Consider the following 57,671-nt stretch of genomic DNA (forward strand, 5'->3'; position numbering starts at 1 on the left):
ATAAATTCCCTAAAACCAGTGGCTCAATATTCAACGTGCGCACTGGCTCAGTTTGGCTGATGAATCAACACCAATGGTATGTAGCGCTGAGACAAGGCCGGGTTATTCACGGCAACGCTCAAGGCTTTTTCAAGGGTCTCGACGACAGCTGTGGGTGTGCCAACGGGGACCGCCAGACCCCCCCAGTAATTCACCGTGGGGATATCCAGTCCCTGCTCTTTGGCGGTGGGCAAATCAGGCAAGAAACCGATGCGTTGCTCCGTCAGGGCGATCACAGGTTTGATTTTGTCTTTGAACTGGATGATCAGTGGCGCTGGCAATGCCATGGCCTGGATCTCCCCTTGGGCAAGAGCCAATGCACCATCTGGGCCACCTTTGAATGGAATGTTGTTCCCGGTGATGCCGACACGTTGCATGATGCTGACCATGCTCAGATGCTCCATTGAGCCCGGACCTGTAGAGCCATAGTTGAGCTTGCCGGGGTTGGCCCTTCCCCATGCCACCATTTCTTGTGTCGTCTTGAACGGCGCATTGTTGGCGATGCAAAGCATGGCATCTGTTGAGCCCATCAACCCCACCGGAATGAGTTGTTTGAGCATGTCAAACCGTTTGAGCGAAGCCTGCACGGCGCACATGGTTGCATTGAGGTGAATCAGGGTGTAACCATCCGCTGGAGCGCTGGTGATGGCCTGAATACCGATTTGGTAAATCCCACCAGGTCGGTTCTCCACCACAAGGCTTTGACCCATAGGCTGTTGCATGAATTCTGTCAAGATGCGCACCGACACATCGGCTGCTCCGCTAGCAGGCAGGGGCACGATGATGCGAACGGGCTTGTTGGGAAAAGCGGCTTGCGCGGCTGCTATCAGCGGCATGGGCAGCAAGCTGGCTCCCAACGCTTGCAGGGTCTGGCGGCGAGTCAGTGCATTGGTCATGAAGTGTCTCCTGGATGTGGTGGTGAAAATTTTCTAGGTGCGTTGAGAAAAACTCAGTTAAAAATCAAAGAGCCGTCATCGAAGGTGGCGACTGGAAGATCGTTCTTTTCTATCGAGTAGTCTTGCAAGTGCAACCAGGGTGCACGATCGCCTTGGCATGGCAACTGGTGCATGCTCCTGGCCAGGTACCCTGGATTGAAGTTGTCGGTTTGCACCCAGGGGCTCAAGGTCATGTCTTGGTCTTCAGGCCGAAGCTCAGGCACCACACTGCGTAATTCGTGTTGGTCCATGTGCTGCACAAGCTTGCAGAAAAAGTCGCCCAGCAAGTCGGCGCGCAGCGTCCAGCTGGCACGAAAATAGCCGAACACCCACAGCAAATTGGGCAAGCCCGTGAACATGGCACCACGCCAAGTGACGCTGCCCGCAAAGTTCAGCGGCTTGCCATCGACTTGGAAATCAATGTCACCCAATACGTTCAGGTTAAAACCTGTGGCAGTCACAATCACATCGGCGGGCACAGTCTCACCGTTGCTCAGGCGAATGCCTTCTGGCACGAAGCGCTCAATCGAACCTGTTTGAACACTGGCCTGTCCATGGCGTATCGCTTTGAAGAGGTCGCCATCGGGAACAAAGGCTAAACGCTGTTGCCATGGACGATAGGACGGCTTGAAATGGACATCGACCAAGTGTGCGTGTTCGGGGCCGAGTGCCTCCCTGACTGCGGCAAGCAGTTCAGCCGCCACAGCATCGGGCGCTTGGACGCAGAGCCGCTGCAAGTTGGCTTGGTCGTGCAGGACCTTGCGGCGAACAATTTCGTGGGTCCATTCGTGCGGTACGTCCAGTGCGCGCAGCGTATCAGCCAGTTCATTGGCGTTGCGTCCTGTGGCAAACCAAGTGGGAGAACGCTGCAGCATGGTGACGTGTGCACAGCGGCCAGCCAGGGCCGGTACCAATGTTGCGGCGGTAGCGCCTGAGCCGATCACCACCACGCGCTGACCGGTCAGGTCGAGGTCTTTTGGCCATTGCTGTGGATGCACGATGCGACCGGCAAAGTCGTCCATACCTGGCCACTCAGGGGTGTAGCCTTCGGCGTGCCGGTAGTAACCTTGGCACATCCATAAAAACTGACAGCGCACTTGGCGGATGACAGGGTTGCCCTCTGTCGGTGTGTGCACGATTTCGACGTGCCAGCAGGCTTGGGCAGAAGACCAACGAGCCGAGGTGACACGGTGTCTGTAATGAATCCGACCGGACAGGTCGTGTTCGCCGATGACCTCGTCCATGTAGTTCAGGATCTGATCGCCAGTGGCGATGGGGTCGCCGCGCCATGGCTTGAATCGGTAGCCAAAGGTGAACAGGTCGCTGTCTGAGCGGACGCCGGGATAAGTGTGCGTTAGCCAAGTGCCGCCGAAACTGGCCTGCGCCTCGACCAACGCAAAACGCTTGTCCGGGCACTGTTGCTGCAGGTGGCAGGCGGCGCCCACGCCAGAGATACCGGCGCCGATGATCAGCACATCCAATTGCTCGGGCAACAGGTTCATTTCGGGCGCCTCGCTCATGTGGGGATGCGCACCATGAGTTCGGTGAACCCCCGCACAAAGGGCGAACGCACCCGCACAGGTTCGGCCACGACTTCGATGACGGGAAAGCGCTTTTGAATTTCTTCCCACAAGATCCGCAGTTGCATCTCGGCCAAGCGGTTGCCCACACAGCGGTGGATACCAAAGCCGAAAGACAGGTGCTGGCGCGCGCGAGGGCGGTCAATGATGAACTGGCTTGCGTTGGGGATGGCCTCCTCGTCGCGGTTGCCCGAGAGATACCACATCACCACCTTGTCGCCTTTTTGGATGTGTTTGCCGCCCAGTTCAGTGTCTTGCAAGGCGGTTCGGCGCATGTGGGCCAGCGGCGTCTGCCAGCGAATGATTTCCGAGACCATGTTGTCCACAAGGGCCGGATTGTTTCGCAGCTTGTCCCATTCGGCCGGGTTATTGTGCAGGGCCAGCAGGCCGCCTGTCATCGAGTTGCGCGTGGTGTCGTTGCCGCCCACGATCAGCAACACCAGATTGCCCATGAACTCCTGCGGTGTCATGTTCCGGGTTTCCGGGTTGTGGGCCATCATGGAAATCAGGTCGGATCCAGGACTGGCATTGACGCGCTCATTCCATAGGCGGGTGAAATAAGCCGCCATTTTGTGCAGTTCAGCCAAGCGTTCTTCACGCGTTGGCGCGTTGGGGTCCACATCCTTGTTGGCGGTGGCCACATCTGACCAGTGGGTCAACAGGTGACGGTCCTCTATCGGAAAGTCAAAAAGAGTCGCCAGCATCAAAGTGGTGAGCTCGATAGACACATGCGCTACCCAGTTGAAGCTCTCGCCACGAGGCAAGCCGTCGAGAACTTTGCAGGTCCGCTCCCGGATGAGGTGCTGCATTTTGGCCAGGTTGCCCGGCGCTACGATGGGCTGAACGGCCTTGCGTTGCACGTCATGGCGCGGAGGGTCCATGGCGATGAACATCTGCAACTTCGCTTCACCCGGTGGTGGTTCGGTGATGGCAATCCCACCATTTGTCCAGTCTGAAGAGTAGATGCCGTGGTGGGTGTCCACCTGCATGATGTCCTGGAAACGGGTCACCGACCAATACGGTCCGTACAAAGCGCTATTGCAGTGGTGGACAGGGTCGTCACGTCGAAGGCGTTCGAAATAATGACCAACGGTGTCGTTCTCAAAATAAGCAGGTGATCCGGGGTCGATCTGCTCGATCGGCATGGCAAAGGCTTCGGCACGGGCTGAAGCCTGAATTTCGGCGTGTGACAGTTTCATGTTGTTTTCCTGGGGTCTGAGCGCAGCTTCAGTGTTGGCCTTCGGGCATATGAACTTCGATCCCATCGAGCTCGGTGCTCATGATGATCTGGCAGGCCAATCGGGAGGACCCACTGCGCTCATTGGTGAATTCAAGAATATCGTTCTCATTTTTTTGCATGACGGGCAGGCGCTCAGCCCAAGGTGCAGACACGAACACGTGGCAAGTGGCGCAAGCGCACTGGCCGCCACAATCACCATCGATGCCCGGCACGGCGTTGTCGGTGGCGGCGCGCATCAGGTTTTCGCCAATGTGGGCCTCAACGCTGCGGCGAGAACCGTCAAAGCTAATGAAATGGACTTGGGACATGGAGAAAAAATCTTTCTGGAAAATCGGAATTCAGGAATGAGCTGACTTGCGCATGGCTTCGATCTGCTCGCGTGACACGCCGAGTGCTTGACTCATGGGGCTTGTTGTTTGGGGATCCCAACTGTGGCGAGGGCCGATGGTGATCCCGCCGTCCACCGTGATGTGGGTGCCGGTGACGAAGCGCGCGGCATCACTGGCCAGGTACAGGGCTGCCTCGGCAATGTCCTGCGGATGACCTGCACGGCCAATCGGATTGGCGCTGCTGCTGTGCTCACTCACACGATGGGCCAGCTCTTGCGAGGCCTCTTGGTCCATGCCAAACAGACCGCCGAAGATCCGCGTGGCAATGAAGCCCGGCACCACAGCGTTGATGCGGATATTCAAGGCGCAGAGTTCGGCCGCTGCGACTTGGGTGTAATGCAGCACGCCCGCCTTGGCCACCGAATAGGCCAGTGGGGCGTAGCCAGCTTGTAGTGCAGATATGGACGATGTGTTGACGATGGCGCCTCCACCGCGCTTGACCATGTGGGGTACGGCGTAGCTCGCTCCGGCTGCGACAGATCGCAGCAAAAGGTTTTGGGTGTCGTCCCAAGCTTGCGCATTGAAAGCTTGAACGCCACCCATGGTGCCTATGCGACCTGCGTTGCTGAACAGGATGTTCAGCCCACCAAAATGCTCGGCCGCACTGTCGATGGCGGCGCGCAATTCATTGAGCTGGGTCACGTCACAATGCGCAAAGTGCAGCTGGCCTGCGTATTGCCGTTGCAATTGTTCGCCCACATCGTCCTGTACATCTGCCGCCACCACTTGCGCGCCTTCGGACAAAAACAGCTCGGTTGTGGCCAAGCCGATGCCTGAGCAGGCGCCCGTGATCACGGCGACTTTGTTTTGGAGTCGTTTCATGGGTCGCTCCATCAGTCGAAGACGATTATGTTTCGGGCGATGCCGCCGCGCTGCAGAGCAGAAAAGCCGTCGTTGATTTGCTCCAGCTTGAGTCGGTTCGAAACCAGCTGGTCGAGCTTCATCCGGCCCTGCATGTGAAATTCGACCAAGCGGGGAATGTCCAGGCGAAAGTGGTTGGAGCCCATCATCGTGCCTTGAATGCGGCGCTCGCGCAGAAAGTCAAAGCCGTGCAGCTCGATTTTGGTCCCCAGCGGGATCATGCCCACAATGGTGGACAAACCCCGAGGACGCAGCATGGCAAACGAAGCTTCGGTGGTGGGCTTGAGGCCAATACACTCGAATGCGTAGTGCACACCGCCCTGGGTCATCTCGATGATCTTGGCGACCATGTCTGGTTCTTTGGCATCCATGCCATCGGTCGCACCGAAAACCTTGGCCAACGCCAGCTTGGCCGGATCGATGTCAATGGCAATGATGCGTGCAGCACCGGCCAGATGGGCCGCATGAATGGTGGACAGGCCCACGCCACCGCAGCCAAGCACAGCCACCGTGGTGCCAGGCTCCAGTTGTGCACTGTGGACCACCGAGCCATAGCCTGTCAGAACCCCGCAACCCAGCAGTGCCGCTAAGTCTAAGGGCATGTCTGCGCGTATTTTGACCACAGCATTTTCGTGCACCAACATTTGCTCAGCAAAAGTTGAGAGGTTGAGGAATTGATTGAGATGTTCGCCCTTCCAGCGCAGGCGTTTGGCCACGCCGGGTGGCATCTTGACTGCGGTGTTGCTGCAGATGGTTTGGTGACCTGTCACGCAATACTCACAATGTCCACAGAACACCGATAAGCAGGTGACCACATGGTCGCCGGGCTTGACGTGGGTGACATCTTCACCGACCGCTTCGACCACACCTGCGGCTTCATGACCCAGCACTGCAGGAACAGGTGTGGGGTATTTGCCTTCGATGAAATGCAAGTCACTGTGGCAAAGCCCGCTGACACGGGTACGCACCAGCACTTCGTTGCGCTTGGGTTTTTCGATCTCGATGCTCTCGATGGTCATGGGCTGACCTGGGCCATGAAAAACGGCGGCTTTCATGTCATTTTCTCCTCTGGATTGTGACTTTTTTCTTGGGGGATGCGATACGCAAGCGTGCCCTTTTTTGCTGCGGTATGACGTGTGTTGGTAGCTTGACCTTCATGCAGTGCATGACCACTTTAAACAGCCAATGGCTGAGGTTGGGGTCATGCAAGGGTAAGTGGTTGACGGGATGCGTAATGCTGTTGACCAAATGTCCACTGATGATTTGCAAGCCGACGAGCAGTTGCTGGCGGGATTCTTCATGGTTTAGTTTTCTTGATTTACTGAGGATCAAATCAATGTAGTGGGCATGCAGCATCAACCCGTTATCCCGAACGGGTTGCCAGTCATCGCTGTCACTGATGCTGTATTGCACGGCGGCGCGAATAATGCTTTCGTACTGTCGATTGGTCTCCACGTAATGTTCTACGCAATGGCGCACCGTTTGAATCAACGTGAGCTCCTTGACACTTTCTTGGGTGAGATTGGCGAGCAGGTCTTCTTGCAAGGATTCGCTGATGCTTTCAATGAGGAATTTGAAAAAAGCCTCTTTGTTGCGAAATCTCAGATAGAAGGAACCCACAGAGCATCCTGCTTGGGCAGAAATTTGCGCAATGGAAATATCATCAAAAATCCCGTCGCGCAACAAATCAAGACCTGATTGCAGCAGTTTTTCGTGGGTTTGCTCGGACCTATGTTGCTTAGCCGGAAAGGCCTTGACGACAGCCTCGGTGTTTTTTTTTCCGATGTTAGACGTCTGCTTTCTGGACGTTACAGCGGCAGTAAATGGGAGGGTGGACAAATGCGGCTTTCAAAACCAAAATAAAGAACATGAATTCTGGTTCACAATAATTCCGCCGGGCAGCACTTGTCAAGCGTCAGATTTAAGAACCAAGGGAAAACCATGTGTTTGATTTCAATCGGCTCGCAGATCATGTGATCTCAAAGGGTTCGCAAAGCGCCTTTTCGTATCCATTTTTAACGACCAAACTTCGTCATCTAGCTCAACTTGTTGTCTCTCCCACTTATGACCTCTGACGTACCTGCTCCCAAGCCTGAAGAAAACCCGGCGGCAGAAATGCCTCAACCGGCCTCGATGCACACGCGCGCCTGCCAAGCCGCCCAGCGTCTGCATCTACCCTTGCACGACGACCGTGCGTTTGACGATGCGCGACGGGGTCTGGTGGCACCCTTGCCAGCGGAAGGCGTGATGCGCCCGAACGGGCGCCCGGTCTGGAACTTGCAGGCCTACGGTTTCCTGGCCGATGCTCAGGCGCCCGACAGCGTGCACCCCGGTCTTTGGCGGCATGCCCGCCTCAACATGGTCACGGGTTTGTTCAAGGTCTGTGAGCGCGTTTACCAGGTGCGCGGCATGGATCTGGCCAATATGACCATTCTGGAAGGCGATACGGGTTTGATCGTCATCGATCCACTCACGTCTACGCAGGTGGCCGCTGCGGCGCTGGCGCTGTACCACCAGCATCGGCCACAGCGGCCTGTGGTCGCGGTGTTTTACACGCACAGCCATGTCGACCATTTTGGCGGCGTGCGTGGCGTCATTGACGAAGCCGATGTGCTGGCCGGTCGTGTGCAGGTGATTGCCCCTGTGGGTTTCATGGATGACGCCATCAGCGAAACCGTGATGGCTGGTAACGCCATGACACGGCGTGCCCTGTTCCAGTACGGTGCCTTGCTGCCACGCGGCGAGCGCGGTCAGGTGGATGCGGGACTGGGCAAGGCGGTGTCAGCCGGTACCGTCACGTTGATTGCGCCCAATCGGCTGATCACCCAAGCAGTGGAGCGCTTCGAGGTGGATGGCATCGAATGTGTCTTCGAGCTGACACCGGGGGCTGAAGCACCCGCCGAGATGATCATCCACCACCCGGGCCTGCGCGTGCTCAATATGGCCGAGATTACCAGCCACAACTTTCACAATCTGCTGCCCCTGCGCGGTGCCCAAGTGCGCGACGCCCGTGCCTGGGCGGGCTATTTGGCGGGTGCTCGCCAACGTTATGCTGCTCACAGCGACGTGCTGATCGCTCAGCACCACTGGCCGGTCTGGGGCAGTCAGTCCATGAGTGAGTACCTGTTGCGCCAGCACGATCTTTACAAGTTCGTGCATGACCAGACATTGCGGTTGATGAACCACGGGCACACCGGTGGCGACATCGCCGAAGCCATTCGCTTGCCAGAGGTACTCCAGCAGGATTGGTCGACACACAGCTTTTATGGTCACCTCAAGCACAACGTGAAGGCTGTGTACCAGCGCTACTTGGGTGCCTACGAAGGCCATCCGGCTTTTCTGGACCCCTTGCCGCGTGAAGAACAGGCCCGCAAGACCATTGATTACATGGGCGGCGTGGACGCAGTGCTGAACAAGGCCCGCATCGACCTGGCTGCGGGTGAATACCGTTGGGTGGCCGATATCTGTGCCCGTATTGTGTGGATGAATCCAGCATGCACCGAAGCGCGGCATTTGTGCGCCCAAGCCATGGAGCAACTGGGCTATCAGACCGAGTCATCAACCTGGCGCAACGCTTACTTGCAAGGCGCCCGGGAGCTGCGCCAAGGGCCGCCGCGCATGGCATCGGGTATGGCGGCCAGCCGCGACATGATCCGTGCGCTGCCCCTGTCGCATTATTTTGATTATTTGGCCATGCGCCTGAACGGACCTCGCGCAGCTCAGCACCGCCTGGTGATGCACTGGCTTTTTAGCGAACCAGACGCCAGTCATGTGTTGACACTGTCGAATGGTGTGTTGCGTCATTGCAGCGAAGAACCTGTCGGCGAGGTGGATATTCAGTTGCGCCTGAGCCGCGCCACGCTCGATGACATTTCACTCGAGCAGCTGAGTTTTTCGCAAGCGCTGGACAGCGGACTAATTCAGCTACAAGGCCCTCGGTCTGCATTTGAGGCGTTCCTGTCTCTGCTCGATACATTTGACCGAGGCTTTGCAGTGCTAGAGCCTTTGCCACCGATCAGCAGTTTTTCTGGCACCTGAGTGGGCCTATTCGGTTTGTCAGGCCCAGAGGACCTGACCCGGTTGGGCGTACCACCCGTCCAGACCTTGCCGGATGCTGGCCTCGATGGCGCTGCGCTTGATCTTCAATGTGGCTGTCAGTCGCCCGTTGTCTATGGTCCATGGCTCGTTCATCACCACCATCATGCGCAGCTGTTCGTGATCGTTTAACGTGGCATTGGTCTCTTCCAGCAGCCTTGCCAGCTCGAGTTCAATCTGTTCCCGTAAGGCTGGATCTTGCCGATGAGCCTGGTGCTGCTCCGAAAGCTGAACCAGGGCGCAGGCAGCGCTCTGACCGGTGCCGCACACCACACTGAGTTCGATCATCGGGTGGTTGTTCAATCGGCTCTCGATGGGTGCAGGGGCCACATATTTTCCCTTGGCCGTCTTGAACAGCTCCTTGATCCGCCCTGTGAGTTTGAGCATGCCGTTGGACTCGAAATGTCCGCAATCTCCTGTTCGGAAATAGCCGTCATCGGTGAAAGCCTCGGCCGTCAGGTCAGGCCGCTTGTAGTAACCCACCATGCAGCCAGGGGACTTGACCAAAATTTCACCTTCGGGCGATAACCGCGATTGAACGCCCGGAAGTGCGCGCCCGACATAGCCCGGTTGGTTGTACTGCGGCAATGAGCCATGTGAATACGCAAAGTCTTCGGTCATCGCGTAGCCTTCCATCAGGTCCAACCCCAGCTTGCGGTACCAGGCAATCAGCTCGGCCGAGATGGGCGCCGAGCCGCTGCCGGCCGACACCACGGCGTCCAGACCGAGCGATGCCAACACCTGCTTGGCGACCACCTGACCTTTGACTGGGTCGGCTAGCGCTGCGTCAAGCTTTTTTGCCGGAATTTTTGCGAACACACCATGTTGGAACTTGAGCCACAACCTGGGCACTGAAATGAAGGAGTTGGGCCGTGCGCGCTTGAGGTCGTCCACAAAAGTGGCCAGCGATTCGGAAAAGAAGACCTGCACATTGCCCGCCACCAGCGACCAGCAGGCGATCTTTGAGCGCTCGAATATGTGGGACAGCGGCAAGTAAGACAAGACCCGGTGTTGTGACGGGTGGCCTGTGCGCTCGTTGATCAACACCATCGTGCGTTCGGAGGCATCGCTGATGCCGCCAAAGCTGTGCATGACCCCCTTGGGTTCGCCAGTCGAACCAGATGTGTACGCCAGCAGTGCCAGATCCTGCGAATCGCGCGTGATGCGCCCGTTCAAGGCTTCGGTGCTGGCCACGATGTCTTCCCAGCAGGGTAGGTTGGGCTGTTGTGCGAGGGCATCTGACAGGGGTAATGCAATGCATGGCAGACCCTCGGGGACGCCAGTTCGCTGCCTGGCCCAGTTGTCGAGTTTGCCCACAAAAAGCAGGCGCGTCTCGCTGTGCTCCAGGACGAAGCGAAGGTTGTCGGTCGACTCGGTTGGGAACAAGGCCACCGTTGTGCCACCGGCCAACCAGATTGCCAGCTCGGCCATGATGAAATGGGCACAGTTCTTCGTGATCAGACCGATTCTGGCGCCCGGCTCGAACCCTTGCGACTGCAAGTGCCGCGCCATGCGGCGTGCCTCAACGAGTGTTTCGCGCCAGGTGTAATCACGCACTTGCCCCTGACCCAAAGGCTGGGTCAGGTAGACCTGGTCAGCCCGCTGAACTTCGTGGTCCTGAACATGGTCAAGGATCAGACGGTATGTGGAAGCTGCAGGATCAAGGTGGGTGGTCATCAGTGACGGCGGGTTGGAAGATGTCAGGTTCATGGCGCAGGCATTCCGGTCAGGCCTGATCCTCAGGCGCTGTCATTGACCAACTCGATCAGTGGGTAGTTGTAAAGACCACTCTGATGAACTTCGTGGGGCAGGTACAGGCGCAGGGCAACGTAAAAAGTATCAGCCGGCGCGGGCAACCAGTTGCTGGTCTGTGGGGGTGGCGTATGGCCTAGCCAGATCGTCAAACCCCCATCGGGGTCGGTGCATAACCCGGCCGTGCGGTCCCCAATGGCGTAGCGCTGCAGCGGGTTGTCCACGAACAGATAATCGCTTTTGCGGTAAAGGCTCAGCGACCAGAAGGCATCGACCTGAGGCAAACCCCCTGGCGCGAAACGCAGGCGGTAACGGTGGCGTCCGTCCAGTGGGTGGCCCTGACTGTCGCGGTGCGCCATCTGGTAGATGACTTCCTGTGTACCCAGTAGACCAATGTAGCAACGGGCCACGCGCGCTCGGGTGAACCAGTCGCGGCCATAGTGGTCAGTGACTTCGACCGAGGCATTCCAACCCCCCACTAAATCGGAAGAAGCGGGCGCATCCAGTTCGCTCAGAATCTCGGACAAGGTTTGTTGCAACAAGGGCAAGTCGGCCTGTGATTTGTCCAGCCCCGCTCCGATGCCCAAAGCTGCGAAGCGCGCAAGGTCGGCCGTTTCATCAGCGGGTGGTGGGTTGATGGACAGCTGTCGATTGACCACCTCTAAGAAGGTGGCGGCGTCGCCCAGCTTGTCTTGCCCATTCAGGCTGCATGTCACCCTAAGGGCCGCGGGCTCTCCAGCCAGAGTGGTCAAGCGAAAGGCGTCCTGAAGTGCGTGAACCGGGGTCAGGTCCTCGTGGGGCATGGCCAGGATGCGCCCGATCAGCCACACCGTTGGGGTGGCGCAGGCAATGGGCAAAGTCCCGGCAGGCGCAGTGCCTTGCCAATCGGGGCCGTGCAAGAAAAACCTGTGTGCGGCATTTCCGTTCGATCGCGTGCCCAGGTGCGCAAAAGGGTTGGTGTAGGAGTCCAACAGGCCCAGCACATAGTAGCGCTCGCCAGTGTCCGGGGTGTGCAACAACAAAGGCCCGTTCGACAGATCGATCCAGGTACTGGTGTAGAGGGTGTCGGCGTTGGGTGTGACCACGCGGCGGTCTTTGGCATTGAGCAGTTGGCGCGTGTGTGAAAACACATTGGCCCAGCGGCGAGTCGATTCGGGACCACCTTGGGGGTCGGCAAACTGCCCCTGCGAGTTTTTGCGTGGACTGCTGGCTGCTTGCATGCGCGCTGTTTCATACAAGGGCAGCGAATAAACAATGGCCTCTCGGGCCAGATCGTTTCGATTCATGGGTTCACCTTTTACTGACGCGTTGCACGGGGGGGAGGACATATTGACCACTCAGCATCTCTTTGCGTGGGTGGTACATGCGCAAAATCAGGTAAAACGGTCCACTTGGCGCGGGTAACCAGTTGGCATCGCCTTCGGCGGGACGATCGTGCTGGATTTGCAGCGTGAGCGAGTTGTCTTCGTTGCGGCGCAAGCCCTGAGTGCGGTCGCCAATCGCGTAGCGGCCTAATGGGTTGGCGGCGAAATAGCGGTCTTGGCCATAAAGCGATACCGACCAGAAGGCGTCTGCTGGGGGCATGTGGCCGTCCTCAAAGCGCAAGGTGTAGCCATGCTGGCCATTCAGGGGTTCACTGTGGGCGTCAAAGTCAGCCTGCGCATAGAGGGTTTCGGTTGCCGCTAACGCACCCAGTCCCTTCATGGCCACGGTGGCACGCATCAGGATGTTGTCGCCCCAGATGCCCAAGTGGGGCGTCCAGGTCCAGGGCTTGCGTGTCAGGTTGAAGATGTGCTGCTCGATCAAATGCATCCCCTCCGAGTGGGCTTGTCGCAAGCCCTCTCTGACACGCTGGCTGCTGCGCTCCAGGGCCTCAAGTCCGCCTGGAGGCAAGCGCAAGCTGCGCATCAGCGGGCGCAGGTCACTGGCGTTGGAGGGTACCCCGATCTCATCGACCGCCTGCAGCAAGTTGGCAAAGAAATCGTCGGCTGCATTGCCGCTGTCATGCCACTGGTGCACACATGAAGGGCGCGGCCCGCTGCCTTGCAACTGCACGCCATCTGCAAATGCGCGTGCGTTCGGCACATCGGAGACATCGCCCACCAACGCACGCCCCAGCAGCCAGACCAGACGGGTGGGGCAGCGCACCACGCGCGCCGGGTCTATACCCGCTGGCACGGGATCCTCGGCGTGGATCAACCACCAGTCAGCGCCTTCGGGGGGGGTGTTTCGCAGGCCCACGTTGTGAAAGTTTTCGCTCCAGGCATCCATGAGTTGCACCACGTAGTAGCGACCGTGGTTCGGGGGGATATGCAGTCGAACCGGGGAATCGCCGATCCAGCCCCAAGCGTTGTAATACAACAGATCGCAAGAGGGCGTGACGATGTCGCGGTCTTCGTGGGTCCAGGGTCGGTCACTGCCGTGGAATTTTCCAAATGGGCCACGGCCAAAAGCCGGGGTGGCTTGTGGGTTGCTTTGCACCTGGCAGGTTCGCAATACTTCGAGCAGGGGGTAGCCCCACAACACCAGTGGCTTGGCCATGGCTGTGGTGACAGCGGTCTGCGGTGATTGGTTTTGTGAATTTGTATTCATGTTTCCAGCGTAGTCACTTCACACCCGTCTGACAACATCAAAAACCCTGTGAGTGGCACGCTGGTGACAGCTTTTGCATTAAGTGCAAGACAGCTCTACCAAGCTGAGGTTTGCGGTCTTGGCAGGGCACCACCTCCCGCAGCTCAAACGGGTGTTTGAACGCCAAATCGCCAGGCGACTTCTGTCTGTCAGCGCTGCAACTGAATCAATGCATCGGCCGCCACCACACCCTGACCAGCAGGTTTGACGAACAAGGGGTTGATGTCAATGCCCGAGATGTGTTCGCCTACGTCTTGCGCCAAAGCCGCCAGCGCCAAGATGGTGTCCACCAGCGCGTGCACATCGGCCTTGGGTTGACCGCGTGCACCGTCGAGCAAGGCGAAGGTGCGGATCTCGCGCACCATGGCCTCGGCTTCACTCCGGGTGATGGGCAATATCCTGAAGCTCACGTCACGCAGCACCTCGGCGTAGATGCCGCCCAAACCGAACATGATCGCCAGTCCAAACAGCGGATCATTCGTGACACCCAGGATCACCTCGACCCCGCCACTGACCATGGCTTGCACCAGCACCCCGTCGATGTTGGCGTGGGGTGCGTGTTGCTGTGCATTGCGCAGGATCTCGTCGTAAGCTTGGCGCGCGGCATGGGCATCGCGCAGCCCGATGCGCACGCCGCCGGCTTCGGTCTTGTGCGCGATGTCGGGCGAGACCACTTTCAGGGCCACAGGGAAGCCGATGGCGGTGGCCTGCTGCACGGCCTCATCGGCGCTGTTGGCCAGGGCTTCGGCAGTGACTGGGATGCCATAGTCGGCCAACAGTTGCTTGGCCTCGTATTCGGTCAGGTCGTTGCGGGCAGTGGCCAGTTGCTGGCGCCGCAGCGGGCGTGAACAGCTGAGCATCGGCTCCCGCGCGCGCTCAGCTTCGCGACGGCAGGCTGCGACAAATTGCCACATGGCCCCCATACCAATGGCACAGCGAACCGGGGTGTCATAGCGTGGCACACCCGCTTCAAGCAACGCGTCGTACCCGGCCTGCGTGGAGGCTGTGTCGGCGGTCCAAGACACCAGCACCGGCTTGTCGGTCTCGCGAGCCACCTCGGTCACCCATTGCGCCAGCCTGACACCCACGGGGCCGGAGACAGCAGCCAGACAGACGGCCATCATGTCCACCACAGGGTCGTTCACGATCAGACGCAGGGCGGTGATCAGCGTGTCTTCTTGCGAAATGATGTTGCCTGTCACATCGATCGGGTTGTGCAGTCCGGCATATGGGGGCAGCACGCGCTTTAATGCATCCAAGGTTTGATCAGACAATGGGGGCAGCACCAAGCCTGCTGGTGCGCAGTGATCGGCCAACAGCACGCCTGCCCCGCCTGAAAGTGTGACCACCGCCACACGCGGCCCCGTGGGCTGGCGTGGCGAGAGCAGGGCCAGGGCGCGGTCTGCCAGGTCTTGCACGTCGGTGACTTCGATCGCCCCCGCTTGGGCAAATGCGGCTTGATAGAGCGCAGCGTCACCGCCCAAATTGGCCGTGTGCGAAGCGGCAGCTCGAGCACCAGCCTCGGAGGTGCCCACCTTCCACAGCAACCAGGGTTTGCCAGCCCGTAAAGCCTGACGTCCTACGTCGACGATGCGGTGGGCGTCCTTGAAGCCTTCGACATACGACACCACCATGCCCGTCTGTGGATCGTCTGCCCAGGCTTGCACCAGATCCAGACTGGTGGTCTGCGCCTCGTTGCCGGTGGATTGGTAGTGCTGGAAACCCAGTCCGGCATCGTTGGCCAGCATCAACACCGTGTTGCCCCATGCGCCGCTTTGCGAGCTCATGCTGATGGACCCTTTTCGGTAGCGCAGTCCATAGGGCGCACCAAATCCCAAGCTGAAACCCTGCCCGACGCTGATCATGCCCTGGCAATTCGGCCCCATCATGGCGATGCCATAGCGATTGGCCAATTCGACCAGCGCCTGCTGGGCGGCCACACCCTCGCCGCCCATCTCGGCAAATCCGGAAGTGATCACGATGACCTGAGAAATCCCCTTGCGGCCACAAGCTTCCAATTGGGCGGCGACTTGGTCGGCGCTCACCGCGATCAGCGCCACATCGGGCACCTCGGGCAGCGCAGCCACGTCCGGAAAACAGGGCCAACCAAAAACTTCGGAGTAGCGCGGGTTGATTGGATAGACCTGGCCCTCATAGCCTAAATTGCGCAGGTGCAACAAGGGCTGACCACTGGGTTTGCTGCCCGTGGTGGAGGCGCCTATGACGGCAATGCTGCGGGCGCGGAACATGCGCAAGAGATTGGAGTGGGCAGAGGACATGTCTTTTATTGCAGGACTTGGTGAAGGAGTCAAATGTTTTTCAACGCCATGTTTTCGGATCAGGGATGGCGCATGTCAATGACGAAGAGCCCGTTTTAAGGCATCGATGCCGGGCAATTGCTTGGGGTTGAACTCAGGCATCCAAACCTTGGTGAAACACGCGTCGGGCAATGGCCGATCGGTGCACTTCGGAGGCCCCATCGTAGATGCGGAAAGGGCGCAGCAGTCGTTGAATCATGGACAAAGGCCAATCTTCGGAAATGCCCAGTGCACCGGTGATTTGTACCGCAGAGTCAGCTATGCGGTTGACGGCCTCTGAGACGAAGACTTTGGTCATGGCCGAATGGTGGCGGATCGATTGACCCGCATCGAGCCTTTGGGCTGTGTCCACAGTCATCAGGCGCGCAGCATGCAACTCGATGTGCGCATCGGCCACCATGGCCTGGACCATTTGGTGCTCGGAAACCCGTGCACCATGGGACTGGCGCTCCTGCGCGTAATTTTGGGCCAGGCTCATGGCGCGCGAGGACAGGCCGATCAAGCGCATGCAGTGGAACAAGCGCGCGCCCTCCAGCCGCAGTTGCGCATGTTCAAGGCCTTTTCCTTCTTCCCCCAGCAAAGCCTCGGCAGGAACTTCACAGTCTTGCAGACGAATTTCGGCATGACCGCCCAAGTCAAAGGGCTCGACCGTGGGGACGTCTCGCACGATTTGAAAGCCGGGCTGTTGGACATCGACCAAAAACAAAGAGGGACCCATTCCAGTGCGCGCCATGACGATGGCGAAATCAGCCACAGAGGCTGACGTGGCGAACCATTTGTGGCCATTGAGGCGCCAGCCCAGTGTCGTACGTTCAGCGCGGCTGCTGAGCATGCGAGGATCGGATCCCACGCCGGGGGCGGGCTCGCTCATCGCAAAGCACGAGCGCAGAGTGCCTTGCACAAGGGGACGTAAATAGCGTTCGCGCTGCGTCGGTGTGGCCAGTGCTTCGAGTGTGGTGATGTCGGGCTGACCCGGCGCCGCACACTGCAGCGCACCCGGGCCCAGAAAACTGCGGCCAGCCGTTTCAAGGTAAGCACAGCACTGCACCCAACTCAAGCCCAGACCGCCATCGGTGACAGCACCTCGCGGTGCAGTCAAACCCTGCGAAACGGCCATTTCACGCAGTTCTTGCACCAGGGCCAGGTTATGAGCGCGATCGTGTGCTCGCTTCAGGTTTTCCCGTGGAATGACTTCTTCGTCAATGAAGCGTCTGGCCCGGTCAAGCAAGCCTTGCACCGATGTGGTTTGAGCGGTCATGGCGTCCTTACTTTTTGAGCATGCGGTTGATGCGTTCCCACATCTGCAAGTCAGTGCGCATGAATTGGCTGAAGTCGGAGGTGGACAAGAAAGCGGCTTCGCCACCCGCAGTGGTCAGTCTTTCTTTGGTCTCGCTCTTTTGCAAAGATGCCTGCACCCCAGCTTCCAGTTTGCGCACAACCTCGGGTGGGGTGCCCGTTGGCGCATGGAGGCCGTACCAGGACAACACCGTGACTTCTGGAAATCCTGCTTCGGCAATGGTGGGAACCTCTGGCAGCTGGGGTGAACGGTTGGCACTGGTGTTGGCCAGAGCGCGCAACTTGCCTGATTTGATGTGAGGATAGGCCACACTGGAGGGCAAGATCCCTACCGCGAAGGTGTTCGTGATCAGGTCTACGGCCATTGGTGGGGCACCTTTGTAGGGAATCGCGTCGAGCTTGATGCCGGTGACCTGTTTGAGGATTTCGGTGGCCATGGTTTGGGTGGAGCCCGAGCCGCCATCACCATACTGCAGAGATGGACTGGCCTTGCGCGCCATGTCGACAAACTCACGCACATTGCGTGCTGGTGATGATGCGGGTACGCAAAGGTAGCTGGGAGACAACGAAAAACGCGCCACTGGAATGAAGTCTTTGGGTGCCCAGCGGAGATTTTGTTCCAGCAATGGATTGTTGAGCAGGTAGGGTGCTGTCACCAGCAAGGTGTAACCGTCAGCGCTTGCGCGTGCAACGGCTTCTGCGGCGATATTGGCGTTCGCACCAGGTCGCGCTTCAATCACGATGGGTTGCCCCAACTCCAGTCCTTGTGCCATGGCCCGGGTCTGAACATCCACCACACCACCTGCCGGATAAGGCACGATGATTCGGATGGGTTTGACGGGAAAGGCCTCTTGTGCGTGCAAGGCCTTGTAAGGCAATGTTGCGAGTGCTGCCCCTGAGAGGATCACGGAACGTCTTTTCATGTGTAACTCCTGTGGTGGTGGTTTCAGGCTGGGAAAGTGGTCAACTGTTCAGGCTCTGCAGTTGTTGCATGCTCGCCTGGGTCCCTCGCATCAAGTTGGCCATGATTTCGGCTACCGTCTGAACTTCGTTGAAATAGCCGATGCTTTGACCTGCAGGCATGTGCAACAAGGGCTCGATTTGGTGTTCATCGATGGCCCCCAGCAAATCACCCACTAGGATATCTTGATAAGGCATCTTCAGCGGTGTTGGCGCGTCACGGCTGGCCCATTCCTCAGACCAGGCACTGCGAATCTGTCGCAGTGTTTTGCCGCTGTCAGCGCGCGAAATCACCGTGTCGTCGCTGCCGGCACGCAGCAGCTTGTCACGCATCGCGCCCGACATGGGAAATTCTGCCGTGGTCAGCCAGGCTGTTCCCATCCAGACCCCCTGTGCACCCATGGCCAATGCGGCATGGATGTGCCGACCTGTGGCGACGCCACCGGCGGCCAGCACCGGGATGTCCCCAGCCATGTCCACAATTTGCGGCACCAACGAAAAGGTGCCAATCGTTCCTGTGTGCGCGCCAGCATCGTAGCCTTGCGCGACCAAAATATCGATCGGCTTGGCCAGTGCAGCACGGGCATGTTTGGGGGAGCCGACCAAGGCCAGGACTTTTTTGCCACCCGCCTTGGCGCGATCGATCACGTCTGCAGGAGCGCCAATGCCACAGGCCAAAAGGTTGGCATCTGAACGCAGCACCGCTTCAAGTTGCTGGTCGGCCACTTCGCTGGAGCGCACAAAGCGTGAGCGCTCACCCGGCCCCGAGCCTGGCGGAACCTGGTATTTCTCGATGAGCCCCTGTACAAACGCGCGGTGTGCCAATGGCAATTGATTTTCGATGGCTTCGCGGTCGTTGTGCTCGGGCATGCCATCGGGCAGAACCAGGTTCACGCCAAAGGGGCGGGAGCCAACTTGCTGTCGAATCCATGCCAATTCTTGCGCAATCTCTTCGGGGGTATGTCGTGTGGCGCCCAGCACGCCGAAGCCGCCAGCATTGCAGATGGCCGCAACCACAACGGGGCTGTGGCAAAAACCAAAAACAGGGTTGTCCATGCCCAGTTGTCGGCTCAAACGGGTTTGCAACAAGCGGTCATGTGTCATCAAAACTCCTCGAAAATGGCCTGAACGGCTGAGAATGATCAAAAGTTTGGCGAATATTTAGCCAACTAATTTAATTATTCGTTTTTATGTTTGACTATATGCCATACCAAGGGCAAGATCCAGACCTATCCATGCTCGACAACCCTGATATCCCAGTTGAAACTTTGCCCACCGATGGCCAGGACAAAGACCCGCGTTTTGCTTACACCTTGGCCAAAGGCATGCAGGTGTTGCGGACCTTCGATCCAGTCAGTCCCTTCTTGTCGAATGCCGAATTGGCGGCCCGCACCGGCATCGCGCGGCAAACCGTGGTGCGCTTGACGCGTACCCTGGCCCTGCTGGGTTACCTGCAGTACCACAGCGAGACCGCACGCTATCGGTTGGCTGCTGCTGTCCTGTCCTTGGGCTATCCTTTGCTCAGTCAGTTGAGCGTGCGTCAAATGGCACGGCCGCAAATGCAAGAGCTGGCCAACTTTGCCCGTGGCGCAGTGTCAATCGCCATGCGCTCGGGAGACTCCTTGGTGATTGTGGAAAGTTGTGTGGATCACATGGGCCATGCGGGCCGACCCGATGTGGGGGCTAAGCGTGATTTTCATGACACCTCACTGGGCATGGCTTACATCAGTTCTTCGCCGCCCCAAGAGCGCGCCGAACTGATGGCATCGCTTGCGTTGCAACACGGCAATCAGTGGCCAACGGTGCAACAGTGTCTGGCGCATGCGCAAGCGCAGTTTGACCGGCACCATTACTGCACAGCTTTGACGCCGGGTGTGTTGATAGAAGCCGTGGCGGTGCCCTTGTGCTCGAACTTTACGGGCGAGCGGTTGGTCATGAACTGCACGGTGCCTCGTTTTGTGCTGGCCCCCGAGTCCATCGAAACCCATATCGCGCCAAGGCTGCTTCACTTGGTGCGATCACTGGAGAACACGCTGGGCGTGCGAAGTTCCCACTGAAAACATTGACCCATTCTTGAAGGAGACCTTGATGAAAAGCAGCGCTCATTTGTCTGTCGGTTTGAATCGCCGTGCCATGGCCTTGGGCGTCATGGGCGCTATGGCAATGCCCCTTGCTGCGCAAACCGCAACGGCTTACCCCAACCGCCCGATCCGGCTCGTGGTGCCTTACGCGCCGGGGGGTGGGCTGGACACCATCATGCGTTTGCTGGCGCCCAAGTTATCGGAAATTTTGGGTCAGCCCATCACGGTCGAAAACAAGGCAGGCGGCGGCACCATGATTGCCACCGACATGGTGGCCAAGGCGGCAGGTGACGGTTACACATGGCTGGCCACGGGGGCGCCGATCTTTCTCAACCCAGCCTTGGGAATCAAGACGCCCTATGATGCCTTGCGTGATTTGGTGCCCATATCGCTGGTGGTCAACAACCCCGGCTTGCTGCTGGTCAACAACAACTTGGGTGTTAAAACCGTCAAGGAACTGGTGGCTCTGGATGTCACCCAAAAAGGGGGGCTGAACTACGGCAGCGCTGGTCAAGGCAGCATCACGCACCTGGGCGGCGAATTGCTCAAGTCGCGATTGAAACTGAAGATGCAACACATCCCGTTCAATGGCAGTGCCCCAGCGTTGACCAACCTCATGGGTGCGCAAATTCCGGTTCTTGTAGACGCCATGATCCCTTCCTTCCCGCAAGTCAAGGCAGGCAAGGTCACCGCACTGGCCATTTTTGCCACGGAGCGTTCACCGCTGTTGCCGGATGTGCCGACCATGAACGAGTTGGGCTATTCCAACATGAACTTTGGCGGCACCTTTGGATTGATGGCCCCAGGCGGTACTCCCCCAGACATCATCCAGAAGATTCATGTTGCGCTGATGCAAACCTTGCAGGCGCCAGAGATGCGCAAGAGTCTGGTCGACCGCGGTTTTCAGGTGATTGGCAACACGCCGATTGAATATGGCCAATACATCCGTCGCGAAATCGAGGGCTGGACCCAGATCGTCAAGGACAACCAAATCAAGCCCGAGTGAGTTCGAAGCCTTGGGGCCCAACTGCTGCACAGCATAAGCCGCAGACCTTTAAGGAATGTGTCCGTTGAACAATGGCTCCGCCTCCAACTTGGGTCGGTTGGGCTTGCCATAGGGTAAGTTGATATCCATCTGCTTGAGCTGGAAGTTCGAATGCACAGGTGAGGCCGACAGCATGATCGCAATGTGAGGGTGTCTCTGGGCAAAACGGGCGATGCGCTGCATCAAGGCCTGGCTGGCCTGAACGCCTCTGCCACAAAGTCCACAAAGGCCCGCACCCGTGCGGCCGATTTGTGTTGGGCCGGATAGACCGCGTAGATGTCGGCATCGGGCGTGTGGCACTGCACCAACAGTTGCACCAGTTGGCCTTGCGCCAGGTGCTCGCGGATGTCCCATTCGGCGCGCATCAAGATGCCGTGACCATCGAGCGCCCATTGCACGGCGATGCCGCCGTCGTTGGTGGTCAGGTTGCCGCGTGTTTTGAGGGTCTCGGTTTTGCCGGTGCGACCACGCGTCAGCTTGATCACGCCATAGGCCTCGTCGCCCTGGCGGATGCTGATGAAGTTGTGCCGCGCCAAGTCGGCCGTGGTTTTGGGCTCGCCGTGGCGCGCGATGTAGGCGGGCGATGCGCACAGCAGGCGCTGGTTGCTGGCGATCTTGCGAGCGATCACGCGCGCATCGGGCGGCGGGCCAAAGCGGATGCACACATCAAAGGCATCGTCACTCAGCGAGGGCGGGTCCACCGACAGTTGCAACTGCACATCGACTTGCGGGTACTGCTGCGCAAAGCGGCTGATCAGCGGACCGATGTGACTGCGGCCAAAGCCCAGCGTGGCATTGACCCGCAGCAAGCCGCTGGGCGTGGAGCGGCTGGCGCCGAGTTGCTCTTCCAGATCGGCCATTTCGGCCAGGATGCTGCGGGCGTGGCGCAACAAGGTTTCGCCTTCCACTGTCAGGCTCATGCGCCGTGTGGTGCGGTTGACCAAGGGCACACCCAAGCGGGTTTCCATTTGCGACAGGCGTTTGCTGACGGCTGCCGTGGTGATGCGCATCTCGCGGGCGGCAGCGCTCAGACTTCCGGCCATGGCCAGAGCCGCAAAAAAGCCCAGATCAGCGGCTTGCAGGCGAGGTTCCATTGTTGATCTCAGGTTAACAATGGATTGAATTTTAGGGTTTTTATTGAGATTTGAGCGCCGCACAATGTTGGCATTCTTTTTCACCTTAGAAAGCGCCCCCATGAAAACCTACCGCATCGCCACCATCCCCGGAGACGGCATTGGCAAAGAAGTCATTCCCGCAGGCCAGCAAGTGATGCAGGCCTTGGCCAAAGCCTGTGGCACTTTCGCTTTTGAGTTTGAAAATTTTGACTGGGGTGGTGACCACTACCGCCAGCACGGCCTGATGATGCCCGCCGATGGCCTGGATGCCTTGCGTGGCAAAGACGCCATCTTGTTTGGCTCTGCTGGTGACCCGCACATTCCCGATCACATTACGCTGTGGGGCCTGCGCCTGAAGATTTGCCAAGGCTTTGACCAATACGCCAATGTGCGCCCCACGCGCATCCTGCCCGGCATCGACGCGCCGTTGAAGCGCTGCACGCCTAAGGACCTGGATTGGGTCATCGTGCGTGAAAACTCCGAAGGCGAATACGCCGGTGTGGGCGGCCGCGTGCACCAGGGCCACCCGATCGAGGCGGCGACCGACGTGTCCATCATGACCCGCGCAGGTGTCGAACGCATCATGCGCTTCGCCTTCAAATTGGCGCAGTCGCGCCCGCGCAAGCTGCTCACCGTGGTGACCAAATCCAACGCGCAGCGCCACGCCATGGTCATGTGGGATGAAATTGCGGTGCAGGTGTCCAAAGAGTTTCCCGATGTGAAGTGGGACAAGGAATTGGTCGATGCCGCCACCGCCCGCATGGTCAACCGCCCGGCCACGCTGGACACCCTGGTCGCCACCAACTTGCATGCCGACATCTTGAGCGATTTGGCGGCCGCGCTGGCAGGCAGCCTGGGCATTGCGCCCACCGGCAACATCGACCCCGAGCGCCGATACCCCAGCATGTTCGAGCCCATCCACGGTTCGGCCTTTGACATCATGGGCAAGGGCTTGGCCAACCCGGTGGGTACGTTCTGGTCGGTGGTCATGCTGCTGGAACACATTGGCGAGATCGCCGCGGCGCAGCGCTTGATGGCTGTCATCGAAAGCGTCACGGCCAACCCGGCCTTGCACACCGGCGATTTGGGCGGGAAAGCCCTGACCGTCGATGTCACCCAGGCGGTATGCAAGGCCTTGGCTTGAGGCCATGATGCGCCTTGGATGCAGTTTGTCCATTTTCCAATTCAATGATTTATTCACCCCCACGCCTTGAAAGGTATGAACATGCGAGCCAAGTTTCTTCCCGTTGCCACCGCCTGCGCCCTGCTGGCTTGCGTGAGTGCCTTTGCGCAGGACTACCCTGTTGCCAACAAGACCATTACCTTTGTGTTGCCCTATGCGGCAGGCGGTCCCACCGACAAAGCCGCACGCGATCTGGCCCAGGCCATGAGCAAGGTCATGGCGGGGCACAGCATCGTGATCGACAACTCGGCAGGCGCCTCCGGCTCGATCGGTGCCAACAAGGTGGCCAAGGCGGGTGCCGATGGCTACACCCTCTTGTTCACGCACATCGCGCAAGCCACCTTGCCCACTTTTTTCCGCAACCTGCCCTACAACGTGGAAAGAGACTTTGAGTACATCGGCCTGGTCAGCGAGAACCCGATGAACTTGATCGGTCGCCCCAGCTTGCCGGCCAACAACATGACCGAGTTGGTGAGTTGGATCAACGCCAACAAAGGCAAGATCAATATCGCCAACGCAGGGCCTGGCTCGGCCTCGCACCTGTGCGGCATGTTGTTCCAGTCCACCCTCAAGGTGGACATGACCTCGGTGCCCTACAAAGGCACGGCACCGGCCATGACCGACCTGATTGGTGGCCAGGTGGATTTGATGTGCGACCAGACCACCACCACGATCCCGCAGATCGAGGGCAAGAAAGTCAAGTCCTATGCGGTGACCACGCCCACCCGCTTGACGGCAGCGGCCCTCAAAGATGCACCCACCATGCAAGAAGCCGGGCTGAAAGACTTCTCGGTCACCATCTGGCAAGGCTTGTATGCCCCCAAGGGCACGCCTGCCCCGGTCTTGAAGAAACTCAATGACGCCCTCAAGGCGGCCGTCAAAGACCCCGACTTCATCCGCAAACAAGAAGGCGGTGGCGCCACCGTGATCACGGATGCACGCAATGACCCTGCAGGCCACAAAGCTTTTGTGATGTCTGAAGTGGCGAAGTGGGCACCTGTCATCCGGGCTGGTGGCATTTACGCGGATTGACCTTAAGCTGCAAGCCACAAAAGGGTGCATCGGTCTCTGGGCTGGTGCACCCTTTTGGCCTTCTTGGGCGTTGATCTGAAATGCCTTTATCCTTTGAGCCTGTTTGTTCGCCCAAGACCTTTTGACCATGACCGATCCACAAACCATGTTGCGCCACCTCTACGATGTGGCGGTGCAACGTGCCTTGCCGCTGCACAACATGGCGGCCCATTTGCCCACCCCGCCAGATCCTGCCAAGGGCCGCACCTTGGTGCTGGGCGCGGGCAAAGCTGGGGGCGCGATGGCGCAGGCGGTCGAGGCCCTGTGGCCCCACGACGCGCCACTGTCGGGCCTGGTGGTCACGCGCTATGACCACACGCCGCCACGTCCAGCGGGCTTGCCTGCGCGCATTGAAGTGGTTGAAGCTGCACATCCGGTGCCCGATGCAGCAGGGCTGCAAGCGGCTGAGCGGATTTTGGAACTCACCAAAGGCTTGACCGCCGACGACCTGGTGCTGTGCCTGATCTCGGGCGGCGGCTCGTCTTTGCTGACTTTGCCCGCCGACGGCATCGGCTTGCAACTCAAACAAGACATCAACCGCCAACTGCTGGCCAGCGGGGCGAACATTGCTGAGATGAACTGCCTGCGCAAGCACCTGTCGCGCATCAAGGGCGGACGCCTGGCGGCGGCTTGTGCCCCGGCGCGGGTGGTCACGCTCACCATCAGCGATGTGCCGGGCGACGACCCGTCCATCATCGCCAGCGGCCCCACCGTGCCCGATGCCAGCACTTGCGCCGATGCGCTGGCCATTCTCCAGCGCTACGCCATCACCGTGCCCGATGCGGTGCTGCAGGCCTTGCGGACGGGTGTTTGGGAAACGCCCAAACCCGGCTCGCCGGTGTTTGCAGGCCACAGCGTGCACATGATCGCCACGCCCCAGCAGTCGCTCGAGGCGGCAGCCGCTGCCGCGCGAGCCATGGGGTTGAATGCTTACATCATGAGCGACGAGATCGAGGGCGAGTCACGCGAGGTGGCCAAGGTGCACGCGGCGCTGGCGCGTGCGGCGGCCAAGGGCCTGGGGCCTTTCACCAAGCCCTGCGTTATTTTGAGCGGCGGTGAAACCACGGTGACCCTCAAGGCCCAGCCTGCAGGCACGCCACGCGGCCGCGGTGGGCGGGCGGGGGAGTTTTGCATGGGCTTGGCCGAGGCCCTGCAAGGCCAGAGCGGCGTGTGGGCGCTGGCGGCCGATACCGACGGCATCGACGGCATCGAAGACAACGCCGGGGCGCAAGTGGCTCCCGACACGCTGGCGCGCGCTGCCGAAAAAGGGCTAAAAGTGAGCGAGCACTTGCACCAAAATGATGCTTACGGTTTCTTTGAGCCGCTGGGCGACCTGGTCATCACCGGACCCACGCACACCAATGTGAACGACTTTCGAGCCATCCTGGTGAGGTGATGGGGCCTCATTGATGTGCGTCAAAGCCCACAGGCTGGGGCTCTGGCACATTGGGCTCCACCATGTTGGATACCTCTTTGCCCCTTTTGTCCGAGCCCGCAGCCCCCGTGTCAGCTGGCACTGTGTTGCTGCACCGAGGTGACGCGGTAGACCGCATCCTGCACGTCATGCAGGGTCGGGTGGTGCTGGGGGTGATAGCGGATGGTCATATGGCGCACCAGCTGGGCGTGGTGGAGGGTCCATTTTGGCTAGAGGCTGCATCGGGTTTGTTGGGCTTGCCGCACGCGGTTGACGCGGTGGCCGAAACCGAGGTACATGTGCAATACGTGAGCGTGCCCGATTTTGTGGCCGATGTGCACGCTTTGCCCGAGGCCTCGCAAAACCTGCTCATGGACATGGCGCGTTCGCAGCGCCAACAAAGCGAACTGGCGGTCAGTCGGGTGGCCAAAGATGCGGATGCGCGATGCGCTGAATGGCTCTTGCGCCATGCCCAACCCGACGAGCTTTTTGGCGGCTTGGCCGTGAAACTGACTGAGCGCAAGCGCACCATCGCCGCGCAGTTGGGCATCGCCCCTGAGACGTTTTCACGCGTGCTGCGTCACTTGCGTGAGCGCCAACTCATCAGCGGTGGCGGCCGGGTGTTGGGCCTGCCCAACCCTCAAGCTTTGCGCGAGCTGGCTGGGGTTTGAGCCTGTTGTAGCCTTAGGATTTTTGCAGCCGCGGATTTTTCATCCACAACACGGGTTGTTCCTTGACCGGACGCGCCGGTGCACCGTGTTGCAGCAAGGCCTGGTCCAGCGCCTGACCCGCCTCGTCTTGCAGGGCCGCGTGGCGGATGCGGGCCACGGCAGCGGCTTGCTCAGCCAAAGGCACGGCCGAAGCCGCGCCGCACACATGGCGCAGGATGTGCAGCAGGTTGTCCTTGCCGCGCTCGTTGGTGCTGCCATACCCTTTGATGAGTTGGCCGCAGCGTGCCAGTTCCAAACCCAGCGCAGGGGACTGGTGTGTGGCGGTTTCGATGCCGTGCAGCCATTCTTCGATCAGTGCTTGCTCGGTCTGATAGCGGCTGCCCAGCGGGCGCAGCACGCGCAAGCTGGCCAAAAAGCGCAAGCTGGCCATGCCCCACAGTGCATGGCGTGCCACCTTGAGCGGCATGGACCAAGGCGCTTTGCCATTGGCTACGCGGGCGCGGTCCCAGCGCAGCAGCCGGTTGGCCAGGCTCTGCGGTAACAGGGCGGCCAGCTCGGGTACGCCGGGTTTGAAGTGGTCGTACACCTTGAGCACATCGCCCTCTTTGGCTTTGACTTCTTGCGTCACGCGTTCCCAGCGGCTGGCGCGGCTTTTCAGGTCGGCCACGCGGATGATGTCGTCAAACGCCATCCACAGGGCCAGCCAGCGGGTGGCCTCGGCGGTCACGGTGTGGGTGGCGTCGGCTGACGCGGATTCAGCCTCCAGCAAGCGGCCGAGCCGCTGCACATACAGGCGGGCATAAGCCGGGCCTTGGTATTCCACCAAGCGCTGGTGCGCCAAGCCCATCAGAGGGTGCAGCACGGTGGGAAACTGGGCCGCGACAGCGTCGGGCAAAACGGCCGAAGCCACCTGAGCAGGGGCCGCTGGCTTCATCACCTGCTCCACATATTGCGCCTGTTCGCGCTGGCGCGTCACCAAGTCAAAAGCCGAGGCAAAGCCGCGCAGGCTGGCTTGAGCCGCCTTGCCAGGGCCTGCCAACACGGCCTCGTAATGCGACCGCGTGAAGGGCAGCAATCCGCTGCCTGCCATCGCGCCCAACATGACGGCGCTGACCAGGGTGCCGCTTTCCTGGCACAGGCGTGCCATGTCCATCACATGGTGTCGCAGGCTGTGCGCGGCCACCACATCGAGCAGCGGGCCTTCGGGGCGGCGGCCATCGCCCATGGTCATTTTTTCGGCGGTGGTCAGCGCTCGCGATGAGGCGCTGATGACCAAGGTGCGGTCGGCTGAAGCCAGGCCGTTGCCGATCTGGCGCGCGGTTTCCAGCAACTCTGAAGACACCAGCGCATCGAGCCGCCCAGGCAGCGGGTTCAGGCCCAGCACTGGCAAGCGGCCTTGCAGCTGGCTGTGGGGCAGGGGGTAGACCTCGAGGTAATAGGTGGTGGCCCCGGTGCGCTGCGCCACGCCGGGAATGGAGGTGGCTTGCGCCGGATAGCCCGCGTGGCGTGCCACATCGACCAGCCAGTCGGCCAGCACGCCGCCGCCTTCGCCGCCCAGGGCGCAGAGCAAGATGGAAATGGGTTGGGTCATGGTTTCTCTCTCTGGCGTTTCAGCGGATCAAGCGGGTTGCAGCCAACGTGTGGCCAAGCCTTGCCAACGGGCCCACAGGCGCTCGTGCAGCTTGGGGTTTTGCACCACTTCGGCGCGGTAAAACGACGGACACAAAGTGGCCGCATGTGCGTTTTCGCCGCACAGTCCGCAGCCCACGCAGCCATCGATCACAGTGGCCACCGGGTCCACCTTCAGCGGGTCGGGGTTGTCCTTGAGCGTGAGGGTAGGGCAACCCGACAGGCGGATGCAGGCGTGGTCGCCGTTGCACACGTCCTCGTCTACGCCGTATTTCACGCGTTCGACCCGCTCACCTTTGGACAGCAGCGAGGCCAGCCAGGGCTTGATGCGGCGCTGGCGCTCGAGCTGGCATTCGCCTTCGGCCACGATCACCTTCAGTCCCTGGAATTCGGTGGTGAAGGCCTCGGTCAGCGTGGCCTGCATCTGGCTGACTTCGTAAGTGTTCACCGTGCGCAGCCATTGCACGCCCAGGCCTTTGAGGGTGGACTCGATGGTCTGGTTGGTGTGCACCATGCTTTGGCGTTTGTCACCCGCCAGTTCTTTGGCGATGTCGGTCGGCGTGTTGATGATGTCTTGCGTGCCGGTGGCCGAGGTGTAGCCGTTCTTGAAGATCAGCAACACCGCGTCGTCGCCATTGAACAGCGCGCTTTGCACGCCGGTCAGCAAGCCGTTGTGCCAAAAACCGCCATCGCCCATGACCGACAGCACGCGCCGCTTCATGAGCGGCGATACACCTGCCCGGCTGGCCAGGCTCATGCCATAGCCCAAGATGGAGTGACCAAAGGAAAACGGCTCGAAGGTGGCCAGCGCATGGCAGCCGATGTCACCCGCAATGTGCACCGGACCCACGTCAAGTTGGGCCAATTTGAGCGCAGAAAAAACCGGCCGCTCAGGGCAGCCAATGCACATGCTCGGTGGCCGCGCTGGCACCGGGCTGCCCAGCAGGGTTTGCACTTGCTGGCGGCGCTCGCCATTGGTGGCCAGCCATTGCCGCGTGGCCTCGGGCACAGCGTCCGCTTGGTGGCGGTCCAAAAATTTCAGCATGCCCTGGGCCATGACTTCGGCGGTGTATTCGCCGCCCGAGGGCAGCATGTCTTTGCCATGCAGCGGGGTTTGCAAGTCCAAGCGGCGCAGCATCAGGGCGAGTTCTTGCTCGATGTATTCGGGCTGGCCTTCTTCGAGCAACAGCACGGCCGACTTGTCCTTGCAAAAATTCACCAATTCATCGGGCACCAGCGGATACGTGACGTTGAGCACCAACACCGACAGGCTGGACACGCCAAAGGCGTCGGCCAGGTCGAACTGCTGCAGGGTGCGCATCAGCGTGTTGTACAAACCGCCTTGCACGATCAGGCCCAGGTGGCGGTGGGTGTTGCCTTCAAAGTGCTCGTTCAGGCGCTGCTCGGTGATGTATTGGCGGGCGGCGGGCAGGCGGTGTTCGACTTTGCGCTTTTCTTGTGCAAAGGTCACCGGTGGGTGCGCCAGGCGCATGTAGTTGAAGCCTGCGGGTTCGTCCATCAAGTGTTTTTTGGACAGCTGGGGGGCCTGGTTGTCTTTGGCCACAAACTGGCCGCGCACATGGCAAGCGCGGATGCGCAGCTCCATCATCACCGGCATGTTGGACGCTTCGGACAGCCTGAAACCGTGCTCCACCATGTTGACCATCTGGCCCAGTTCGGGCCGCGGGTCCAGCAGGCACATGCCCGACTTGAGCGCATAGGCGTGCGTGCGCTCCTGGATCACGCTGGCGCCTTCGCCATAGTCTTCGCCCACCACGATCAGCACGCCCCCGGTCACGCCGGGGGATGACAGATTGGACAGCGCATCGGCCGCCACGTTGGTGCCGACAATCGACTTCCAGGTCACCGCGCCGCGAATCGGGTAATGGATGGACGCGCCCAGCATGGCGGCGGCGGAGGCTTCGTTGGAGCAGGCCTCCACATGCACACCCAGCTCGTCCATGTAGGGTCTGGCCTGCACCATCACATCGAGCAGGTGCGAGACCGGCGCGCCTTGGTAGCCGCCCACATAGCTCACGCCCGACTGCAGCAGCCCCTTGGTGATGGCCAAAATGCCTTCGCCATGAAAGACTTCGCCTGTGCCCATGCGCAGGGCCTTGATTTCTTCGTGAAATGAAACTTCCAAAGTGCGCTCCTTGCGTTGTTGCAGTCCATAGACATTCTCTGTGGGCCATCTTACTTATAAGTTTATTCAATGGAATGAATAACGTTCATGCGCCAAAGATATGAGATGTGGCCAGTCATCTTGGTTACAGCAGACCCCGCTGTCAGACGCCACCATGCGGCATCCCCCAACCAACAGGAGTCGAGACATGAGCAGCAGACGACAGTGGATTCAATGGGCCGGCCTGGGTGCCGCTTCGCTGGGTGTGATGGGCCGTGCATGGGCCGGGCCATTCCCTGAAAAGCCGATCAAAATGATCGTGCCCTACCCGGCAGGCGGCGGTGCTGACCAGTGGGCTCGAATTGTGGCGGGCAAGGCCGAAAAATTGTTGGGGCAACCCATCGTGATGGATTACAAGCCCGGTGCCAGCACCACCATTGGCGCTGATGCTGCCGCCAAAGCGCCCGCCGATGGCTACACCGTGCATTTGATTGACAGCACCGCTTTTGCCTACGTGCCCAACATGCGCAAAGTGTCTTATGACCCGCTCAAATCCTTCACGCCTTTGGTCCATTTGGGCGACTTGCCATTTGTGTTGGTGGCCCACCCTTCTGTGCCTGTTCGCAATCTGCAAGAACTGATTGCCTTTGCCAAAGCCAACCCCAACAAACTCAATTGCGCCAGCGCCGGGGTGGGTTCACCGCACCACTTGATTGCCGAAATCTTCAAGCAACGCGCAGGCATCTCCATGAACCATGTGCCCTACAAGGGGGCTGCTCAGTACATCGCCGATTTGTTGGGCGGGCAGGTGGACTTGGCCGTTTCAACCTTGGGGCCGGCCATGCCGCACATCCAAACAGGTCGCTTCCGTGCTTTGGCTGTGTCCACCGGCAAGCGTTCAAGCACCATGCCCGATGTCCCTACCATTGCCGAGCAAGGGTTTGAGGGCTTTGATGAAAAACCCTGGAATTGTTTTGTGACCAACGCCGGTGTGCCTGCCGAAGCCCTGGACCGCTTGCGCTCAGCCTTTCGCGCCACGCTGGATGACCCTGAGGTGATTCAGGCTTTGCGCAAGACAGGTGTGGAGGAAATCGGACGCATGCCCCTGGCCCAAATCAGTGAGCAAATGCGGCTGGACAACCTGAAGTGGGGCGATGTGATTCGCCGCGCCAAAATCACCATGGACAGTTGAATGGGCGGGTTTGGCCTTCGGCATGCGCGCTGACTTCAGGCTTGGGGTCGCGCCTTGTCGCGGTGCTGATCAAACACCGCGCCTTGCTGGAACAAAGCCTCGGTGTCTTGGGCTGAATAGCCAAGTTGGGCCAGCACCGAAGCTGTGTGTTGGCCCAGCCAAGGCGCCGGCGTGCGAATGCTGCCCAGTGCACCACTGGATTTGATGGGCAAACCCAAGGTCTTCATCGGGCCAATGATGGGGTGATCGATGTCATGCACCATTTTCCGGGCCAGGACATGGGGGTCTTTCAGGGTTTGCTCGTACCCAAAAACCGGACCGCCAGGGATGCCCACGGCATCCAGCAGCGCCACCCAGTGGGCCGTCGTTTGTTGCGTGGTGACCGATTCAATGTCGCGTTCTAGCGCATCCACATGCTTGACCCGCAGGGCCTGTGTGCGGTAGTCCGGGCGTTCAAGCCAGTCGGGTTGGGCGAGGACTTTTTCACAAAAAGCCACCCACATTTTGTGCGTGCCTGCCCCCACGGTCACATACCCGTCTTGTGTGCGATAGGCTTGGTAGGGTGCAGAGCGTCTGTGCCGTGTGCCTGTGGCGGTGGGGATTTCGCCCGAGCCAAAAAATGCCCCGAATTCCCAAGGGGTCCAGGCCAGCCCAGCTTCCAGCAAAGAGGTCTCCAGGTACTGGCCTTCGCCAAAACGCAGCTTGCCGATCAGGGCACCCAAAATCCCCGACAGGGCGGTGACGCCGCTGGCAATGTCGTTCATGGCAATGCCCACTTTGGCTGGGCGGCCGCCGGGCTCGCCGGTCATCATCATGATGCCCGACATGCCTTGCGCAATGATGTCGTAGCCGCCTTTTTGGCCATAGGGTCCGGTCTGGCCAAAGCCCGACATGGACGCGTAAATCACACCCGGGTTGTGCGCGCGAATGCTCTCGTAGTCCAGCCCCATGCGCTTGACCACACCGGGTCGGAAGTTTTCCATCACGATGTCGGCCTGTGCAGCCAACTGGTGGGCGATCTTGAGAGCAGCTGGGTCTTTCAGGTTCAGGGCGATGCTTTGTTTGTTGCGGTTGAGCACCGCAAAACAATACGACTCGCCATTGACCTGGGGCTCAAATTGGCGAGAGGTGTCGCCTTTGTCGGCGTTTTCGAGTTTGATGACATCGGCCCCCATGTCCGCCAGGACCATGCTGCAGTAAGGGCCAGCCAGAACGTTGGTCAAATCCAGAACACGCAGGTCAGACAAGGGCAGTTTCATAGGAGGGCTTTCGTGAATCGGCTAGAAAGTTTCAGCGGCCAGTGAACACCGGCTTGCGTTTTTCCATGAAGGCGGTACGGCCTTCGGTGAAGTCGGCGCTGTTGAAGCACTGCGCCACCAATTCGTCGCACAGGGCCAGATTGCGCAAAGCTTCGTCTTTGACGATTTCGCCCACAATGGTTTTGATGGACGCCACGGTCATGGGCGCATTGGCCGCAATGGTGTCGGCATAGTGCTGTACAAAGCCGAGCAATTCATCTTTGGGCACCATGCGGTTGATCAAGCCCATGCTTTGCGCCTCCACGGCACTGAATTGACGCGCGGTAAAAAAGATTTCTTGCGCAAACGACGGACCCACCACGTCCACCAGTTTGCGCACGCCATCGAATTCGTAGCCCAGCCCCAGTTTGGCTGCGGGCACCGCAAATCGCGCGTTGTCGGCCGCAATGCGAATATCACAGTTCAAAGCCACGCCCACGCCACCTCCGATGCAATAGCCCTGAATCATGGCCAAGGTGGGTTTGTTGAGTTTTTTCAGGGCCTGCGTGCCTCGTTCGGCCACTTCGTCGTAATGGCGGGTGGCCTGCGCCGAGTCACGTTGCTCGGCAAACTCCGAGATGTCAGCGCCCGAAATAAAAGCTTTATCGCCTGCGCCATGCACCACCACCACGCGAATGTCGTCATCGCGCGCAAAGTCGTTTGCAATGTCTGCCAGTCCCTGCCACATCTCCAGTGACACGGCGTTGTGGCGGGCCGGGTTGTTGAAGGTGATCCAGCCCACATGTTGGTCTTTGCGGGCGATCATCTTGTCGGTTTTCAAAAGGCACATGAAAGGATCTCCATGTCAAATGATTGCCAGTATGGGCTGCATCCAGGGGCCTGGCGGTTGCCCTTGTGACAGGACGGGGTGCGCATTGCCGTGGTGTGGCCGAATGGGCAGGTGGTTCCTGTGGTTCAGATTTTGAAGCAGGAGAATGTGGTTTTGTATAAGCTGATTAAATGTTTTAAAAATTGGCATGCATTGAATGAATATCAAAGACTTGGATTTGAACCTCTTGCGCTTGTTTGATGCCGTTTGGCGCTGCCGCAGCGTGAGCCTGGCCGCTCAGCAGCTGGGCATGTCGCAACCTGCGGCCAGCCAAGGGCTGGCGCGTTTGCGGGCCGTGTTGGGCGATGCCTTGTTTGAGCGCAGCGGCTCGGGCGTGCGGCCCACGCCGCGTGCCGACCGGCTGGCGCAGGGGGTGCAAATGGCCTTGGCCACGATCGAAGAGGCGCTGAATGCGTCACAGGTGTTTGACCCGCAGCGTTCAGTGCGTGTGCTGCGCGTGCACCTGAGCGACATTGGCGAAGCGCGTTTTTTACCAGAGCTGGTGCTGGCCTTGCAGCGCCTGGCGCCGGGCATGCGGCTCGAGGCCAGGCCTGTGCCGCACCATCAAATTGGGGCGGCCTTGGACAGCGGCCAGTTGGACCTGGCGATCGGTTTCTTGCCCGAGGTGGTCGACACTTTGCAGCAGCCCTTGCTGAGCGACCGCTATGTGGTGCTGATGCGCCAGGGCCACCCGGTGGCCAAGCGATGGGGCCAGTTGCCAAAAAAAGCTGGGGCGTCTGCCGATGCAACGCACGCCTTGTTGGCCGAGCTGGAATTTGCTGCCGTTCGCACGCACGCCGACACCCTGCGTATTTTGGAGCTGATGCATTGGCAACACCGCCTGCGCCTGACGGTGAGCCATTTCTTGTCACTGCCTGGCATCGTGCGCAGCAGCGATCTGGCGGTGCTCATGCCGCGCAATTTTGCACAAGGCTTTGCGCAGGCCGGCGCGCTGGCCATCATTGAGCCCGATTTGCCCTTGCGCGATTTCACCGTGTCCATGCACTGGAGTCAGCGCTTTGACAAAGACCCGTGCCTGCAGTGGTTGCGTGTCATCGTGGACCAATTGTTCAGCACCCGCAGCCCCACACCATGAGCACTTTCAAACCTTATTTGAGCGCCATCGAAGCCCCCAGTCTGGCCGATGTGCACGCCTGGCAGGGCCTGACCCTGCTGGAATTTGGCACCGAGTGGTGCGGCCACTGCCGCGCTGCGCAGCCCTTGATCGCGCAGGCTTTGTCCCTGCAGCCGCACTGGCAGCACTGCAAAGTCGAAGACGGCCCCGGCCGCCCTTTGGGCCGCAGCTACCGCGTCAAGCTGTGGCCCACACTGGTTTTGTTGCGCGATGGCAAGGAGGTGGGGCGGCTGGTGCGGCCTTCGGGGGCGGATATGGCGGCGGCGCTGGCAGGGAAATGAAGTTGAGCGCCTGAAACCGATGAGTCATTGCATTTATCCCCAGTTTTGCTTCCGGCAAAACGGCATGCAGTTCATCGTGAGTGGGTGTTGGTGGTCTGGTCGCTTGCACTTGACAGGGCCATTTTTTAGACTTGAATCCCAGTCGTTTGTCGCGCTGATAGAGCCTATCTTCGCCCCGGTCATTAGGGTTTTCATGTGTGTCTCTGCTGGGACAAGAGTTGCCAATGCCCGCCGATAGGATGCTTTTGCCATGAGTCGCTTGGCTGAAAAGTGGAAGACTCAAGGTGCTGCTCAATGAATGCATTGGGTGCGTTTGAACCTGATCGATGCGCACTGTTGGCATATCGGCTCAGGGGTGTGCGGACAGTTCAAAAATCTAGGAGACAAGTGATGAAACGAAACAAACTGTTGGTGAAGTTGTCAGCGGTCGGTGCGGCCATGTTGCTTGGTGCTGGTTTGTCCAGTCAAGCGCAGGCTCAGGAAACATTTCGCGTCGGAATTGTGAGCTTTCTCTCGGGGCAGGCGGCGGACAGCTTCGGCATTCCGGCGGTCAATGGTGCCAAGTTGTTGGTCGAAGCCTTCAACAACGGTCAGGCCCCTGCGCCCTACAACGCCAAGGGCTTTGGCGGCATGAAGATCGAAGCCATCTACGTCGATGAAGCCGGAGGTGCGACCAAGCAGGTGCAGGAAATGCGCAACCTGTATGACCGCGAGAAGGTGGATGCTGTGGTGGGTTACGTGGGATCAGGCGACTGTCTGGCTGTGGCTCCTGTGGCCGAGGAAATGAAGCGTTTTCTGATCCTCTACGACTGCGGAACACCTCGCATTTTTGAAGAGCGCGATTACAGCTACGTGTTCCGCACCGCAGCGCACGCGGCCATGGACAACGTGTCGCTTGGCCTTTACCTCAAGGCCAAAAACGTCAAAGTCGACTCCATCAACTACATCAACCAAGACTATGCTTGGGGGCACGATTCGCTCAAAGATTTCCAGCTGACAGCCGAGCAACTGTTCCCGCAATCCAAGACGGGGCAGGACCTTCGGCCCAAGTTCGGTGCAGGCCAGTACGGCACCGAAATCTCTTCTTTGCTGTCCTCACCGGCCACCGTCACGCACTCCAGTTTGTGGGGTGGCGATCTGCAGTCATTCATTTTGCAAGCGGCTCCGCGCGGTGTGATGCGTCGCTCGCAGCTGATCTTGTCTGCGGGTGACCATGTGCTGCCGGGTTTGGGCAACAAGATGCCCGATGGCGTGATTTTGGGGGCTCGTGGTGCTTACGGTTTGATGTCGCCTGACACACCGCTGAACCGCTGGTGGTTCAAGTTGTACGAGGACCGCGAGAAGGTGATTCCCGTGCAGGCCCCCTACCGCATGGCCCAAGGCCTGATGGGTTTGAAGCTGGCAGTTGAAAAGGCCATGGCGGCCAACGGCGGCAAGAAACCCAATCACGAGCAACTGGCTGCCGCCATGCGAGGCCTGTCGTGGGAGTCGCCTGCTGGAATGATCCGCATGGTCAATGGCAAGGGCCATCAGGCGATTCAGGACACGGCGATTGGTCGCACCAAGTTCAACCCTGAAAAGAAGCGGGTTGATCTGGTGGACATCATGCGATTCCCAGCCGAGTGCGTGAATCCACCTGCCAACATGAAAACCGAAGACTGGATCAAAAGCGGCTTCAAGGGCGCCAAGTGCTGATCTGAGTCGATCAACGACTTTGCGCATTCGTCAGCGTTGTGCCCCTTTGTTCGCAAAGGGGCACGAACTGACGCGTGAGTTGTCCCTGCCGGCACCTAGGGTGCCGGCCCCGTTTTCAGCGATCCTCCACCTGGGGCGGAATCCCATATGCTTGCACTCACCATTCTTTTTGACGGCATCATTTATGCCTCCTGGCTCTTCATCGTGGCTTTGGGGCTGACGCTGATTTTTGGCGTCCTCAAAATCCTGAACATTGCGCATGGCAGCTTCTATGCGGTCGGGGCTTACGTCACGGCTTCGTTTGTCGCTTGGTCTGTGGGCGCTGGCATGTCGCCAGCTTGGTCCCTGCTGTTCATGCTGCTGGCGGCTTTGGCGGTCTCTCTTTTTTTGGCCCCTTTGGTCGAGCGGGTGTTGCTGCGTTCTTTTTATGGGCGCGATGAAGTGTTGCTGGTGCTGGTCACCTATGCGCTGTTCCTGATCCTGGAAGATGTGACCAAGTTGATCTGGGGGGCGGTGCCCTATTACGTGACAGAGCCCTACATGTTGTTCGGTGTGCTCGACATCGGTCTCATGTCCTATGTGGGCTACGACTTCATCCTGATTGGCTTTGCGATTGTTTGTGGCCTGGGTGTTTGGTGGGGGCTGAACCGCACCCGTACCGGCAAGATCGTTCTGGCGGTGATCCACAGCAATGAGATCGCGGCCAGCATGGGCATCAACGTGGCGCGGGTTTGCACGCTGGCATTCATGTTCGGAATCTTTTTGGCTTCATTGGCCGGAGCCATGACGTCGCCAATGATCTCTGTTCAGCCAGGGCTGGCCTCCGGCGTGATCATTGTCTCGTTCGCGGTGGTCATCATTGGTGGACTCGGCAGTATCGAGGGGGCGGCCATTGGGGCTGTGATCGTGGGACTTGCCCGTGCGCTCGCGGTGCACACCTGGCCTGCGGCAGAGCTTTTCAGCATCTACATTGCCATGGCCGTGGTGCTGATGTTCCGACCCGAGGGTCTCTTTCAGCGCACCCAAGCGAGGAAAATCTGATGACCAACAGCTTGAAAAAAACACTCCTCACCGGATTTTTGCTGACCGTGCTGTTTCTTGCGGGCGGGTTGGTGATGCCCAAGTGGTTGCTCTTTCTCTCGACGATGGCGCTCTCGCACGGTCTGGTGTCCCTGGGCATCGTGCTGCTGATGCGGGTGGGCGTGGTGTCGTTCGGTCAGGGCTTCGTTTTTGCCTTGGGTGGTTACGCCAGCGCCATGGCCGCCAACCATTTGGGCATCACCGATGCCTTTTTGATGGTCTTGGTTGGCGGTGGTGCGGCGGTGTTGTGTGCGCTGCCGTTTGCACCCTTGTTGTCGCGTTATCGGGGTATTTTCTTCGCCATGCTGACGCTGGCCATTTCCATGGTTCTGTACGGCATTTTGGTCAAGACCGAAGCGCTGGGGGGCTCGGATGGCTTCAACGTCAGCCGACCCACCCTGTTTGGTCAAAGCATTGCATCGGAGCAGTCGAACTGGGTGCTGTACAGCGTGGCTGTTCTGGTGGTGGGTGTGCTGGCCACCCTGGCCCGCATCTACGTGGACTCTGTGCGCGGTCTGGTTTCGCTGGCGATTCGTGAAAATGAGTTGAGGGTCGAGTACCTGGGCGCTTCGGTCTCACAGGCGGTGGCCACCAATTACCTGCTGGCATCGTTCTTGGGCGGCGTGGGTGGTGCCTTGACCCTGATGTCACTGGGCCACATCGAGCCTAACTTCGCTTATTGGACGACGTCGGGCGAGTTTGTCTTTGTGGCGATTTTGGCGGGCCACCACAGCATGTTGGCGGTGTTTGTGGGCTCTTTCGTGGTGGAGGTGGTGCGTTCGTTCTCGAACCTGTATTTCCCCAACACTTGGCAGCTGGCCATGGGGCTTTTCTTGTTGGTCGTGATCCGCTTTCTCCCCTTGGGGCTGGGCAGCCTTTGGATCAAAAGGAAGAACAAGCAGAGCGCTAAACAGGAAGGAGATCAATCATGACGACAGCCCAAACCCGCACCATGCTGTCTGCCCGAGGCCTGATGAAATCCTTTGGTGCCGTGACGGCTGCTGACAACGTCAATATTGAAATCCCCACCGGCCAGCGGGTCAGCCTGATTGGCAGCAACGGCGCAGGAAAGACCACGTTCGTGAACATGGTGACCGGTTATCTCAAGCCCGACGCCGGCACGATCGAACTCGATGGTCAGCCCATTGCGGGCCTGGGGCCCAGGCTGATCAATGGCATGGGTGTTGCGCGCTCGTTCCAGATTCCGCAATTGGCACTGGACATGAGCGCCTTGGACAACATGCTGGTGGCTGCTGCCTGCAACGACGGTCAACAATCGTTTTGGCGTCCTGCGCATGCTTCCGACCGGATCGATCGGGCCATGGCGATGCTGTCCAAGTTCAGTCTTGAGGAACATGCGTACCGTCGGGTGTCAGAGTTGCCAGGGGGCGTGCGCAAGCTGCTGGACATTGCCATGGCGCTCACCGGAAGCCCCAAGCTCTTGTTGCTCGATGAGCCGACCAGTGGCGTTTCTGTGGATGAAAAATTCCCGATGATGGACACCATCAGCGCGGCCCTTGCCAGCGAAAACGTGACCGTGCTGTTTGTTGAGCACGATATGGAGATCGTCACCCATTATTCGGACCGTGTGATCGCTTTCTACAGCGGTCGCGTGATTGCCGATGACCTGCCTTCGAAAGTTTTGGACGATCCGCAGGTCCAGCGGTATGTCACGGGTTCACTCAAGCAGGGGCACTGAAATGCTGAAAATTGATTCGGTGAATGTCACCATCCAGTCTGTTCAAGCCCTTCGTCACTTTTCGCTGAACGTGTCTGTGGGCCAGATGGTGGGTCTGGTGGGGCGCAACGGGGCTGGCAAGACCACTTTGTTGCGCACCGTCATGGGTCACCTCAAGCCCACGGCGGGGCAGTTGATGTGGAACGGCCAAGACCTGGCCGCTATGCCGACCCATGCGCGTGCGGCATTGGGCATTGGGTACATGCCGGAAGACCGGGGCCTGGTGCCTGAACTCACGGTGGAAGAGAACATCCTGATTCCCGTCTGGGTCTCGGCCCAACTGCAGCCCGATGCGCGCCTTGCGATGGTTTACGAGGTGCTGCCTGAGCTCAAGGAAATGAAGGACAGGCGTGCATTGCTGCTCTCGGGGGGCCAGCAGAAGCTTGTAGCTCTGGCCCGCGCTCTGGCAGTCGGTACCAAGCTGTTGTTGCTGGACGAACCGTTTGAAGGCGTGGCACCTGCTTTGTCGCAACGCCTGTCGGACGTGATTTTTGGTCTGCGAGGCAAAGAAATGACGGTGGTGATTGCGCAATCAGAGCTCAATCACGCGGCCTCTATGCTCGACCAAGAGGTGGTGATTGAACGCGGGGCAAATGCGGCACCTCGGAGCGCGGTGGCGTGATCCACGCTGCCATTGCACAAGCGGGTGTATTGAGCGAATCAGACCCTTGGCGCGGGGTTTCAATCCCGGCTCGGCGCCAGGAAGCCCATTTTGGCGACCGCGTACTGCCTTGCTTTGTTGACCGTGCGGACAGCCTGCATGGCCTTTTGGAGGCGACAGTGGCCAAGCACGGTGAACGCCTTGCGCTGGTCTGCGAAAACCAGCGCTGGACTTGGCGTGAGTTGGCCGAACTTTCAGCCCGTGCTGCCAGTGGATTTCTGAAGTTGGGCCTGCAACCTGGTGATCGGGTGGTTCTGTACCAAAGCAACCACCCCAGCTTTGTCGTGGCGTTGATGGCCTTGCAGCGGCTTGGCGTCATTGCCGTGGCTGTGGGGCCGCGCGAGCAAAAAGAAGGACTGGCCTGGATCGTGCAGCACTGCGGCGCTCGCGGTCTGGTGTGTGACGCTGATTTGGTCGAGCGTTTGCCGGGCCCTTCGGAGGCGCCCGAACTGCAGTGGGCAGTCTGGGTGGATGTGCAGTCGGCCTTGGGGTGCAGCAAAGGCCCTCCAGCGGGAATAGGCCAGGCTGCCCATCGCCTTCACCGTGGGTTTGATGAGCTGCTGGGCGAGCCAGCGTGCAAGCATGTGCAGCCTGTGCAAGAGGAGGACACGGCGATCATCCTCTACACCTCTGGCACGACCGGGCGGCCCAAAGGGGCGATGCTGACGCATTTCAACGTGCTGCATTCGGTTCAGCATTTCATCAGTTGCATGTCATTGACCGAGTTCGACCGTTCGATGCTGGCGGTGCCGGTGACGCATGTGACCGGACTGATTGCCAATGTGATGACGGTCATGGCGACCGGAGCTGCACTCTTGGTGCTACCCGTCTTCAAGCCCGAACTTTTTTTACGCTTGGCTGCGAGGGAGGGGATGACCCACACCCTGATGGTGCCGGCGATGTACAAACTCCTGCTGCTGGAGCCCCGCTTTGCCGAGTTTGACCTGTCACACTGGCGCATCGGCGGCTTTGGGGGTGCGCCCATGCCCACCTCCACCATCGACGACATGGCGCAGTGCTTGCCGCACCTGCAATTGCTCAATGCCTACGGTGCCACCGAAACCACATCGCCCACGACCCTGATGCCCATTGGCCAGACCCGCGCCCATGCCGACACAGTGGGTGCCCCTTTGCCCTGTGCCGCTGTGATCGTCATGGACGAGCAGGGCCATGAATTGCCTGCGGGCGAAGTGGGCGAGCTGTGGATCAGTGGCCCCATGGTGGTCAAGGGTTACTGGAATGATCCTGCCGCTACAGCCCGAGAGTTCACGGCGGGCTGGTGGCATTCGGGTGATCTGGGGACAGTCGATGCTGAGGGCTATGTGCGTGTGCTGGACCGCAAAAAAGACATGATCAACCGGGGTGGCTACAAAGTCTTCAGCACCGAAGTCGAGAATGTGCTCTTGCAAATACCCGGCGTCATTGAAGCCGCGGTTGTGGGGGTGCCTTGCCCCGTTCTGGGGGAGCGTGTGCACGCGTATGTGCATACCCATCGCAAGGAACTGGACGTGCTGGAGCTGAAGGCTTTTTGTGCCGAGCGCCTGGCCGACTACAAAGTGCCAGAACATTTGACGCTGAGCCCGGTGCCCCTCCCACGCAACCCCAATGGCAAGCTGCTCAAGCGGCAGTTGCGCTCGGCCTTGTTGGAATCGCTGAATTAGATGACCCAAAGAGCTGGGGTGTTCAGTGCCCAGCCATCAAAGTCCCAGCGTCCTCGTACCAGAACAGCAGCGCGGCGTCGTAGCTCTCCCACACACAGCCATTGCAGCCGCGCCCGTAGCAAGATGTGGGCTCGGGTGGCGGCTCTCTGAAGTCGTGGCCAGTGGCTTGCAGGCGCTGTTGGAGTTGCTCAATGCCTCGGCGCACAGACGCGCGCTGGGATGCGTAGAGGTCAATGATGGGGTGCGCTTCATTCGAGGTCATGCCCAATTGTCGGTCAGCTCAAGCATGCTTTTTTGTAGGTCGGTGGCTTCAGCCCCGACAAAGTGGACCGCCAGCATTTGTCGGGGCTAAAGCCGCCGACCTACCGATGGATATTCACGGGTTGCCCCTGCACCACCGTGTGCGCAATCAGCCGTTCATCGCCCAGCACGATCATCGCAAACAGCCATTCGGCCAGCGTCTCGGTTTGTGCGGTGCGACGGGCCAGCAAGGGCGTGGCTTGGGGGTTGAGCACCACAAAGTCGGCTTCGCAGCCGGGCAGCAGGTTGCCCACTTGGCCGCTCAGGTCCAGTGCGCTGGCGGCCCCCGCCGTGTGCTGCCACCACAGGTGCTCGGGCAAGAGGCTGATGCCGGGGCGGCCCACGCCCTGCCTTTCCACACTTTGGCGGGCCACGGTGTAGGCCGCATGCATGGTGTGAAAGGGGCTGAAGCTGGTGCCGCCGCCCACGTCGCTGGCCAGACCGTAGCGCAGACCTGTCGCATCAGATGCCGCGTAGTCAAAAAAGCCGCTGCCCAGAAACAGGTTGCTGGTGGGGCTCACGGCGGCTGTCGCGCCCACCTCAGCCATGCGACGGCGGTCGGTCTCGTCCAGGTAGATGCAATGCGCGTAGACCGAGCGCTGGCGCAGCAGGCCTGCGCGGTCGTACACGTCCAGATAACTGCGCGCCTCGGGAAACAGTTCATGCACCCAGCGGATCTCGTCGAGGTTTTCGGCCACATGCGATTGGACCCACACATCGGGGAACTGCTGTGCGATCTCGCCCGCGCCGTGCAACTGGGCCTGTGTGCTGGTGGGGGCAAAGCGGGGGGTGATGGCGTAGCCCAAGCGGTCCACGCCGTGCCAGCGGCGGATCAGTGCTTCGGTCTGGCGCAAGCTCATGTTCGTGTCGGTGTCGCGCAGGCCGTCGGGGCTGTGGCGGTCTTGCAGCACCTTGCCGGTGACCATGCGCAGGTGACGCTTTTGCGCCTCGGCCATGAACACATCCACCGATTCGGGGTGGGCGGTGGCAAAGCACAGGGCGGTGGTCACGCCGTGGCGCATCAGTTCGTCAATGAAAAATGCGGTCACTTCATGGGCGTAGGCGGGCTCTGAAAACTGCTTTTCGTGCGGAAAGGTGTAGTGCGTAAGCCAGGGCAGCAGGCCGTCGGCGGGCGAACCGATCACATCGGTTTGCGGGTAATGGATGTGCAGATCGACAAAGCCGGGCGCGATGCACAGGCCGGGCCAGTGGGTCACGGGCAGGTCGGGGTAGTGCGGTGCCAACTCGCTGTAGGGGCCGATGGCCTGGATGCGCACGATGCCGTCGGCTTCGCGGGCGGTGACCAGCAGGCCGTCGGTGTCGTGGCAGGCTTTCGGCTGGGCCGGGTCGGCGAACCAAAGTAAGCTGGCTCGCCAAGCTTGGCATTCGGTCAGTTGGGAGGTGCGGCGCATAGGGCGGTCGTGGGGCAGTGTGGGGGTCAATACGGGGATAAACACCCGGAAAAAGGAGGTGTTCGTAGTGGTACATTGTCCGGCAATCTCATGGCTTGCAAGGGGGTGTCCACGGTTGAGGCACAGACTTCGCAAGACACTTATTCAGATCCTCCAACGCATCCGACATGACCCCCCCCCTTTTGTCTCTGCAAGGCATCACCAAACGCTACCCCGGCGTGGTGGCCAACCAGGATGTGTCGCTCACCGTGATGCCGGGACAGGCCCATGCCGTGCTGGGTGAAAACGGCGCGGGCAAGTCCACGTTGATGAAAATCATCTATGGCTCGGTCAAGCCCGACGAGGGGCAGGTGTTTTTTAATGGCCAGCCGGTGCAAATCCGCAACCCGCAAGAAGCGCGCAAATTGGGCATCAGCATGGTGTTTCAGCACTTCAGCCTGTTTGACACGCTCACCGTGGCCGAGAACGTTTGGTTGGGGCTGGACAAAAACCTGAGTCTGGCCGAGGTGACCGAGCGCATCGTGGCCAAGGCCAGCGAGTACGGCCTGGACCTGCAGCCCGAGCGCCCGGTGCACACCTTGAGTGTGGGCGAGATGCAGCGGGTGGAGATCATCCGCGCCTTGTTGACCGAGCCCAAGCTCTTGATTTTGGACGAGCCGACCTCGGTGCTGACGCCGCAAGCGGTGGAGAAACTCTTTGTGGTGTTGCACAAGCTGGTCAGCCAGGGCGTCAGCATTTTGTACATCTCGCACAAGCTGCATGAAATTCGGGCGCTGTGCAGCGCTTGCACCGTGCTGCGCGGTGGCAAGCTGACAGGCGTGTGCGATCCGCGTGAAGAGTCCAACGCCAGCCTCAGCCGCTTGATGATCGGGGCCGAGCCCCCGGCTTTGCAGCATGTGGCGCGCGAGCCGGGTGCGGTGGTGTTGTCGGTCAAGTGCCTGAGTCTCTCGCGCCAAGACCCGTTTGGGGTGGACCTGGACGGCATTGATCTGCAGGTGCGTGCAGGCGAGGTGGTGGGCCTGGCGGGCGTGTCGGGCAATGGCCAAAAAGAATTGATGTGGGCCTTGTCGGGCGAAGACACTCGCGCAGGCGTGCAGTGCGGCGCGGCCAGTGTGAGCTTGTTGGGCCATCCGGTGGCGGCCCTGGGGCCGGTGCCGCGCAGGCAAATGGGCCTGCACTTTGTGCCCGAAGAGCGGCTGGGGCGGGGCGCTGTGCCCTCGCTCAGCCTGTCGCAAAACCTGCTGCTCACCCGCAGCGAAGCCGTGGGGGCGGGCGGCTGGGTGCGCACGGGCGCGCTGGCCGAACAGGCGCGCGGCGTCATCGAGCGCTTCAAGGTCAAGGCGTCGGGGCCTGACGCCGCAGCGCAGTCGCTCTCAGGCGGCAATTTGCAAAAGTTCATTGTGGGGCGCGAGATCAGCGCGACCCCGAAGCTGCTCATCGTCTCGCAACCCACTTGGGGCGTCGACGTGGGCGCGGCGGCGCAAATTCGCGCCGAGATTTTGGCGCTGCGCGACGCCGGTTGCGCGGTGCTGGTGGTGAGTGAGGAGTTGGAAGAATTGTTCGAGTTGTCGGACCGCATGCATGTGATCGCCAAGGGCCGTTTGTCGCCTTCTGTGGCGCGGGTCGAGGCCACGGTGGCACTTATTGGCGATTGGATGAGTGGCCTGTGGCCCGACGTTGCTGTTCAAGGCCAGGAGGCGCAGCATGCTCAAGCTTGAAATGCGGCCCCAGGCCTCGCGCCTGTGGACTTTTGCCTCGCCCGTGCTGGCGCTGGTGCTGACGGTGTTGCTGGGTGTGGCGCTGTTCATGGCGCTGGGCAAAGACCCGGTGCGCGGGCTGCAAATGTTCTTTTGGGAGCCCATCAAAAGTGGCTATGCCTTGGGCGAGCTGATGGTCAAGGCCACGCCTTTGCTCATCATCGCGCTGGGCTTGTCGGTGTGCTTCCGCTCCAACGTGTGGAACATCGGGGCCGAGGGGCAGTTTGTGATTGGCGCGGTGTGCGCCGGGGGCATGGCGCTGCTGGCGGACAAAGACACGGGCCGCTGGATCGTGCTGGCCGTATTGCTGGCGGGGGTGATGGGCGGCATGTTTTGGGCAGGCCTCACGGCGCTGCTGCGCGACCGTTTTAACGCCAACGAAATTTTGGTTAGCCTGATGCTGGTGTATGTGGCCGACATGGTCCTGAGCTATTTGGTTTATGGCCCCTGGAAAGACCCGGCGGGTTTCAATTTCCCGCAGTCCAAAACCTTTGAGTCGGTCACGCAAATCCCGCGCTTGATGGACGGCTCGCGCGTCAGCGTGGGCTTGTTGCTGGCGCTGCTGGGGGCGGGCTTGTTGTGGGTGTTCTTGTTCCGCACCCGAGCCGGTTTTGCCCAGCAGGTGGGCGGGCTGGCCCCGGCGGCGGCGCGTTATGCGGGGTTTTCTTCGCGCCAGGCGCTGTGGGTGGCGCTGCTCACCTCGGGCGGTGCGGCAGGTTTGGCGGGCGCCTTGGAAGTCGCCGGGCCCATCGGGCAGCTCACGCCTTATGTGCCTGCGGGCTATGGCTTTGCCGCCATCATCGTGGCCTTTGTCGGGCGCTTGCACCCGGCGGGCATGGTGTTGTCGGCGGTGCTGATGAGCATGTTTTACATCGGAGGGGAACTTGCGCAATCGCGCCTGGGGCTGCCCAAGTCGATCACCGGCGTGTTCCAGGGTTTGCTGCTGTTTTGCTTGTTGGCGTGTGACACGCTGGTGGCCTACCGCTTGCGCTGGGTGGCTGCCCACAGTTCAGTGCCAAAGAGAGGAGGCATGTGATGGAATCCTATGCATTGCTGATCGCAGCCACGCTGAATGCGGGTACGGTGCTGGCCATTGCCGCTTTGGGTTTGCTGATCAATGAAAAAGCCGGGGTGGTGAACCTGGGCGCCGAGGGCATGATGCTGTGCGCGGCGATTGCCGGCTTTGCGGCCGTGGTGCACACCGGCAACGACTGGCTGGGCTTTGCTGCGGGCATGGGCGCGGGCGCGCTGCTGGCGGCCATTTTTGGGGTGCTGGTGATTTGGCTGAACACCAACCAGTACGCCACGGGCCTGGCGTTGAGTCTGTTTGGCGTGGGTTTTTCGGCCTTTGTCGGCATTGGCTATGTGAAAGAAAAACTGCCGGACCGGCCCCATTTTGCGGTGTCTTATCTGGCCGACATTCCGCTGGTGGGACCGGCTTTGTTCAAACAGCACCCGCTGGTGTACGGTGCCATGCTGCTGGTGTTGGCCCTGATTTGGTTCCTGTACCGCAGCCGCACCGGTTTGGTGCTGCGCGCCGTGGGCGAATCCCCGGCCTCGGCGCACGCCTTGGGTTACCCGGTGCGCCGCATTCGCCTGGCGGCGGTGGTGGCCGGGGGGGCCTTGTGTGGCCTCGCCGGGGCGTACATCTCGGTGATCTACACCCCGCTGTGGGTCGAAGGCATGGTGGCGGGCAAGGGCTGGATCGCGCTGGCCTTGACCACCTTTGCCACCTGGCGTCCGGCACGCGTATTGCTTGGGGCTTACTTGTTTGGTGGCGTGACCATGCTGCAGTTCCATTTACAGGGCGTGGGTGTGCAAGTGCCCAGCCAGTTGCTCACGGCGCTGCCCTACATTGCCACCATCGTGGTGCTGGCCCTGATCTCGCGCAACCCGACCTGGATTCGCGTGAACATGCCAGCCTCGCTGGGCAAGCCCTTTTATCCCGGTTCATAATTGTTTTTTTCCCAACCCTCCGTAACCCTGTTCTAAAGGAACTGACATGACAGACCTCTCCAAGCGCTCCATCGTCAAGATGGTGGCCCTGACCGCTGTGGCCGCCGCCGCGCTGGTCGGCTGTGGCAAAAAAGAAGAAGCTCCCAAAGCTGAAGCTCCGGCTGCTGCGCCCGCCAAGCCCGAGCCTTTGAAGATCGCGTTTGCGTACGTCGGCCCTGTGGGCGACGGCGGCTGGACCTTTGCGCACGACAACGGCCGCAAGGAAATCGAAAAAGCCTTCGGTGACAAAGTGGTCACCAGCGTAGTTGAGAACGTTCTTGAAAATGCAGATGCGGAACGTGTGATTCGTGACATGACTGGGCAGGGCAACAAGCTGATTTTTGGCACAACTTTCGGCTACATGGAGCCTATGCTCAAAGTCGCTGCAGACAACAAGGGCGTCAAGTTTGAGCACGCCACCGGCTACAAAACCGCCGAGAACATGCGCACTTACGACAGCCGCACCTACGAAGGCGCGTACATGGCTGGCGTGATTGCGGGCAAGATGACTAAGAATAATATTTTGGGCTTTGTCGCCTCTAAACCGATTCCTGAAGTGATTCGCAACATCAACAGCTTTACCATGGGCGCACAGTCGGTCAACCCCAAGATTAAAACCAAAGTGGTGTGGGTGAACGACTGGTTCAACCCACCGAAAGAAACCGAAGCCGCCACCTCGCTGATCAACGGCGGTGCCGACGTGCTGATGCAAAACACTGATTCTTCGGCTGTGCTGCAGACCGCCGAGAAAATGGGCAAGCGCGCCTTTGGCTGGGATTCCGACATGACCGCCTACGGCCCCAAGGCCCACCTGGGTTCGGCCGTGATCAACTGGGGACCTTACTACGTCAAGGCCGTGGGTGAAGCCCTGGAAGGCAAGTGGAACGGTAATCAGGCTTCCTGGTGGGGCGTGAAAGAAGGTGCGATCGACATGGTCAACGTGGCCGCTGACGTGCCAGAAGACACCCAAAAGAAAATCGCCGAAATCAAAGCCGGTCTGAAAGACGGCACATTGTCGATCTGGAAGGGCCCGATCGTGGACCAAGCCGGTAAAGAAATGTTGGCCAAAGACGCTGTCGCTGACGACAAGTTCTTGGGTGGCGTTATGTTCTACGTCAAGGGCGTGGAAGGCAAGGTTCCTGGTGGTAAATGAGCCCTAAGGGCACAGCACTACTGGTGGCGTAAAGCCACTACTGAAGCTGCTCTTGGGCAGCTTTTTTACTGCATCAGCGAGGAGGTTAATTGCCATCTTTCTTGCACTAGACTTCATTGCAACAGCACAATCTACCCTGAATTGGCCATGTGATTTTTATGTTCAGAGAATTGAAGAAGTTTTTAATTTTGCTCTTGGCTGGTGTGTGCCTTGCGCTGCCTGCACATGCCAAACGGCTTGCTTTGGTATTGGGTAACGATCAATACACCGCTGTGAGCAAACTTCAAAAAGCTGGAAATGATGCCTCTGCAATGGCGCGTGAGCTGAGGGCTGCGGGGTTCACTGTCCAGCTTCACAGAGATCTCAATTACCGCGGCATGGTCAAGGCCATTGAGGTATTCGCTGCCAACATCACCGGTGGTGACGAAGTCGTGGTCTTCTTTGCTGGGCACGGAGTTCAAATCAAAGCGGGCAGCTATTTGCTGCCCACAGATATAGAGGCCACTAGCGAGAGCGAAGTAGAAAAGACGGCCTATGAACTTAATGCGCTTATAGACAAAATTAGCGAAGCCAAGCCAGCATTTAGCTTGGTCATGGTGGATGCATGCCGAAATAACCCATTGAAATCCAAAGGACGTAGCGTGGGTGCCACTAGGGGGTTGAGTGCAGTTGAGCCACCAAAGGGGCAGATGGTCGTGTTCTCAGCAAGCCGAGGGCAAGAGGCGCTTGATCGACTGAGTGAAAAAGATCCCAATCCAAACGGCGTTTTCACCCGAGAATTTATTAAACGCATGAAAAAACCTGGCGTCCGGATTGAAGACTTGATGCGGGAAGTACAGGATGCAGTTGAAAAATTGGCTGATTCGATTAGCCATGAACAGCGACCCGCAATCTACAACGAGTCCCGAGGTAACTTTTATTTTTTTGGACCGACGACGGTGCAAACATCGAATAGCACAGAGCCTTTAGTTTCGACTCAGACAAAAGATGAAAAGTTTTGGGAAGATGTCAAGGCGGCAGGCAACAAAGAAGCCTATGAAGCTTACCTGCTGAGCTATCCCACGGGGCGATACGCCCATTTGGCAAAAGCCAACATTGCGCGACTTACAACCTCAAATTCAGCACCAGCACCAGCACCAGCACCAGCACCCGCACCCGCACCCGCACAATTACCGGTCAATAAACCAACTTCGACCAATAAATTAGTCGCGAAGCAACCTTTGAGGATCGCGTTTGCGTACGTCGGCCCCGTGGGCGACGGCGGCTGGACCTTTGCTCACGAAAACGGTCGCAAAGAAATCGAAAAAGCCTTCGGCGACAAGGTCGTCACCACCTTCGTTGAAAAAGTGCCAGAAAGCGCGGACGCCGAGCGCGTGATCCGCTACATGGCGGCCCAAGGCAACAAGCTGATTTTCGGCACCACCTTTGGCTACATGGAGCCCATGCTCAAAGTCGCTGCGGACAACAAGGGTGTCAAGTTTGAGCACGCCACCGGCTACAAAACTGCCGAAAACATGCGTACCTACGACAGCCGCACCTACGAAGGCGCGTATTTGGCGGGCGTGATCGCGGGCAAGATGACCAAGACCAACGTCTTGGGGGTGGTGGCTTCCATCCCAATCCCCGAGGTCATTCGCAACATCAACAGTTACACCATGGGCGCGCAGTCGGTCAACCCCAAGATCAAGACCAAAGTGGTCTGGGTCAATGAGTGGTTCAACCCACCGAAAGAAACAGAAGCCGCGACATTACTGATCAACGGCGGTGCGGACGTGCTGATGCAAAACACCGACTCGTCGGCTGTGCTGCAGACCGCCGAAAAAATGGGCAAGCGCGCCTTCGGCTGGGATTCCGACATGACCGCTTACGGCCCCAAAGCCCACTTGGGCTCTGCTGTTAACAACTGGGGCCCTTACTACGTCAAGGCCGTGGGGGAAGCCCTGGAAGGCAAATGGACCACGGGTCAAAGCTGGTGGGGCGTGAAAGAAGGCGCGATCGACATGGTCAACGTGGCCGCAGACGTGCCAAAAGACACCAAAAAGCGCATCGACGAAATCAAAGCCGGTCTGAAAGACGGCAGCTTCTCGATCTGGAAGGGGCCGATCGTGGATCAGGCCGGTAAGGTAATGCTGGCCAAAGACACTGTCGCCGACGACAAGTTCTTGGGTGGTGTGATGTTCTACGTCAAGGGCGTGGAAGGCAAGATCCCAGGCAAGTGACGGCTCGCGCCGCAAAGGCGCTGACCGCACGAAGCCGCCCGATGCAAGTCGGGCGGCTTTTTTTTGATACCCTCAGCCCCTTGCCCACACCACCTAGGCCCAAGCTTTGTTCAAAAACCTGGAATCCTCCACAGCCTCGCGCAGAAGCGGGCGGCAAATCCTGTCTGACTTTGGCAGCACCTACGCCGCCAATGCCTTGATTGGTTTTATCTTTGCCGCCACTGGCCCGGTGGCCGTCATTTTGTCGGTGGGCACTGGCGGTGGCCTGTCGCCGGAGGAACTGGCGTCCTGGGTCTTCGGGGTGTTTTTTGTCAACGGCCTGGTCAGCATGCTGATGAGCTGGCGCTACACCACGCCGCTGGCGTTTGGCTGGACGATTCCCGGCACGGTGCTGGTCGGGCCGGCCTTGCAACACCTGACTTTTCCAGAGGTGATCGGTGCCTTTTATGTCACCAGTGCTTTGGTGCTGGTGTTGGGCTTGAGTGGTTGGGTCAAGCGCTTGATGGCGGCTTTGCCCATGCCCATTGTCATGGGCATGGTGGCTGGGGTGTTCTTGCGCTTTGGCCTGGACATCGTGCGGGCGCTGCAAAGCGATGTGGCCATTGCAGCCCCGATGGTGGCCGTGTTTTTGTTACTCTCGGTGCGTGCCGATTGGGGCAGGCGCCTGCCGCCTGTCATCGGCGCTTTGTTGGTGGGGGCTTTGGCGGTGGCGGTGTCGGGCAGGCTGGACGCCTCGGCCGTGGGGCAGCTGAGTTTGGCGCAGCCGGTCATTCAAGTGCCAGTCTGGTCGTTTGCCGCCATGCTGGAGTTGGTGGTGCCGCTGGCCATCACGGTGCTGGTGGTGCAAAACGGGCAGGGCGTGGCGGTGCTCAAAAACGCGGGGCACGAGCCACCCGTGAACATGATTGCCGTGGCCTGCGGTGTGGGCGCGGCGGTGAGCGCGGTGTTTGGTGCGGTCAGCACATGCCTGACGGGTCCGACCAACGGCTTGCTCACCTCGTCCGGCGAAAAGCATCGCCACTACATTGGTGCGTTGTTGTTTGGCGTGCTGGCCTTGCTGTTTGGTCTGATGGCGCCCACTTTCACCGGGCTCATGCTGGCCGCGCCCAAAGAATTCATCATGGTGTTGGGCGGTCTGGCCATGTTGCGGGTGCTGCAAGGCGCGTTTGTGGCTTCGTTTGGCGCAGGCAAATTCTCGCTGGGGGCACTGGTCAGCCTGTTGGTCACAGTGGCCGACATTGGGCTTTTCAATATTGGCGCGGCCTTCTGGGGTTTGGTGGTGGGGTTTGCGGTGTCGTGGTGGATGGAGCGGGGTGATTTTCAGAAAACGTGATGTGTGAGCGTCAGCGCCAATTTTCAGCGTGTAAGCTGGTGTTCACGGGGTCGGCTTCCCATTGATTTCATTCACCGCACCTTGAAGGGTCTTTCATGCTGGAACGCTTCATTCAAAACAAGCAACTCGATGCCGCCAAACTCAGCGCCAAAAAGCTGCTGAGTGCTCGGGGTGAGGCCAATGCGCAGAGCATGGCCGTGAAACTGATCGACCACTACGAGCACCTGGACAAGCGCAGCCAGATCGACTTTTTCCATTTCCTGTCCAGCCAGTTCAACCCGGACCCGACCATGGTTCTGGATGCCGCCAACAAATACAACGCTGAACGCAACGAAGCCAGCCTGATTCATTTGTTCCAGACCGTCGAGCCGCCTAGGCAAGAGCTGCTGCGGCGCGTGAACCGGGCGCCTGCGGGCACCTCGACCATCTTGAAGATGCGTCAGACCTTGCTGACCTATCTGAAAGAGCACCCGGCTTTTGCGGCCACAGATGCCGACATGCACCACCTGCTCAGTTCATGGTTCAACCCCGGCTTTTTGGAGTTGCACCAAATCACCTGGAACTCGCCAGCCCAGCTGCTCGAGAAAATCATTGAGCACGAGTCGGTGCACGCCATCGATGGCTGGGAAGATTTGCGCCGCCGCTTGCAACCGGACCGCCGCTGTTTTGCATTCTTCCATCCACAACTGCCAGGTGAACCCTTGATTTTTGTCGAGGTGGCCTTGGTACCTGGCATCGCCAAAGACATTGCGGGGCTGATCAACAAACAGACCCCGGTGGGTGAACCCAAAAGTTTTAAGGCCGCCATTTTTTACTCCATCAGCAATTGCCAACCCGGCCTCAAAGGCGTGTCCTTGGGCAACTTTTTGATCAAGCGTGTGGCGCAAAAATTGATTGAGGAGATGCCCTCCCTGAAAACCTTTTGCACCTTGTCACCCATTCCCGGCTGGAGTGCATGGCTGGACGTGGGCGCGCCTTTGCCCGAAGAAAAACTCAGTGCGGTGCAGCGCCGAAAATGGCAAGAAGCCCAAAAAACCCTGTCGGTGGGTGACATGAGCTGGGCCGATCGCCTGAAGACCGGCTGGCACCCTGATCGCTGTGCCGATGATGAAAAAACCGCGATCTTGCGCCTGTGCGCCCTGTACCTGATGCACAAGAGCCCCGAAGCTCGGGGCGATGCGGTCGGCAAGTTCCACCTGAGCAATGGCGCGACCCTGCACCAGATCAATTGGGCCGCTGACCTGTCCAAAAAAGGGCTGCAACAGGCAGGTGGCCTCATGGTCAATTACCTGTACGAGCTGGACAAAGTGGAGGAGCAACACGAGGCTTTCAGTCAAAAAAAGGTCAGTTTTTCACGCGCCGTGGACAAGCTGGTTTAACAAAGCGGTCAGTGTCTGAAGGCGCAGTGCGATGCCACCTTGCTTGGGACCTTTGTCAAGCACAAGACAGGCTTGGCATGTGATTCTGATAGGCTGAATCTGTCTTTTATTTCTATCGGGAAATTTGTCGTGAATGCTCTGACTTTGAACCAAGCCCATCAAATTTTGCAAGGCGCCATCCAGGCCGCTCGGGCTGCCAATTACAAACCCATGGGCATTGTGGTACTCGATGCCTCGGGGCAGTTGGTGGCTTTTTCGCGTGAAGACGGTGCCAGCATGTTCCGCTTCGACATCGCGCGCGGCAAGGCTTGGGGCGCTGTGGGCATGGGTTCGTCCAGCCGTGCGCTGGCCGAGCGGGCCAAGGACAACCCGAATTTTTTTGTTGCCTTGGCCGCCACGGCCGAGGGCAAGTTCTTGCCTCAAACGGGTGCCGTTCTCATCAAGGACGCAGCCGGTCACATCCTGGGTTCTGCCGGGGCCAGTGGCGGCACAGGCGACGAAGATGAGTTGATCTGCATCGCGGGCATCCAGGCTGCTGGCCTGGTGGCCGGTTAAGCCCATGGCCGCGTCCGGAAAAGCCCAGGCGACTTTGCCTCGCGTGGGCATTGTGGGTCTGGGCATCATGGGGGGCACCATGGCCGAGGCTTTGCTGAAACAGGGCTACACGGTTTGCGGTTGCGACATCGATGCCAAGGCCCTGGCTCGCCTTAAGCGTGCAGGTGGCGTGTGCCTCGGCAGTGCGGCCGAGGTGGCGGGTCGATCGGATGTGGTGATCGTGTCTTTGTCGACCGCGAAAGCGCTGGCCCAGGTGACCGAATCGATCGCTTCTGTGCCCAAGGCGCAATGGGCCCACAAGCCCATCGTCATCGAGACCAGCACCTTGCCCATGGCGGACAAAGATGCCTGTGCCCAAGCCCTGGGCAAGCTGGGCATCGTTACCCTGGATGCGCCCATCAGCGGCACGGCAGTGCGCATCAAAGATCGGGCCTGGACGTTTTTTGTCAGCGGCAAGGAAACGGCCCACCGCAAGGTCTTGCCCGTGTTGCAGGTGTTCACCGACAAGGTGTCCTTTGTCGGGCCTTATGGCAACGGCACCAAAATGAAGTTTGCGGCCAACCACCTGGTGGCCATTTACAACGTGGCCTATGCGGAATCGGTGACCCTGGCCCGAAAAATGGGGTTGAACCCCCAAGACGTTCTTGACCTCTTTGGCAACAGCCCCGTGCTGGGCACGGGCGTCATGCGTCTGCGCATGCCCATGATGCTGGAGCGCCAATACAGCCCGGCGACCATGAAGGTCGAGGTTTGGCAAAAGGACATGCAGGTGATTGGCGACATGGCCAAGTCGGTGGACTGCCCGACCCCGCTGTTTTCGACCTGCGCCGCCATCTACACCAGCGCCATGGCCCTGGGGCTTGCCATGGAAGACACAGCCTCGACTGCCGAGGTCATGTCGGCCATGGCGGGCATTGCGCCTGCCAAGGGCCGAGGCAAAAAACCGCTCAAGCCTTGATCTTGGCTTGGGCTGTTGGTTTGGCTTTGACTTTAGCGGTGGTTTTGACAGGACTTTTGACGGTTTTTGTTTTGGCGGGGCGTGCCAGTTTCTTGGCCTCTTTTTCCGCCGCTTCGATCAAGGGCAATTCGTCCCGCACCGCCTTGTAGGCGTCCAGTGCGGCAGGGCCGCCGCAGTAAAGGAAGGAGTGCAAAATCAGCTCGCGCAGTTCTTCGCGCGACACGCCATTGCGCACCGCACCACGCAGATGAATCTTGATTTCGGCAGGTCGGTTCAAGGCAATGCACATCGACAGCGTGGCCAAGCTGCGCTCTTTCAGGGTCAGGCCCGGGCGGGTCCAGACTTTGCCCCAGGCGAACTCGGTGGCCAGTTCCTGAAAAGGCATGTTCAGGTCATCGGCGTTGGCAAATGAGCGTTCGACATATTCATCACCCAGCACCTTTTTGCGCATGGCCAAGCCGGCTTTGTAGCCCTCGGATGGGGCTTGAGTGCTGGGCTTCTTGTTGGTGGTTTTTTTCATTGGATTTTTAATCTGCTTTGATGTTGGCCGAGCGCACGACAGCGCCCCATTTGGCGATTTCGTCCTTGATGTAGCTGGCAAATTGCTCGGGCGTGTCGCCCACCGGCAAGGCGCCTTGTTGGTTCAATTTCTCGGCCACATCGGGCAACTTGAGAATGTCCACAATTTCACGGTTCAGCCGCACCACGATGTCTCTGGGTGTCTTGGCCGGTGCCACAATGCCGACCCACGAATAGGCTTCATAGCCCGGCAATCCGCTTTCGGAAATCGTGGGGATGTCGGCCAAGGAAGGCACGCGTTTGGCGCTGCCCACGGCAATCGCTTTGAGCTGGCCCGATTTCACCTGGTTGATCACGGAAGGGATGCTGCTGTAGAGCATTTGAACTTGTCCAGCCAGCAAATCGGTCAAGGCCGGACCTTGACCTTTGTAGGGCACATGCACCGTTTGCACGTTGGCCATCGCGTTGAACAACTCGCCAGCCAAGTGGCCCGAGTTGCCGCTGCCGGGCGATGCAAAGAACAACTGTTTGGGCTTGGATTTGGCCAGGTTGATCAACTCCAGCGTTGTTTTGGCCGGAACGGAGGGGTGCGTGACCAGCAACAGTGGAAAGTTCACCATGTTGGTGATGGGGGCGAAATCCTTCAACGGGTCATAAGGTAACTTTTCGTAGAGGCTGGGGTTCACGGCCATGGGCCCAGCCGCTGCCACAGCCAGGGTGTAGCCGTCGGCCGGCGCTTGCATCAAGGCCTGCAGACCCACAATGCCATTGGCACCGGCCCGGTTGTCGATCACCACCTGCTGGCCCAAGCGTTCGTTCAGTTTTTGCGCCACCACCCGCGCAATCACATCGTTGCCACCACCCGGTGGGAAGGGCACGATGATGCGGATGGGTTTGTTGGGGAAAGTCTGCGCCATCACAGGTGAGGCCAAGGCCAATAACAGGCCAGACAAAAGAGCAAACAGGGGCTTGGTCATGCGGGTCATTGGAACTCCAGTGAGGTTGTGCCGATGTCAAAGAGAGATAACAATGGATACTTGCACAAAGACTGGAATGCGCTGTAATTTGTGCGACAAAACACGACGGGCTTTGGCGCACACCAGGGTTTTAGATGGCCATCTTGAGCTGACACTTTCAGGCCATGGTTTTGCAGTCTGCTGTGCATGCAAAATAGGGCATGACTTCCATTTTGCGTACCTCGGTCAACAACGGCATCTGTGCCCTGCACAACCCCGCCGGCCTGCACGTGGGCAACTTCAAATGGATCCAAGGCCAGTGGAAGTTCAAGGCTGTGGGTTACGGGCCATCGGGTCAGGTGATGCCCGGCGACGGCCCATTGACCGATCGGCACAACACCACGTTTGAGCAACTGGACGAAGCCCTGATTCGGGCAGCGTTTTTCAAGGAGGAATGAGCATGTTCAAAGTCCACGCGGTTTCCGCATCGCGTTTGCCCGAGTTGCTGCGTGCCATGCCCAAGGCCGAGCTGCACATCCACATCGAGGGCTCGCTCGAACCCGAGTTGATCTTTGCGCTGGCCCAGCGCAATGGCGTGCCACTGCCCTATGCCGATGTGGCGGCCTTGCGCAGCGCCTATGCCTTCAGCAACCTGCAAAGCTTTTTGGATTTGTATTACGCCGGGGCCAGCGTGCTGCTGCACGAACAAGACTTTTACGACATGGCTTGGGCGTATTTTGAAAAAGCCGCCGCCGACCATGTGGTGCGTGCCGAGCTGTTTTTTGACCCGCAGACCCATACGGCGCGCGGCGTGGCCATGGGCGCGGTCATCGAAGGCCTGAGCCGTGCCTGCCGCGATGCGCAGGCGAAGTGGGGCATCAGCGCCGATCTGATCTTGTGCTTTTTGCGCCACCTGTCTGAAGAAGACGCTTTGGCCACACTGGAAGAGGCCATGCCTTGGCGTGAGCACTTCATCGGCGTGGGCCTGGATTCGAGCGAGCTGGGCCACCCGCCCGAAAAGTTTGCCCGCGTGTTTTCCCGTGCCCGCGAACTGGGCTTGCACTGTGTGGCCCATGCGGGCGAAGAAGGCCCACCCGCTTACATCTGGAGTGCACTCGATGTGCTGAAAGTCGAG

Annotated in this window: 49 protein-coding genes and 2 pseudogenes (1 of these 51 running past the window's edge); 28 read left to right on the plus strand and 23 right to left on the minus strand. The window is 59.5% G+C overall.

Going from position 1 to position 57,671, the window contains the following annotated elements; translation table 11 throughout:
• Window positions 1-47: 47 nt before the first annotated feature.
• Genes Q0O99_RS02040 through Q0O99_RS02070 form a run of 7 tightly spaced genes read right to left on the minus strand, consistent with a single transcriptional unit; the run spans window position 48 to window position 6,883 of the window.
• Window positions 48-935: a tripartite tricarboxylate transporter substrate binding protein gene (locus Q0O99_RS02040; RefSeq protein WP_293748015.1), complete on the minus strand. Its 888-nt coding sequence runs from the start codon at window positions 933-935 to the stop codon at window positions 48-50.
• Between the two features lie 53 nt (window positions 936-988).
• Window positions 989-2,494, minus strand: coding sequence for an NAD(P)/FAD-dependent oxidoreductase (locus Q0O99_RS02045; RefSeq protein WP_293748017.1), 1,506 nt, complete (start codon window positions 2,492-2,494; stop codon window positions 989-991).
• On the minus strand, window positions 2,491-3,753 hold the full coding sequence (locus Q0O99_RS02050; protein WP_293748019.1) for a cytochrome P450: 1,263 nt from the start codon (window positions 3,751-3,753) through the stop codon (window positions 2,491-2,493). Before Q0O99_RS02050 ends, Q0O99_RS02045 begins: the two co-directional genes overlap by 4 nt.
• Before the next feature lie 28 nt (window positions 3,754-3,781).
• Window positions 3,782-4,102 (minus strand): 2Fe-2S iron-sulfur cluster-binding protein, encoded by a 321-nt coding sequence (locus tag Q0O99_RS02055; RefSeq protein ID WP_293748021.1) that lies wholly within the window; start codon window positions 4,100-4,102, stop codon window positions 3,782-3,784.
• Between the two features lie 30 nt (window positions 4,103-4,132).
• Entirely contained in the window at window positions 4,133-5,005 is an 873-nt protein-coding gene (locus tag Q0O99_RS02060) for an SDR family oxidoreductase (RefSeq protein ID WP_293748023.1), read from the minus strand.
• Between the two features lie 11 nt (window positions 5,006-5,016).
• Window positions 5,017-6,099, minus strand: a complete 1,083-nt coding sequence (locus tag Q0O99_RS02065) for a Zn-dependent alcohol dehydrogenase (protein WP_293748025.1) — start codon at window positions 6,097-6,099, stop codon at window positions 5,017-5,019.
• Between the two features lies 1 nt (window position 6,100).
• Window positions 6,101-6,883: a TetR/AcrR family transcriptional regulator gene (locus Q0O99_RS02070; RefSeq protein WP_293748027.1), complete on the minus strand. Its 783-nt coding sequence runs from the start codon at window positions 6,881-6,883 to the stop codon at window positions 6,101-6,103.
• 225 nt (window positions 6,884-7,108) lie between these two features.
• On the opposite strand from Q0O99_RS02070, the gene Q0O99_RS02075 reads away from it, so the two are divergent.
• A complete protein-coding gene (locus Q0O99_RS02075; protein ID WP_293748029.1) occupies window positions 7,109-9,082 on the plus strand; it encodes an alkyl sulfatase dimerization domain-containing protein in 1,974 nt (657 codons plus the stop codon).
• A gap of 18 nt (window positions 9,083-9,100) precedes the next feature.
• Here Q0O99_RS02075 and Q0O99_RS02080 read toward each other — a convergent pair whose 3' ends face one another.
• The 7 genes from Q0O99_RS02080 to Q0O99_RS02110 all read right to left on the minus strand — a co-directional run bounded on the left by Q0O99_RS02080 (window position 9,101) and on the right by Q0O99_RS02110 (window position 19,200).
• Entirely contained in the window at window positions 9,101-10,849 is a 1,749-nt protein-coding gene (locus tag Q0O99_RS02080; RefSeq protein WP_293748031.1) for an AMP-binding protein, read from the minus strand.
• Window positions 10,850-10,878: 29 nt separating this feature from the next.
• The gene (locus Q0O99_RS02085) at window positions 10,879-12,177 is read right to left on the minus strand and encodes a DUF1254 domain-containing protein (protein ID WP_293748033.1); all 1,299 of its coding nucleotides are present in this window, start codon (window positions 12,175-12,177) and stop codon (window positions 10,879-10,881) included.
• Window positions 12,178-12,181: 4 nt separating this feature from the next.
• The gene (locus Q0O99_RS02090; RefSeq protein ID WP_293748035.1) at window positions 12,182-13,483 is read right to left on the minus strand and encodes a DUF1254 domain-containing protein; all 1,302 of its coding nucleotides are present in this window, start codon (window positions 13,481-13,483) and stop codon (window positions 12,182-12,184) included.
• A gap of 188 nt (window positions 13,484-13,671) precedes the next feature.
• A complete protein-coding gene (locus tag Q0O99_RS02095; protein WP_293748037.1) occupies window positions 13,672-15,801 on the minus strand; it encodes an acetate--CoA ligase family protein in 2,130 nt (709 codons plus the stop codon).
• Window positions 15,802-15,934: 133 nt separating this feature from the next.
• Window positions 15,935-17,098, minus strand: a complete 1,164-nt coding sequence (locus Q0O99_RS02100) for an acyl-CoA dehydrogenase family protein (protein ID WP_293748039.1) — start codon at window positions 17,096-17,098, stop codon at window positions 15,935-15,937.
• Between the two features lie 7 nt (window positions 17,099-17,105).
• Entirely contained in the window at window positions 17,106-18,059 is a 954-nt protein-coding gene (locus Q0O99_RS02105) for a tripartite tricarboxylate transporter substrate binding protein (RefSeq protein ID WP_293748041.1), read from the minus strand.
• Window positions 18,060-18,099: 40 nt separating this feature from the next.
• Window positions 18,100-19,200, minus strand: a complete 1,101-nt coding sequence (locus tag Q0O99_RS02110) for a nitronate monooxygenase (protein WP_293748043.1) — start codon at window positions 19,198-19,200, stop codon at window positions 18,100-18,102.
• A gap of 131 nt (window positions 19,201-19,331) precedes the next feature.
• Between Q0O99_RS02110 and Q0O99_RS02115 the strand changes: the two genes are divergently transcribed.
• Window positions 19,332-20,153, plus strand: coding sequence for a helix-turn-helix domain-containing protein (locus tag Q0O99_RS02115; RefSeq protein ID WP_293748045.1), 822 nt, complete (start codon window positions 19,332-19,334; stop codon window positions 20,151-20,153).
• Window positions 20,154-20,184: 31 nt separating this feature from the next.
• Window positions 20,185-21,183, plus strand: coding sequence for a tripartite tricarboxylate transporter substrate binding protein (locus tag Q0O99_RS02120; protein WP_293748047.1), 999 nt, complete (start codon window positions 20,185-20,187; stop codon window positions 21,181-21,183).
• Window positions 21,184-21,404: 221 nt separating this feature from the next.
• On the opposite strand, the gene Q0O99_RS02125 is transcribed toward Q0O99_RS02120, so the two are convergent.
• Window positions 21,405-22,316 (minus strand): LysR substrate-binding domain-containing protein, encoded by a 912-nt coding sequence (locus Q0O99_RS02125; RefSeq protein WP_293748049.1) that lies wholly within the window; start codon window positions 22,314-22,316, stop codon window positions 21,405-21,407.
• Between the two features lie 100 nt (window positions 22,317-22,416).
• Between Q0O99_RS02125 and Q0O99_RS02130 the strand changes: the two genes are divergently transcribed.
• The 4 genes from Q0O99_RS02130 to Q0O99_RS02145 all read left to right on the plus strand — a co-directional run bounded on the left by Q0O99_RS02130 (window position 22,417) and on the right by Q0O99_RS02145 (window position 26,676).
• Window positions 22,417-23,481, plus strand: coding sequence for a tartrate dehydrogenase (locus Q0O99_RS02130; protein ID WP_293748051.1), 1,065 nt, complete (start codon window positions 22,417-22,419; stop codon window positions 23,479-23,481).
• 81 nt (window positions 23,482-23,562) lie between these two features.
• Window positions 23,563-24,552, plus strand: a complete 990-nt coding sequence (locus tag Q0O99_RS02135; RefSeq protein ID WP_293748053.1) for a tripartite tricarboxylate transporter substrate binding protein — start codon at window positions 23,563-23,565, stop codon at window positions 24,550-24,552.
• A 127-nt stretch (window positions 24,553-24,679) separates the two neighbouring features.
• Window positions 24,680-25,987: a glycerate kinase gene (locus tag Q0O99_RS02140; protein WP_293748055.1), complete on the plus strand. Its 1,308-nt coding sequence runs from the start codon at window positions 24,680-24,682 to the stop codon at window positions 25,985-25,987.
• A gap of 62 nt (window positions 25,988-26,049) precedes the next feature.
• Window positions 26,050-26,676 (plus strand): Crp/Fnr family transcriptional regulator, encoded by a 627-nt coding sequence (locus Q0O99_RS02145; protein ID WP_293748057.1) that lies wholly within the window; start codon window positions 26,050-26,052, stop codon window positions 26,674-26,676.
• A gap of 13 nt (window positions 26,677-26,689) precedes the next feature.
• Here the strand turns inward: Q0O99_RS02145 and Q0O99_RS02150 are convergent, their stop codons facing one another.
• Window positions 26,690-28,267, minus strand: coding sequence for an indolepyruvate oxidoreductase subunit beta family protein (locus Q0O99_RS02150; protein WP_293748059.1), 1,578 nt, complete (start codon window positions 28,265-28,267; stop codon window positions 26,690-26,692).
• A 27-nt stretch (window positions 28,268-28,294) separates the two neighbouring features.
• Window positions 28,295-30,451 carry an indolepyruvate ferredoxin oxidoreductase subunit alpha gene (locus Q0O99_RS02155; protein WP_293748061.1) on the minus strand — a complete coding sequence of 719 codons (2,157 nt, stop codon included), beginning with the start codon at window positions 30,449-30,451 and terminating at the stop codon, window positions 28,295-28,297.
• Window positions 30,452-30,638: 187 nt separating this feature from the next.
• Between Q0O99_RS02155 and Q0O99_RS02160 the strand changes: the two genes are divergently transcribed.
• Complete coding sequence (locus Q0O99_RS02160; protein ID WP_293748062.1) at window positions 30,639-31,622, plus strand: tripartite tricarboxylate transporter substrate binding protein; 984 nt, start codon at window positions 30,639-30,641, stop codon at window positions 31,620-31,622.
• Window positions 31,623-31,657: 35 nt separating this feature from the next.
• On the opposite strand, the gene Q0O99_RS02165 is transcribed toward Q0O99_RS02160, so the two are convergent.
• Window positions 31,658-32,881 carry a CoA transferase gene (locus Q0O99_RS02165; RefSeq protein ID WP_293748064.1) on the minus strand — a complete coding sequence of 408 codons (1,224 nt, stop codon included), beginning with the start codon at window positions 32,879-32,881 and terminating at the stop codon, window positions 31,658-31,660.
• 31 nt (window positions 32,882-32,912) lie between these two features.
• Window positions 32,913-33,710 carry an enoyl-CoA hydratase gene (locus tag Q0O99_RS02170; protein WP_293748066.1) on the minus strand — a complete coding sequence of 266 codons (798 nt, stop codon included), beginning with the start codon at window positions 33,708-33,710 and terminating at the stop codon, window positions 32,913-32,915.
• A gap of 196 nt (window positions 33,711-33,906) precedes the next feature.
• Here Q0O99_RS02170 and Q0O99_RS02175 point away from each other — a divergent pair, with 196 nt between their 5' ends.
• The 8 genes from Q0O99_RS02175 (at window position 33,907) to Q0O99_RS02210 (ending at window position 42,000) form a co-directional block, all read left to right on the plus strand.
• Window positions 33,907-34,845 carry a LysR family transcriptional regulator gene (locus Q0O99_RS02175; RefSeq protein WP_293748068.1) on the plus strand — a complete coding sequence of 313 codons (939 nt, stop codon included), beginning with the start codon at window positions 33,907-33,909 and terminating at the stop codon, window positions 34,843-34,845.
• Window positions 34,842-35,165, plus strand: a complete 324-nt coding sequence (locus tag Q0O99_RS02180) for a thioredoxin family protein (protein ID WP_293748070.1) — start codon at window positions 34,842-34,844, stop codon at window positions 35,163-35,165. The genes Q0O99_RS02175 and Q0O99_RS02180 overlap by 4 nt, the downstream gene beginning before the upstream one ends.
• Window positions 35,166-35,555: 390 nt before the next feature.
• Entirely contained in the window at window positions 35,556-36,860 is a 1,305-nt protein-coding gene (locus Q0O99_RS02185; RefSeq protein WP_293748072.1) for an ABC transporter substrate-binding protein, read from the plus strand.
• A gap of 147 nt (window positions 36,861-37,007) precedes the next feature.
• On the plus strand, window positions 37,008-37,901 hold the full coding sequence (locus tag Q0O99_RS02190; RefSeq protein ID WP_293748074.1) for a branched-chain amino acid ABC transporter permease: 894 nt from the start codon (window positions 37,008-37,010) through the stop codon (window positions 37,899-37,901).
• A complete protein-coding gene (locus tag Q0O99_RS02195) occupies window positions 37,901-38,872 on the plus strand; it encodes a branched-chain amino acid ABC transporter permease (protein ID WP_293748076.1) in 972 nt (323 codons plus the stop codon). The genes Q0O99_RS02190 and Q0O99_RS02195 overlap by 1 nt, the downstream gene beginning before the upstream one ends.
• Window positions 38,869-39,639, plus strand: coding sequence for an ABC transporter ATP-binding protein (locus tag Q0O99_RS02200; RefSeq protein WP_293748078.1), 771 nt, complete (start codon window positions 38,869-38,871; stop codon window positions 39,637-39,639). The genes Q0O99_RS02195 and Q0O99_RS02200 overlap by 4 nt, the downstream gene beginning before the upstream one ends.
• 1 nt (window position 39,640) lies before the next feature.
• Complete coding sequence (locus Q0O99_RS02205) at window positions 39,641-40,300, plus strand: ABC transporter ATP-binding protein (protein WP_293748080.1); 660 nt, start codon at window positions 39,641-39,643, stop codon at window positions 40,298-40,300.
• Complete coding sequence (locus Q0O99_RS02210; protein ID WP_293748082.1) at window positions 40,297-42,000, plus strand: class I adenylate-forming enzyme family protein; 1,704 nt, start codon at window positions 40,297-40,299, stop codon at window positions 41,998-42,000. The genes Q0O99_RS02205 and Q0O99_RS02210 overlap by 4 nt, the downstream gene beginning before the upstream one ends.
• Window positions 42,001-42,022: 22 nt before the next feature.
• Here the strand turns inward: Q0O99_RS02210 and Q0O99_RS02215 are convergent, their stop codons facing one another.
• Window positions 42,023-42,262, minus strand: coding sequence for an oxidoreductase-like domain-containing protein (locus tag Q0O99_RS02215; RefSeq protein ID WP_293748084.1), 240 nt, complete (start codon window positions 42,260-42,262; stop codon window positions 42,023-42,025).
• A gap of 100 nt (window positions 42,263-42,362) precedes the next feature.
• Window positions 42,363-43,712: a guanine deaminase gene (gene guaD / locus Q0O99_RS02220; protein WP_293748086.1), complete on the minus strand. Its 1,350-nt coding sequence runs from the start codon at window positions 43,710-43,712 to the stop codon at window positions 42,363-42,365.
• Window positions 43,713-43,879: 167 nt separating this feature from the next.
• On the opposite strand from guaD, the gene Q0O99_RS02225 reads away from it, so the two are divergent.
• From Q0O99_RS02225 to Q0O99_RS02270, 10 genes and pseudogenes are all read left to right on the plus strand, one after another.
• Window positions 43,880-45,430 (plus strand): ABC transporter ATP-binding protein, encoded by a 1,551-nt coding sequence (locus Q0O99_RS02225; RefSeq protein WP_293748088.1) that lies wholly within the window; start codon window positions 43,880-43,882, stop codon window positions 45,428-45,430.
• Window positions 45,417-46,505, plus strand: a complete 1,089-nt coding sequence (locus tag Q0O99_RS02230; protein ID WP_293748090.1) for an ABC transporter permease — start codon at window positions 45,417-45,419, stop codon at window positions 46,503-46,505. Before Q0O99_RS02225 ends, Q0O99_RS02230 begins: the two co-directional genes overlap by 14 nt.
• Entirely contained in the window at window positions 46,505-47,425 is a 921-nt protein-coding gene (locus Q0O99_RS02235; protein ID WP_293748092.1) for an ABC transporter permease, read from the plus strand. Before Q0O99_RS02230 ends, Q0O99_RS02235 begins: the two co-directional genes overlap by 1 nt.
• A gap of 46 nt (window positions 47,426-47,471) precedes the next feature.
• Window positions 47,472-48,617, plus strand: a complete 1,146-nt coding sequence (locus Q0O99_RS02240) for a BMP family ABC transporter substrate-binding protein (RefSeq protein ID WP_293748094.1) — start codon at window positions 47,472-47,474, stop codon at window positions 48,615-48,617.
• Between the two features lie 158 nt (window positions 48,618-48,775).
• Window positions 48,776-49,525, plus strand: a pseudogene (locus Q0O99_RS02245) (caspase domain-containing protein); the annotation flags it as partial.
• A gap of 171 nt (window positions 49,526-49,696) precedes the next feature.
• Window positions 49,697-50,836, plus strand: a complete 1,140-nt coding sequence (locus Q0O99_RS02250) for a BMP family ABC transporter substrate-binding protein (protein WP_293748140.1) — start codon at window positions 49,697-49,699, stop codon at window positions 50,834-50,836.
• 106 nt (window positions 50,837-50,942) lie between these two features.
• Window positions 50,943-52,169: a benzoate/H(+) symporter BenE family transporter gene (locus Q0O99_RS02255; protein ID WP_293748096.1), complete on the plus strand. Its 1,227-nt coding sequence runs from the start codon at window positions 50,943-50,945 to the stop codon at window positions 52,167-52,169.
• A gap of 95 nt (window positions 52,170-52,264) precedes the next feature.
• Window positions 52,265-53,548: a malonyl-CoA decarboxylase gene (locus Q0O99_RS02260; RefSeq protein ID WP_293748098.1), complete on the plus strand. Its 1,284-nt coding sequence runs from the start codon at window positions 52,265-52,267 to the stop codon at window positions 53,546-53,548.
• 129 nt (window positions 53,549-53,677) lie between these two features.
• Window positions 53,678-54,103 carry a heme-binding protein gene (locus tag Q0O99_RS02265; protein ID WP_293748100.1) on the plus strand — a complete coding sequence of 142 codons (426 nt, stop codon included), beginning with the start codon at window positions 53,678-53,680 and terminating at the stop codon, window positions 54,101-54,103.
• 4 nt (window positions 54,104-54,107) lie between these two features.
• On the plus strand, window positions 54,108-55,061 hold the full coding sequence (locus tag Q0O99_RS02270) for an NAD(P)-dependent oxidoreductase (RefSeq protein ID WP_293748102.1): 954 nt from the start codon (window positions 54,108-54,110) through the stop codon (window positions 55,059-55,061).
• A 130-nt stretch (window positions 55,062-55,191) separates the two neighbouring features.
• On the opposite strand, the pseudogene Q0O99_RS02275 reads toward Q0O99_RS02270, so the two are convergent.
• Window positions 55,192-55,581 (minus strand): annotated as a pseudogene (locus Q0O99_RS02275) (carboxymuconolactone decarboxylase family protein); the annotation flags it as partial.
• A gap of 7 nt (window positions 55,582-55,588) precedes the next feature.
• Window positions 55,589-56,566: a tripartite tricarboxylate transporter substrate binding protein gene (locus Q0O99_RS02280; RefSeq protein WP_293748104.1), complete on the minus strand. Its 978-nt coding sequence runs from the start codon at window positions 56,564-56,566 to the stop codon at window positions 55,589-55,591.
• 191 nt (window positions 56,567-56,757) lie between these two features.
• On the opposite strand from Q0O99_RS02280, the gene Q0O99_RS02285 reads away from it, so the two are divergent.
• Window positions 56,758-56,994, plus strand: a complete 237-nt coding sequence (locus Q0O99_RS02285; RefSeq protein ID WP_293748106.1) for a hypothetical protein — start codon at window positions 56,758-56,760, stop codon at window positions 56,992-56,994.
• 2 nt (window positions 56,995-56,996) lie between these two features.
• Window positions 56,997-57,671 carry the 5' portion of an adenosine deaminase gene (locus tag Q0O99_RS02290; RefSeq protein WP_293748108.1) on the plus strand. 375 nt of this gene lie beyond the right edge of the window, so the window shows 675 of its 1,050 coding nt (coding positions 1-675); it begins with the start codon at window positions 56,997-56,999; its stop codon lies beyond the right edge, outside the window.

This window comes from Limnohabitans sp. Rim8 (assembly GCF_945901735.1).
Lineage (GTDB): Bacteria > Pseudomonadota > Gammaproteobacteria > Burkholderiales > Burkholderiaceae_C > Limnohabitans_A.

Bases quoted from the DNA above. Each gene is read 5' to 3' on its own strand.
- Q0O99_RS02145 (WP_293748057.1), top strand. From the start codon at position 26,050: ATGTTGGATACCTCTTTGCCCCTTTTGTCCGAGCCCGCAGCCCCCGTG.
- Q0O99_RS02240 (WP_293748094.1), top strand. From the start codon at position 47,472: ATGACAGACCTCTCCAAGCGCTCCATCGTCAAGATGGTGGCCCTGACC.
- Q0O99_RS02080 (WP_293748031.1), bottom strand. From the start codon at position 10,849: ATGAACCTGACATCTTCCAACCCGCCGTCACTGATGACCACCCACCTT.
- Q0O99_RS02040 (WP_293748015.1), bottom strand. From the start codon at position 935: ATGACCAATGCACTGACTCGCCGCCAGACCCTGCAAGCGTTGGGAGCC.
- Q0O99_RS02195 (WP_293748076.1), top strand. From the start codon at position 37,901: ATGACCAACAGCTTGAAAAAAACACTCCTCACCGGATTTTTGCTGACC.
- Q0O99_RS02140 (WP_293748055.1), top strand. From the start codon at position 24,680: ATGACCGATCCACAAACCATGTTGCGCCACCTCTACGATGTGGCGGTG.
- Q0O99_RS02215 (WP_293748084.1), bottom strand. From the start codon at position 42,262: ATGACCTCGAATGAAGCGCACCCCATCATTGACCTCTACGCATCCCAG.
- Q0O99_RS02055 (WP_293748021.1), bottom strand. From the start codon at position 4,102: ATGTCCCAAGTCCATTTCATTAGCTTTGACGGTTCTCGCCGCAGCGTT.
- Q0O99_RS02260 (WP_293748098.1), top strand. From the start codon at position 52,265: ATGCTGGAACGCTTCATTCAAAACAAGCAACTCGATGCCGCCAAACTC.
- Q0O99_RS02175 (WP_293748068.1), top strand. From the start codon at position 33,907: ATGAATATCAAAGACTTGGATTTGAACCTCTTGCGCTTGTTTGATGCC.
- Q0O99_RS02200 (WP_293748078.1), top strand. From the start codon at position 38,869: ATGACGACAGCCCAAACCCGCACCATGCTGTCTGCCCGAGGCCTGATG.
- Q0O99_RS02110 (WP_293748043.1), bottom strand. From the start codon at position 19,200: ATGACACATGACCGCTTGTTGCAAACCCGTTTGAGCCGACAACTGGGC.
- Q0O99_RS02150 (WP_293748059.1), bottom strand. From the start codon at position 28,267: ATGACCCAACCCATTTCCATCTTGCTCTGCGCCCTGGGCGGCGAAGGC.
- Q0O99_RS02060 (WP_293748023.1), bottom strand. From the start codon at position 5,005: ATGAAACGACTCCAAAACAAAGTCGCCGTGATCACGGGCGCCTGCTCA.
- Q0O99_RS02280 (WP_293748104.1), bottom strand. From the start codon at position 56,566: ATGACCCGCATGACCAAGCCCCTGTTTGCTCTTTTGTCTGGCCTGTTA.
- Q0O99_RS02100 (WP_293748039.1), bottom strand. From the start codon at position 17,098: ATGACCGCTCAAACCACATCGGTGCAAGGCTTGCTTGACCGGGCCAGA.
- Q0O99_RS02090 (WP_293748035.1), bottom strand. From the start codon at position 13,483: ATGAATACAAATTCACAAAACCAATCACCGCAGACCGCTGTCACCACA.
- Q0O99_RS02205 (WP_293748080.1), top strand. From the start codon at position 39,641: ATGCTGAAAATTGATTCGGTGAATGTCACCATCCAGTCTGTTCAAGCC.
- Q0O99_RS02285 (WP_293748106.1), top strand. From the start codon at position 56,758: ATGACTTCCATTTTGCGTACCTCGGTCAACAACGGCATCTGTGCCCTG.
- Q0O99_RS02075 (WP_293748029.1), top strand. From the start codon at position 7,109: ATGACCTCTGACGTACCTGCTCCCAAGCCTGAAGAAAACCCGGCGGCA.
- Q0O99_RS02050 (WP_293748019.1), bottom strand. From the start codon at position 3,753: ATGAAACTGTCACACGCCGAAATTCAGGCTTCAGCCCGTGCCGAAGCC.
- Q0O99_RS02115 (WP_293748045.1), top strand. From the start codon at position 19,332: ATGCTCGACAACCCTGATATCCCAGTTGAAACTTTGCCCACCGATGGC.
- Q0O99_RS02105 (WP_293748041.1), bottom strand. From the start codon at position 18,059: ATGAAAAGACGTTCCGTGATCCTCTCAGGGGCAGCACTCGCAACATTG.
- Q0O99_RS02130 (WP_293748051.1), top strand. From the start codon at position 22,417: ATGAAAACCTACCGCATCGCCACCATCCCCGGAGACGGCATTGGCAAA.
- Q0O99_RS02185 (WP_293748072.1), top strand. From the start codon at position 35,556: ATGAAACGAAACAAACTGTTGGTGAAGTTGTCAGCGGTCGGTGCGGCC.
- Q0O99_RS02180 (WP_293748070.1), top strand. From the start codon at position 34,842: ATGAGCACTTTCAAACCTTATTTGAGCGCCATCGAAGCCCCCAGTCTG.
- Q0O99_RS02125 (WP_293748049.1), bottom strand. From the start codon at position 22,316: ATGGAACCTCGCCTGCAAGCCGCTGATCTGGGCTTTTTTGCGGCTCTG.
- Q0O99_RS02120 (WP_293748047.1), top strand. From the start codon at position 20,185: ATGAAAAGCAGCGCTCATTTGTCTGTCGGTTTGAATCGCCGTGCCATG.
- Q0O99_RS02225 (WP_293748088.1), top strand. From the start codon at position 43,880: ATGACCCCCCCCCTTTTGTCTCTGCAAGGCATCACCAAACGCTACCCC.
- Q0O99_RS02065 (WP_293748025.1), bottom strand. From the start codon at position 6,099: ATGAAAGCCGCCGTTTTTCATGGCCCAGGTCAGCCCATGACCATCGAG.
- Q0O99_RS02270 (WP_293748102.1), top strand. From the start codon at position 54,108: ATGGCCGCGTCCGGAAAAGCCCAGGCGACTTTGCCTCGCGTGGGCATT.
- Q0O99_RS02160 (WP_293748062.1), top strand. From the start codon at position 30,639: ATGAGCAGCAGACGACAGTGGATTCAATGGGCCGGCCTGGGTGCCGCT.
- Q0O99_RS02165 (WP_293748064.1), bottom strand. From the start codon at position 32,881: ATGAAACTGCCCTTGTCTGACCTGCGTGTTCTGGATTTGACCAACGTT.
- Q0O99_RS02190 (WP_293748074.1), top strand. From the start codon at position 37,008: ATGCTTGCACTCACCATTCTTTTTGACGGCATCATTTATGCCTCCTGG.
- Q0O99_RS02085 (WP_293748033.1), bottom strand. From the start codon at position 12,177: ATGAATCGAAACGATCTGGCCCGAGAGGCCATTGTTTATTCGCTGCCC.
- Q0O99_RS02135 (WP_293748053.1), top strand. From the start codon at position 23,563: ATGCGAGCCAAGTTTCTTCCCGTTGCCACCGCCTGCGCCCTGCTGGCT.
- Q0O99_RS02045 (WP_293748017.1), bottom strand. From the start codon at position 2,494: ATGAGCGAGGCGCCCGAAATGAACCTGTTGCCCGAGCAATTGGATGTG.
- Q0O99_RS02235 (WP_293748092.1), top strand. From the start codon at position 46,505: ATGGAATCCTATGCATTGCTGATCGCAGCCACGCTGAATGCGGGTACG.
- Q0O99_RS02095 (WP_293748037.1), bottom strand. From the start codon at position 15,801: ATGTCCTCTGCCCACTCCAATCTCTTGCGCATGTTCCGCGCCCGCAGC.
- Q0O99_RS02170 (WP_293748066.1), bottom strand. From the start codon at position 33,710: ATGTGCCTTTTGAAAACCGACAAGATGATCGCCCGCAAAGACCAACAT.
- guaD (WP_293748086.1), bottom strand. From the start codon at position 43,712: ATGCGCCGCACCTCCCAACTGACCGAATGCCAAGCTTGGCGAGCCAGC.
- Q0O99_RS02230 (WP_293748090.1), top strand. From the start codon at position 45,417: ATGCTCAAGCTTGAAATGCGGCCCCAGGCCTCGCGCCTGTGGACTTTT.